The sequence below is a fragment of the Streptomyces spirodelae genome (genome assembly GCF_017676385.1).
Classification (GTDB): Bacteria; Actinomycetota; Actinomycetes; order Streptomycetales; family Streptomycetaceae; genus Streptomyces; species Streptomyces spirodelae.
On the sequence record NZ_JAFFZN010000011.1, the window covers coordinates 115344 to 171171 of the forward strand.

At 70.2% G+C, this 55828-nt stretch carries 56 protein-coding genes (2 of these 56 only partly in view); 28 read left to right on the forward strand and 28 right to left on the reverse strand.

The features are described from left to right. Nucleotides 1-664, reverse strand: the 5' portion of a protein-coding gene (locus JW592_RS14155; protein ID WP_209265404.1) for a helix-turn-helix domain-containing protein. Its footprint begins 242 nt before the window's first position; only the first 664 of its 906 coding nucleotides appear in the window; its start codon is at nt 662-664; its stop codon lies beyond the left edge, outside the window. A gap of 194 nt (nt 665-858) precedes the next feature. Here JW592_RS14155 and JW592_RS14160 point away from each other — a divergent pair, with 194 nt between their 5' ends. From JW592_RS14160 to JW592_RS14175, 4 genes are all read left to right on the forward strand, one after another. Further along, nucleotides 859-1320 (forward strand): ATP-binding protein, encoded by a 462-nt coding sequence (locus JW592_RS14160; protein ID WP_229375978.1) that lies wholly within the window; start codon nt 859-861, stop codon nt 1318-1320. Nucleotides 1321-1497: 177 nt separating this feature from the next. Beyond that, a complete protein-coding gene (locus tag JW592_RS14165) occupies nt 1498-1902 on the forward strand; it encodes a hypothetical protein (RefSeq protein ID WP_209265485.1) in 405 nt (134 codons plus the stop codon). 49 nt (nt 1903-1951) lie between these two features. Further along, nucleotides 1952-4396 carry a hypothetical protein gene (locus tag JW592_RS14170; protein ID WP_209265406.1) on the forward strand — a complete coding sequence of 815 codons (2445 nt, stop codon included), beginning with the start codon at nt 1952-1954 and terminating at the stop codon, nt 4394-4396. Between the two features lie 71 nt (nt 4397-4467). Further along, complete coding sequence (locus tag JW592_RS14175) at nt 4468-4995, forward strand: hypothetical protein (RefSeq protein WP_209265407.1); 528 nt, start codon at nt 4468-4470, stop codon at nt 4993-4995. Between the two features lie 41 nt (nt 4996-5036). Here the strand turns inward: JW592_RS14175 and JW592_RS14180 are convergent, their stop codons facing one another. Both JW592_RS14180 and JW592_RS14185 read right to left on the reverse strand, forming a co-directional pair. Beyond that, on the reverse strand, nt 5037-6566 hold the full coding sequence (locus JW592_RS14180; protein WP_209265408.1) for a sodium:solute symporter family protein: 1530 nt from the start codon (nt 6564-6566) through the stop codon (nt 5037-5039). Between the two features lie 211 nt (nt 6567-6777). Further along, a complete protein-coding gene (locus JW592_RS14185) occupies nt 6778-7311 on the reverse strand; it encodes a TetR/AcrR family transcriptional regulator (protein WP_372446505.1) in 534 nt (177 codons plus the stop codon). Between the two features lie 516 nt (nt 7312-7827). Here JW592_RS14185 and JW592_RS33360 point away from each other — a divergent pair. Together JW592_RS33360 and JW592_RS32775 are read left to right on the forward strand one after the other, a co-directional pair. After that, the gene (locus tag JW592_RS33360; protein WP_307805412.1) at nt 7828-7995 is read left to right on the forward strand and encodes a hypothetical protein; all 168 of its coding nucleotides are present in this window, start codon (nt 7828-7830) and stop codon (nt 7993-7995) included. A 299-nt stretch (nt 7996-8294) separates the two neighbouring features. Beyond that, nucleotides 8295-9332 carry a serine/threonine-protein kinase gene (locus JW592_RS32775; protein WP_307805413.1) on the forward strand — a complete coding sequence of 346 codons (1038 nt, stop codon included), beginning with the start codon at nt 8295-8297 and terminating at the stop codon, nt 9330-9332. 98 nt (nt 9333-9430) lie between these two features. Here JW592_RS32775 and JW592_RS14205 read toward each other — a convergent pair whose 3' ends face one another. The 7 genes from JW592_RS14205 to JW592_RS14235 all read right to left on the reverse strand — a co-directional run bounded on the left by JW592_RS14205 (nt 9431) and on the right by JW592_RS14235 (nt 18350). Continuing rightward, a complete protein-coding gene (locus tag JW592_RS14205; protein ID WP_229375982.1) occupies nt 9431-10159 on the reverse strand; it encodes a TetR/AcrR family transcriptional regulator in 729 nt (242 codons plus the stop codon). Then, nucleotides 10129-10914 (reverse strand): enoyl-CoA hydratase family protein, encoded by a 786-nt coding sequence (locus tag JW592_RS14210; protein ID WP_209265487.1) that lies wholly within the window; start codon nt 10912-10914, stop codon nt 10129-10131. The genes JW592_RS14205 and JW592_RS14210 overlap by 31 nt, the downstream gene beginning before the upstream one ends. A gap of 17 nt (nt 10915-10931) precedes the next feature. Then, a complete protein-coding gene (locus JW592_RS14215) occupies nt 10932-12104 on the reverse strand; it encodes an acyl-CoA dehydrogenase family protein (protein WP_209265409.1) in 1173 nt (390 codons plus the stop codon). Nucleotides 12105-12176: 72 nt separating this feature from the next. Beyond that, the gene (locus JW592_RS14220; RefSeq protein ID WP_209265410.1) at nt 12177-14153 is read right to left on the reverse strand and encodes an acetyl/propionyl/methylcrotonyl-CoA carboxylase subunit alpha; all 1977 of its coding nucleotides are present in this window, start codon (nt 14151-14153) and stop codon (nt 12177-12179) included. A 29-nt stretch (nt 14154-14182) separates the two neighbouring features. Beyond that, nucleotides 14183-15787 carry an acyl-CoA carboxylase subunit beta gene (locus tag JW592_RS14225; protein ID WP_209265411.1) on the reverse strand — a complete coding sequence of 535 codons (1605 nt, stop codon included), beginning with the start codon at nt 15785-15787 and terminating at the stop codon, nt 14183-14185. After that, nucleotides 15784-17526: an acyclic terpene utilization AtuA family protein gene (locus tag JW592_RS14230; protein ID WP_209265412.1), complete on the reverse strand. Its 1743-nt coding sequence runs from the start codon at nt 17524-17526 to the stop codon at nt 15784-15786. Before JW592_RS14230 ends, JW592_RS14225 begins: the two co-directional genes overlap by 4 nt. Continuing rightward, nucleotides 17523-18350 (reverse strand): TIGR03084 family metal-binding protein, encoded by an 828-nt coding sequence (locus JW592_RS14235; RefSeq protein WP_209265413.1) that lies wholly within the window; start codon nt 18348-18350, stop codon nt 17523-17525. The genes JW592_RS14230 and JW592_RS14235 overlap by 4 nt, the downstream gene beginning before the upstream one ends. A 116-nt stretch (nt 18351-18466) precedes the next feature. Here JW592_RS14235 and JW592_RS33210 point away from each other — a divergent pair, with 116 nt between their 5' ends. After that, the gene (locus JW592_RS33210) at nt 18467-18598 is read left to right on the forward strand and encodes a hypothetical protein (RefSeq protein ID WP_267878009.1); all 132 of its coding nucleotides are present in this window, start codon (nt 18467-18469) and stop codon (nt 18596-18598) included. A gap of 85 nt (nt 18599-18683) precedes the next feature. Here JW592_RS33210 and JW592_RS14240 read toward each other — a convergent pair whose 3' ends face one another. Together JW592_RS14240 and JW592_RS14245 are read right to left on the reverse strand one after the other, a co-directional pair. Further along, a complete protein-coding gene (locus JW592_RS14240; protein WP_229375984.1) occupies nt 18684-21575 on the reverse strand; it encodes an FAD-binding and (Fe-S)-binding domain-containing protein in 2892 nt (963 codons plus the stop codon). A gap of 207 nt (nt 21576-21782) precedes the next feature. Next, nucleotides 21783-22214 carry an MmcQ/YjbR family DNA-binding protein gene (locus tag JW592_RS14245; protein WP_229375985.1) on the reverse strand — a complete coding sequence of 144 codons (432 nt, stop codon included), beginning with the start codon at nt 22212-22214 and terminating at the stop codon, nt 21783-21785. 115 nt (nt 22215-22329) lie between these two features. On the opposite strand from JW592_RS14245, the gene serC reads away from it, so the two are divergent. Together serC and JW592_RS14255 are read left to right on the forward strand one after the other, a co-directional pair. Next, complete coding sequence (serC, locus tag JW592_RS14250; protein WP_209265414.1) at nt 22330-23448, forward strand: phosphoserine transaminase; 1119 nt, start codon at nt 22330-22332, stop codon at nt 23446-23448. A 126-nt stretch (nt 23449-23574) separates the two neighbouring features. Then, nucleotides 23575-23967, forward strand: a complete 393-nt coding sequence (locus JW592_RS14255) for a PNPOx family protein (protein ID WP_209265415.1) — start codon at nt 23575-23577, stop codon at nt 23965-23967. A 22-nt stretch (nt 23968-23989) separates the two neighbouring features. On the opposite strand, the gene JW592_RS14260 is transcribed toward JW592_RS14255, so the two are convergent. Continuing rightward, the gene (locus JW592_RS14260) at nt 23990-24817 is read right to left on the reverse strand and encodes an ABC transporter permease (protein ID WP_209265416.1); all 828 of its coding nucleotides are present in this window, start codon (nt 24815-24817) and stop codon (nt 23990-23992) included. After that, complete coding sequence (locus tag JW592_RS14265) at nt 24814-25833, reverse strand: ATP-binding cassette domain-containing protein (RefSeq protein WP_209265417.1); 1020 nt, start codon at nt 25831-25833, stop codon at nt 24814-24816. The genes JW592_RS14260 and JW592_RS14265 overlap by 4 nt, the downstream gene beginning before the upstream one ends. A 95-nt stretch (nt 25834-25928) precedes the next feature. On the opposite strand from JW592_RS14265, the gene JW592_RS14270 reads away from it, so the two are divergent. Next, nucleotides 25929-26705 (forward strand): TetR/AcrR family transcriptional regulator, encoded by a 777-nt coding sequence (locus JW592_RS14270; RefSeq protein ID WP_209265418.1) that lies wholly within the window; start codon nt 25929-25931, stop codon nt 26703-26705. Here JW592_RS14270 and JW592_RS14275 read toward each other — a convergent pair. Continuing rightward, nucleotides 26696-27025, reverse strand: a complete 330-nt coding sequence (locus JW592_RS14275) for a hypothetical protein (RefSeq protein WP_307805414.1) — start codon at nt 27023-27025, stop codon at nt 26696-26698. The genes JW592_RS14270 and JW592_RS14275 overlap by 10 nt on opposite strands. Further along, nucleotides 27022-27225, reverse strand: a complete 204-nt coding sequence (locus JW592_RS14280; protein WP_307805415.1) for a hypothetical protein — start codon at nt 27223-27225, stop codon at nt 27022-27024. The genes JW592_RS14275 and JW592_RS14280 overlap by 4 nt, the downstream gene beginning before the upstream one ends. Nucleotides 27226-27421: 196 nt before the next feature. Between JW592_RS14280 and JW592_RS14285 the strand changes: the two genes are divergently transcribed. From JW592_RS14285 to JW592_RS14295, 3 genes are all read left to right on the forward strand, one after another. Continuing rightward, nucleotides 27422-28258 carry a DUF5753 domain-containing protein gene (locus JW592_RS14285; protein WP_229375988.1) on the forward strand — a complete coding sequence of 279 codons (837 nt, stop codon included), beginning with the start codon at nt 27422-27424 and terminating at the stop codon, nt 28256-28258. Continuing rightward, a complete protein-coding gene (locus JW592_RS14290) occupies nt 28242-28460 on the forward strand; it encodes a DUF397 domain-containing protein (protein ID WP_209265420.1) in 219 nt (72 codons plus the stop codon). Before JW592_RS14285 ends, JW592_RS14290 begins: the two co-directional genes overlap by 17 nt. A 69-nt stretch (nt 28461-28529) precedes the next feature. Further along, nucleotides 28530-28748, forward strand: a complete 219-nt coding sequence (locus tag JW592_RS14295; RefSeq protein ID WP_209265421.1) for a DUF397 domain-containing protein — start codon at nt 28530-28532, stop codon at nt 28746-28748. 3 nt (nt 28749-28751) lie between these two features. Here the strand turns inward: JW592_RS14295 and JW592_RS14300 are convergent, their stop codons facing one another. The 3 genes from JW592_RS14300 to JW592_RS14310 all read right to left on the reverse strand — a co-directional run bounded on the left by JW592_RS14300 (nt 28752) and on the right by JW592_RS14310 (nt 30972). Then, the gene (locus tag JW592_RS14300) at nt 28752-29279 is read right to left on the reverse strand and encodes a DUF6879 family protein (protein ID WP_209265492.1); all 528 of its coding nucleotides are present in this window, start codon (nt 29277-29279) and stop codon (nt 28752-28754) included. Between the two features lie 76 nt (nt 29280-29355). After that, complete coding sequence (locus JW592_RS14305; RefSeq protein WP_209265422.1) at nt 29356-30207, reverse strand: helix-turn-helix domain-containing protein; 852 nt, start codon at nt 30205-30207, stop codon at nt 29356-29358. 12 nt (nt 30208-30219) lie between these two features. Next, nucleotides 30220-30972 carry a DUF6879 family protein gene (locus JW592_RS14310; RefSeq protein ID WP_209265423.1) on the reverse strand — a complete coding sequence of 251 codons (753 nt, stop codon included), beginning with the start codon at nt 30970-30972 and terminating at the stop codon, nt 30220-30222. 175 nt (nt 30973-31147) lie between these two features. Between JW592_RS14310 and JW592_RS14315 the strand changes: the two genes are divergently transcribed. Both JW592_RS14315 and JW592_RS14320 read left to right on the forward strand, forming a co-directional pair. Further along, entirely contained in the window at nt 31148-31429 is a 282-nt protein-coding gene (locus tag JW592_RS14315; protein WP_209265424.1) for a hypothetical protein, read from the forward strand. A 276-nt stretch (nt 31430-31705) separates the two neighbouring features. Continuing rightward, nucleotides 31706-32062, forward strand: coding sequence for a hypothetical protein (locus tag JW592_RS14320; RefSeq protein WP_209265425.1), 357 nt, complete (start codon nt 31706-31708; stop codon nt 32060-32062). Between the two features lie 87 nt (nt 32063-32149). Here JW592_RS14320 and JW592_RS14325 read toward each other — a convergent pair whose 3' ends face one another. Continuing rightward, entirely contained in the window at nt 32150-34594 is a 2445-nt protein-coding gene (locus JW592_RS14325; protein ID WP_209265426.1) for an ATP-binding protein, read from the reverse strand. Between the two features lie 250 nt (nt 34595-34844). Between JW592_RS14325 and JW592_RS14330 the strand changes: the two genes are divergently transcribed. From JW592_RS14330 to JW592_RS14340, 3 genes are read left to right on the forward strand one after another with little or no spacing between them, the layout of a single operon-like run. After that, nucleotides 34845-35060, forward strand: coding sequence for a hypothetical protein (locus JW592_RS14330; RefSeq protein ID WP_209265427.1), 216 nt, complete (start codon nt 34845-34847; stop codon nt 35058-35060). Beyond that, nucleotides 35047-35586, forward strand: a complete 540-nt coding sequence (locus JW592_RS14335; protein ID WP_209265428.1) for a DUF6879 family protein — start codon at nt 35047-35049, stop codon at nt 35584-35586. The genes JW592_RS14330 and JW592_RS14335 overlap by 14 nt, the downstream gene beginning before the upstream one ends. Before the next feature lie 34 nt (nt 35587-35620). After that, nucleotides 35621-36487 (forward strand): methionyl-tRNA formyltransferase, encoded by an 867-nt coding sequence (locus JW592_RS14340; protein WP_209265429.1) that lies wholly within the window; start codon nt 35621-35623, stop codon nt 36485-36487. Between the two features lie 33 nt (nt 36488-36520). On the opposite strand, the gene JW592_RS14345 is transcribed toward JW592_RS14340, so the two are convergent. Then, complete coding sequence (locus JW592_RS14345) at nt 36521-37531, reverse strand: hypothetical protein (protein ID WP_372446506.1); 1011 nt, start codon at nt 37529-37531, stop codon at nt 36521-36523. 70 nt (nt 37532-37601) lie between these two features. Here JW592_RS14345 and JW592_RS14350 point away from each other — a divergent pair, with 70 nt between their 5' ends. The 3 genes from JW592_RS14350 to JW592_RS14360 all read left to right on the forward strand — a co-directional run bounded on the left by JW592_RS14350 (nt 37602) and on the right by JW592_RS14360 (nt 40486). Next, nucleotides 37602-38285 carry a GDSL-type esterase/lipase family protein gene (locus tag JW592_RS14350; protein ID WP_209265430.1) on the forward strand — a complete coding sequence of 228 codons (684 nt, stop codon included), beginning with the start codon at nt 37602-37604 and terminating at the stop codon, nt 38283-38285. 384 nt (nt 38286-38669) lie between these two features. Then, nucleotides 38670-39326, forward strand: a complete 657-nt coding sequence (locus JW592_RS14355; protein WP_209265431.1) for a TetR-like C-terminal domain-containing protein — start codon at nt 38670-38672, stop codon at nt 39324-39326. A 161-nt stretch (nt 39327-39487) separates the two neighbouring features. Beyond that, the gene (locus tag JW592_RS14360) at nt 39488-40486 is read left to right on the forward strand and encodes an aldo/keto reductase (protein WP_209265432.1); all 999 of its coding nucleotides are present in this window, start codon (nt 39488-39490) and stop codon (nt 40484-40486) included. A gap of 166 nt (nt 40487-40652) precedes the next feature. On the opposite strand, the gene thpR is transcribed toward JW592_RS14360, so the two are convergent. The 3 genes from thpR to JW592_RS14375 all read right to left on the reverse strand — a co-directional run bounded on the left by thpR (nt 40653) and on the right by JW592_RS14375 (nt 43222). Further along, on the reverse strand, nt 40653-41237 hold the full coding sequence (thpR, locus tag JW592_RS14365) for an RNA 2',3'-cyclic phosphodiesterase (protein ID WP_209265433.1): 585 nt from the start codon (nt 41235-41237) through the stop codon (nt 40653-40655). 65 nt (nt 41238-41302) lie between these two features. Next, nucleotides 41303-42811: an MFS transporter gene (locus JW592_RS14370; protein WP_209265434.1), complete on the reverse strand. Its 1509-nt coding sequence runs from the start codon at nt 42809-42811 to the stop codon at nt 41303-41305. 33 nt (nt 42812-42844) lie between these two features. Further along, on the reverse strand, nt 42845-43222 hold the full coding sequence (locus tag JW592_RS14375; protein WP_229376035.1) for a MarR family winged helix-turn-helix transcriptional regulator: 378 nt from the start codon (nt 43220-43222) through the stop codon (nt 42845-42847). Between the two features lie 289 nt (nt 43223-43511). Between JW592_RS14375 and JW592_RS14380 the strand changes: the two genes are divergently transcribed. Further along, a complete protein-coding gene (locus tag JW592_RS14380) occupies nt 43512-43763 on the forward strand; it encodes a hypothetical protein (protein WP_209265436.1) in 252 nt (83 codons plus the stop codon). A 9-nt stretch (nt 43764-43772) separates the two neighbouring features. On the opposite strand, the gene JW592_RS14385 is transcribed toward JW592_RS14380, so the two are convergent. Next, entirely contained in the window at nt 43773-45251 is a 1479-nt protein-coding gene (locus tag JW592_RS14385; RefSeq protein ID WP_209265437.1) for an NCS2 family permease, read from the reverse strand. Nucleotides 45252-45510: 259 nt separating this feature from the next. Between JW592_RS14385 and JW592_RS14390 the strand changes: the two genes are divergently transcribed. After that, nucleotides 45511-45771, forward strand: coding sequence for a DUF2530 domain-containing protein (locus tag JW592_RS14390; RefSeq protein WP_209265438.1), 261 nt, complete (start codon nt 45511-45513; stop codon nt 45769-45771). A gap of 239 nt (nt 45772-46010) precedes the next feature. Here the strand turns inward: JW592_RS14390 and JW592_RS14395 are convergent, their stop codons facing one another. Then, nucleotides 46011-46247: a metallothionein gene (locus tag JW592_RS14395; protein ID WP_209265439.1), complete on the reverse strand. Its 237-nt coding sequence runs from the start codon at nt 46245-46247 to the stop codon at nt 46011-46013. 359 nt (nt 46248-46606) lie between these two features. Between JW592_RS14395 and JW592_RS14400 the strand changes: the two genes are divergently transcribed. Beyond that, nucleotides 46607-47962: a hypothetical protein gene (locus tag JW592_RS14400; protein ID WP_209265440.1), complete on the forward strand. Its 1356-nt coding sequence runs from the start codon at nt 46607-46609 to the stop codon at nt 47960-47962. A 13-nt stretch (nt 47963-47975) separates the two neighbouring features. On the opposite strand, the gene JW592_RS14405 is transcribed toward JW592_RS14400, so the two are convergent. Further along, on the reverse strand, nt 47976-51146 hold the full coding sequence (locus JW592_RS14405; RefSeq protein ID WP_209265441.1) for a sacsin N-terminal ATP-binding-like domain-containing protein: 3171 nt from the start codon (nt 51144-51146) through the stop codon (nt 47976-47978). Between the two features lie 188 nt (nt 51147-51334). Further along, entirely contained in the window at nt 51335-52168 is an 834-nt protein-coding gene (locus tag JW592_RS14410) for a DUF3027 domain-containing protein (RefSeq protein ID WP_209265442.1), read from the reverse strand. A 384-nt stretch (nt 52169-52552) separates the two neighbouring features. On the opposite strand from JW592_RS14410, the gene JW592_RS14415 reads away from it, so the two are divergent. From JW592_RS14415 to JW592_RS14430, 4 genes are all read left to right on the forward strand, one after another. Further along, nucleotides 52553-53947: an MFS transporter gene (locus tag JW592_RS14415; protein WP_209265443.1), complete on the forward strand. Its 1395-nt coding sequence runs from the start codon at nt 52553-52555 to the stop codon at nt 53945-53947. Between the two features lie 121 nt (nt 53948-54068). Continuing rightward, nucleotides 54069-54611 (forward strand): DUF2771 domain-containing protein, encoded by a 543-nt coding sequence (locus JW592_RS14420; RefSeq protein WP_209265444.1) that lies wholly within the window; start codon nt 54069-54071, stop codon nt 54609-54611. A gap of 36 nt (nt 54612-54647) precedes the next feature. Next, entirely contained in the window at nt 54648-55352 is a 705-nt protein-coding gene (locus tag JW592_RS14425; RefSeq protein WP_209265445.1) for a futalosine hydrolase, read from the forward strand. Next, nucleotides 55334-55828, forward strand: the 5' portion of a protein-coding gene (locus tag JW592_RS14430; RefSeq protein WP_209265446.1) for a 1,4-dihydroxy-6-naphtoate synthase. Its footprint extends 372 nt past the window's final position; 495 of the gene's 867 nt are visible here — the first part of the coding sequence; its start codon is at nt 55334-55336; its stop codon lies off the right edge, out of view. The genes JW592_RS14425 and JW592_RS14430 overlap by 19 nt, the downstream gene beginning before the upstream one ends.

Here is a 55828-nt window from a genome sequence, read left to right on the forward strand (position 1 = left end):
CGTTGCGGAGGTTCCCCATGGCCAGCAGGTGCCTGTACTGCTCCCGCATCGTGTCCGCACCGCCCAATTCCTGGCGCAGGGCTGCCTCCCCGATGACGAAGGAGAAGTCCACCAGGGGACTCTTGGTGAGGATCTTCTGCCTGTTCAGCCGCGCGTCCAGGCTGTCATCGATCGCGTCCTCGTCCAGCATCGGGACGTGGCCCTCGAACAGAGCCCGCGCGTACGCCTCCGTCTGCAACAAGCCAGGGATCAGCAGCGGGTCGTAGTCAAACCTGCTCACTGCCTCCATCTCCAGCAACACGAAGTCGCGGAAGAATGGCGGCAGCTTCGCGAAGTCCACGTCCTCTTGGAGGATCGCCAGCACGCCATCCGCGTTCAGTTCCCGTTCAGCCGCCTCCGTGAGGGGAGCCTTCGCCGGGCGGCGGCCCTGTTCGACGGAGGCGAGTTGCTCCGGCGAATAGCCGAGGAGGGGGGCCAGCTCCTCCTGCGAATACCCAGCCGCCTTACGAAACTTGGCCAGCAGCTTGCCGTAGCCGACCCAGATGCCGGGGCGGTCGTCCTCGCGTTTGCGCTGCTGGGCGGTGTCCGCCGTGCGGGGTGAGGGGACGGCGCGGCCGTCTTTCCTGCGGTGTGGTGCCGTTGAGTTCTGCTTCGCACCGGTCATACGCTTCACGTCCTCGTGCGTGATTCCCGAAAAGGGGTCTTGGCGCCAACGCCGTTCACCGCGCTCACGTCACGGCTCACGGCCCGTACTTCCCCGCGCAGAAGGCGTGTGTCGGCGTACCTGTCGCCGGGGGACACCTTCTGACCTGGCCCACGCTAGCTGCGTAACGCGATCGTCACGCTATGAATCCGCAAATGCAGAGAATTCGTGGGCCCGAGCCGACCCGGGCGGCGGCGTCGCCCACCTTCGTGGTGCAGCTCAGTTCGACGCGGCGGGGCGCACGACTGGTGCGGCTGCTGGCGACGCAGTGGCTGGACGAGCGGGCGCTCTCGTACCGCAGTACGACGTCGCACACGGCGGCACTGATCGTGGCTGAACTGGCGGCCAATGCGGTACGCCACTGCGGCAGCATCGGCCGGGACTTCCGGCTGCACCTGACGCTGCGCGAGTCGGCGCCGGGGCGGGTGCTGCGGGTTGAGGTCACCGACGCCCGCGCGGACAAGCCCCTGCCGCCGGGTACGCCACGGCTGCCTGGCGACGAGGAGGAGACGGGGCGCGGCCTGCTCCTGGTGGACGCCCTGGCAGACCGCTGGGGCCAATACGGCAACGACGCCATCGCCAAAACCCTCTGGGCCGAACTGGATCTCCCCGTGTGAGCAGCAAGAAAGGTGCCGTTTTGCCCACAGAGGTCGGAGGTTACGAGCCCCCGGTCGGCGGGGTAGGCGCCGGTGATCGGTTCGACACGACCGGTTGCAGGAGGGGGAACAGTGTCAGATTCCATAGGCACGCCAATCGGGCCGGACTCCGCCGATTCCGGCGACGGCCACACAGCGATGCGGCTGAACCACGCACTGCCGCCCGACGGCGCAAACGGCAAACCCGTCGGCGGGGAGGGCGACCTCGTCGTTCATGACGACGAGTTGGGGGCGCTCGGCAACATGTCCTTCGAGCTGCATTCACGCCTGTCGTCCGCAGGGGACCGGGCGCGGCAGAACACGTTCGACGCGGCGGTCCAGCTCTTCAACGACGGGCTGGACGCCGGTTCGGCGCTCACCACGCTGCATGACGCCTGGAACACCAAGCTGGGCACGCTCAAGGAGGCATGCGCCCTCATCTCCAACCATCTGGACTATTCGAAGGCCCAGCATGCGAAGGATGAGCAGGACATCGTCACAAGCATGAAGAACGCAGCGGGAGAAGACATGACCGTCTCCCGCATCTACGACTACCTCAAGTAGGCGGCGCGTGCGACGCGGAACCTGACGAAGGAGGAAAGGGAGATACTGCATGGTCACCTACCGTCAGCTTCATGATCTGCGGCTCGGGACTCTGAAGAAGGCGGTCAGCGACTGGAAAGACATGGTCGACGACCTGACAAAGTTGGCTGGTGAAGACGCTCGCGGGCAGGGCACAACTGCCGCTGGACTCGCACAGAAGGCCAAGGCCGCGGACTGGGCCGGGCAAAACGCGGATGTGACGAAGAAGTTCGTCACCAAAGCAGCAGGCGAGTTCCAGGACGTACTGGCGACTGCCCGGAGCGTGCACACGATCCTGGACGGGCTGCACACCAAGATGAAGGCCCACAAGGAAGCCCTGAAGGACGTGGTCGCCAACGCTGACAAGGGGGTCCACGTCACCGCGAACGGAGTAGTCGAGCCCCGGGAGGGTGCCGACCCGAAACCCACCCAGAAGCAGATCGACGCCGTCGCCGACGATATCAAGAAGGTCCTCAAGGCTGCCGATACCACCGACAAGGGAGCCGCAGAGTCTCTTCGGCATGAAGCCAAGGACAAGTACAACTTCCTCTCTTCTCGTATCACCGACTTCGAGAAGACGCGGCAAGCGGTCAAGGACGCGGATGCCGTTGTGAAGCTCGCCAAGAAGGACCCGAGCGAGTTGACCAGTACCCAACTCGACCGGCTGAATGACTGGCTGAAGCGCAGCGGCAAGGATCCCGTGTTCGCCGAGCGAGTGGCCACCGATGTGGGGCCGAAAAAGTCCCTCGCGTTCTTCGCCAAGGCGATGGACCTCGACGCATGGCGGTCAGCGCACGAGGGGGAACTCCCCAGGAATTACGGCGCCTACCAGAAAGCGGTGGACGAACGCAAAAAGCTCCTGGGTGAGTTGGAGGTCGGCCTCGGCACCACCCTGGCAACGGCGTCCCGCTCCGAGAGCGGTGACATGGCCGCGTGGAAGAAGGGTGTGATACGAGCCGGTGACGAACCCGTCGCGGGAACGTCCGCGCACAAGCCGATCTATGGCTTCCAGGCGATGAGCAACCTGATGCGGCACGGCAAGTATGAGGGCGACTTCCTCAACAACTACGGCAACGCACTGGTCGCCTACGAGAAGGAGCACACAGGCACCGTCAAGGACCCGGGTCCTGGCGGCAGGACCCGCGAGGACGTGCTGCCGTGGGACCGCCTGCCCTCCTATGCCCAGCAGGACCACATGCGCTTCGGGCCGGGCAGCGACAAGGACGCCGGTATCGATCCGATGACCGGTTTCATGAAGGCCCTCTCCCACAACCCGGACGCCTCGACGGACTTCTTCGGCCATCCGGACGAGCAGACGGGTGCGGACGGCAAGGGCGGACAGTCCCACTTCGACTACCTGTTCAAGGACCGCGAGTGGGAGTCGCTCCCGGGCTCGGAGGGCGGAAAGCCAGGCCACGATGCGATGGCTGAGGCGCTGGAAGCCGGGGCGACCGGCCATGTCGCCGGCGCCGAACCGGACTCCCTGGTCCACTCCGCCGCCCAGGCACGAATCATGGAAGACGTCGTCAAAGCCGTCTCGGACGATCCGTCCCGCCTCACCGGCCACCTGGAGATGGGCGACAGTATCGGCCGGATGGCCCGGGAGTACATGCCCGACATCTACCGGGGCCTGGAAAGCGGCACACCGCCGGAGGACCCGGGAATGGCCGATCTGCCCGAGGACCAGCAGTTGAACACACTTGAGCGGCTGTTCCCTATCGCCGGGGAGCCAGCGGTATTCGGATCCTCTGGAGAGGCCGAGTCGAAGGTGGCCAGATTCTTGATATCTCTCGGACAGAGCCCAGAGGGATACCAGGAAGTACTGGCCGGGCAGAAACTCTACGGGGACGCGGTCCTGAAGCACCATCTCGACCCTGAGATGCAGGCGCAGCTGCAGCCGTATGAACGTTTCGAGGCTTCTGAGACGGATGCCAAGGACCGGGCAGCGCATATTGTGGAGCGCGTCAGCCGGCAGTCCGGGTATGTCACAGGCGCACTCACACTCGGTCGGCAGGAAGCTGTGGTGAGTGAGGGGCTCGCCCACGACGCCGCTTACGAGAAGGCGCAGGCCAGGGTGGGAACATGGGGCTACGGTGCGGGTGCCACCGTTACCAACGTGTTGTTGGCGCACAACGGCGTCAAACCAGTCGCCAGCGCAGTCATCTCCGGCTTGACAGGATCCGGGCTCTTCGTCGGCCCGAGTGAGTGGAACATGGCCAACGACCACAATGAGGGCGCAGAGAAGGCAAAGCTGACGTCGGACTACTGGTCGCACGCAAGGGCGGACGACGTCACGTCGACCAACAAGATGTATCACGGATACGGCGGGGACCAGTACGGGCCCGATCATTGGGATACTTGGGTGCGTGCAGGGTCCACGGACGGCTTCAATGAGGCGCTGGTAGCCGGCCAGACAATGGCTACTGAATTCACAAGTGGTGACCAAGTGAAATCCCTGAAGCCGGCGGAGGAATAATGGTGGTTCTTGGCGAACGCCGCAATGCGCCAGTGTGGTTGCTCATTGCGGTGGCTGTCCTTCTTGTTGCGGTGGCTCTCCTGTCCTACGCCCTGGTTTCGGAAGAAGACGGCGGTGCGTCAGCCCGTTTCGACTCCGCGGAGGCCGACTGTTCCTCGGTCACTGGGACGAGTAACGCCGCCGAACTCCGCCGCATCGTCCCGGATGCGTCCTTCTACTCGGTGAAGGCCGAGAGACTCATCAAGGAGAGGGCGGCCAAGTTGCTGTGTGAGGTGCGCGCGGACGACCGGGTCGCCGTGCGGTTCCTGGTGAAGGAGACGGCGGGGGACCGGGACGACTGGGCGCGGTACATCACGCAGACCGACATCGACTGGTCTTCCGGCCGGCACAAGGTGGATGTATACGGGGGCGGCTTCTCCGACGCGCACGCAGCAGCGCTTTTCCTGCCCTGTCCAGGGCGAGCCGAAGCGATGGGTGCGAACCAGGGCATGAGCCTGACCGTCACCGCTCCCCCGGACGGTGACCACGAGAAGGACCTCCTCCAGCTGGCCAAGCGCACCGCGAAGTACGCCTCACAGCAGTTGGGATGCCAGAAGTAGCAGCGTGGCGGGCGGCCGTACCGCGGTACGGCCGCCACCGCCTAGCGGAGCTCCAGTGGGGGGAGGGTGGCCGCGTTCGGGGTGGCCGGCTGGGCTTGGGCTCGGGGGTCCTCCCCCAGGGAGTCGACGATGGCGTTGCCCGCCGTGGTGTGGACCGGGCGGAAAAAGCCGACAGCCAGGTAGAGGGCCAGTGAGGTGAGCAGGGGGAGGCCGACCGTCATGGGTTGGGAGGCGTCCTCCACGCCCCAGTAGAGGATCGCCCAGACGGCGATGCCGCCGGCCCAGGAGCTGATGGCGGCCAGCGAGCCGTGCCGTTTGAACCAGGGGAGGAGGCCGAGCATCAGGGGGATGGAGATCGGGCCCATGGTGGCGGCGACGATGCTGACGACGACGGTCATGATGAAGCCGTCGGGGTCGGAGAAGAGCGCGAAGCCCATGCTGAGGGTGACGAACGCGACCGTGGTTATTCGGGCGAAGAGGAGTTGGCCGCGCTCGCCGAGGGTGCGGACCCGGCGCACCAGCACCGGCGCCAGGTCGCGGGTGATGACGGCGGTGATGACGTTGGAGTCGGAGGCGACCATGGCCATGGTGTGGGAGAAGAAGCCGGCCAGCAGCAGTCCGACCATGCCGCTGGGCAGCAGTTCCTGAGCGAGTTCGATGTAGGAATCCTCGCCGTTCTCGATGCCCGGCACGATCAGCGGCGCCGCGATCATCGGGATGAAGAGGATCAGCGGCCATATCAGCCACAGTGCGCTGGACAGCAGCGCGGACTTCCTCGCCCGGGAGCCGGAGGGCGCGGCCATGTAGCGCTGGGCGAGGTTCCACATTCCGCCGTTGTACTCGAACGTCTTGACCAGCAGAAACGCGAGGATCAGTGTCGTGGTGACCGGTCCGGCGACCGGATCGCCGTGTCCGGCCGGCAGATCGCCCCACATGGTCCACAGCGTCGAGAAGCCGCTCAGCTGCGCCATGACGGCCACCAGCATGGCGATCCCGGCCGCGAACTGGATGATGAACTGGCCGAAGTCGGTGAGCACATCGGCCCACAGCCCGCCGAAGGCCATGTAGATCATGGTGCAGACGCCGGTGAGGGTGATGCCCCAGGCCAGCGGTATGTCGGCGAAGCCCTGCAGCAGTACGGCGATCGCGACCCACTTGGCCGCGATGTCGACGACCTTGAGCGCGGCCCCGCTGTAGGCGAGCACCTGCTGGGTGGGCAGGTTGTAGCGCACCGCCAGGTACTCCAGCGGGGAGTTGACACCGTGCTTGGCGCGCAGCCGGTTCCAGCGGGGTGCGAACAGGAAGGCGCCGATGCCGACGCCGATCCCGATGGTCATCGGCCACCAGAAGTAGACGGTGAAGCCGTAGTCGTAGGCGACGGCGGCGAAGGTGACGAACATGATGGCGCTGTAGCCGGACATATGGTGCGAGATCCCGGAGAGCCACCAGGGGATGCGGCCGCGCGCGGTGAAGAAGTCCGCGACGTTGTCGACCCGGCGCGTCGCGTACAGGCCGATCGCCAGCATGACGAAGAAGTACGCGCCGACAACTCCCCAGTCCAGTCCGGACATGGCGGCTCCCCTGGTTCGGTTCGCATCAATCAATTCATGTGCATGAACACGTGCCAGATCGCTGAACGTGCGTCACCCTAGAAGTGGCCTATAGGAGCGTCAAGACTGCGCACACGGCCGAACACACAGCAGCACCCCGCCGGTTCGCCATCCATGTCGATGAATGTGAACCGGCGGGGTGAAAGAGCGCATCATCCCCGTCAGCTTGCCGTCAGTCGTGCAGCGTGCTCTCCAGCAGCCGCGCCCACTGCGCGACCACCCGCTCGCGCCGCGCGCTGTCGTCGGTCAGCAGATTGGCGAGACCGAGCCCACGCGCCATGTCCAACAGCCCCTGCACGGTCTCCCGGACGCCGGGCCGGCGCTCGTCGACACCCAGCAGCTCCACCGCCATCCGGTGGGTCTCCCGTCCCATCCGGGCCTCCAGGTCCGTCACGCGGGGGCCGAGCTGGGGCTCGTTGGAGGCGGCGACCCACAGGTGCAGGGCCGCGCGGAAGAGCGGCCCGGTGTAGAGCCCGACCAGCGCCTCGACGACGGCACGCGCGCCGGCCGGAGCCGGCAGCTCCCGCAGGGCGCGCGAACGCCCCTCCGCCACGTACTCGACTTCGCCGAGGTCCCGGCCCTCATGTTCACCTGCGCCCGCACCGCCGGCTGGTCGGCGCACATCCTGGAGCAGAAGCGCACCGGCCGCCTCGTCCGCCCTCTTACGGGTCTCCGCGTCAACGCCGTCATGCCGTGGGTCGATCACGGCCGACGGCCCGTACATCCCCGCGCAAGAGCGCGCGCGTGGCCGTTACCGGTGGCCGGGGGACGCGCTCCTGACCTGGGCCACGCCAGCCGCGTGACGAGACCGTCACGCTATGAATCCGCGAACGCAGGAATTTCGCCAGTCCGGGCCACCCCAGGTGGGGGCCGGATCGGAGGAGCCGTGGGCCACGTTCTGCGTGCAGCTCAGTTCGACTCGGCGCGGAGCGCGGCTCGCGCGGCTGCTCACGACGCAGTGGCTGGACGAGCACACGATCCCGTACCGCAGCACGTCCTCGCACCATGCGGCGCTGGTCGTGACGGAATTGGCGGCGAACGCCGTACGGCACTGCGGCAGCGTCGGCCGGGACTTCCGGCTACGCCTGACGTTGACCGGGACGGCGTCCGCCGGGCGGCGGCTGCGGGTGGAGGTCACCGACGCACGCGCGGACAAACCGCTACCGCCCCGGGTACCGAACCACCGTCCCCCGAGGAGGAGTCCGGCCGCGGGCTGCTGCTGGTGGACGCCCTGGCGGACCGCTGGGGGGACCGGGTGAACGACTCGATCACCAAGACCCTGTGGGCGGAGCTGAATCTGCCCCTGTGCCCAGCAGACGGCAAGGCTGCCAGGCTGTCAGAAGTGCGGGCGGAAGCGAGCCACGACCGGCGCAGCGCGGCGACCAGCTGAGGTACCGCCACCGTGGGGCGGTACCTCGCAGCTGCGGGGGTCGGTCATCGGGGTACGGGCGCGACGATGCAACCGTCTGCGGATGGCTGCCAGCCCGGCAGGAGGCGGCCGAGCCGGTGCAGGGGTGGCCTGGGAAATGTATGCTCCGCCGAGGATCACTTCATCCCCCACGCGATACGGAACTACCGCTCCCAACGGACGGCGAGTTGGCGGGGCATTGTCGTCCAGGAGGCACGGGACGAGAGGGCCTGCTCACGGTGGCGGATTGTGTTCGGGATTCGGAGGAGGTGTCTGCAGCGGTGGGATCGTCGCAGTCCAGCCTGTTCATCATCGTGAGCGCGATCTTTGTCATGGTATGTGCCCTCCTGGTGATGTCCCTGCTGGTCGCACGTCACCGGCGACGACGCCAGTCAACGCTGCCTGCCATTGCCCGGAGGCGGCCGGTGGCACGAGCCACCACCGCCGCCGCTTCGCGGCCTCACCCGCCGTCTGCTCCGACCGCAACCCTTTGGGAGCCCGGCACCGCCACTCTGTCAGCCGGCCGGTTCACGCTGTTGGAAGAACTCGGCCGCGGTGGCATGGGCGTGGTCTGGCGAGCGAGGGACGGGGTGCTGGGTCGGCAAGTGGCGATCAAGCAGCTCCTCCCGCCTTCCGGGCTCTCTTCCGACGCCGGAGGGGCCGTGCGGGCCCGGATGCTCCGGGAGGCGCGGGCCGCCGCACAACTCACGCACCAGAACGCCGTCACCATCCATGACGTGCTGGTGGATGAAAACTCGGTTCTCATCGTGATGGAACTGGTCAAGGCGGTGACGCTGAGCGCAACGGTCGAGAGGGACGGCCCGCTGCCTCCCGCGCGGGTCGCCGCAATTGGTCTCGACACGCTCGATGTGCTGTCAGAAGCTTACGACCTGGGCATTGTTCATCGCGACATAAAGCCAGCGAACCTCCTTGTCCGAACCGACGGGTCGATCAAGCTCGCCGACTTCGGCATTGCCCGGTTCCAAGGTGATCCCACCCTGACCGAAGCGGGCGCCATCATCGGCACGCCTGCCTACATGGCTCCGGAGCAGATCCGAGGGCTGAACAGCTCACCCGCCACCGATCTGTGGGGACTCGGCGCCACTCTCTTCTATGCCGTCGAAGGGAAGCCCGCGTTCGGTCGGCCGAGCCCGACGGCAGCCATGGCTGCCGTCCTGACCGACCCACCACTCACTCCGCACCGCGCGGGCCCGTCGTTGAGCGCCGTGCTCACCGGTCTCCTCGCGAAGGACCGGAAAGACAGACCGACCTCATCGCAGTTGCGTTCGCAGCTTGCGGGAATTGTGTCGCATCGCTGAGCGCCTCTGGGAGAGGCGTGGAGGCAGGCGCCCCGGGCGGGGACGCGCAGACCGGAAAGGCGAGAGCCGACCAAGGCGCCGCCGAGCGGAGGAAGCCGTCAGTCCCGCAGGCTGTCCTCCAGCAGGCGGGCCCACTGGGCCACGACGCGCTCGCGGCGGGCGCTGTCGTCGGTGAGCAGGTTGGCGAGACCGAGGCCGCGGGCCATGTCGAGGAGGCCCTGGACGGTCTCGCGGACGCCGGGGCGGCGCTCATCCACGCCGAGCAGGTCGACGGCCATCCGGTGGGTCTCCCGTCCCATCCGAGCCTCCAGGTCCGTCACGCGGGGGCCGAGCTGGGGCTCGTTGGAGGCGGCGACCCACAGGTGCAGGGCCGCGCGGAAGAGCGGACCGGTGTAGAGGGCGACCAGCGCCTCGACGACGGCACGCGTCCCGGCGGGGGCCGGCAGCTCGCGCAGCGCGCGCGAACGCTCCTCCGCCACGTACTCGACAGCCGCCGTGAACAGGTCCTCACGGGTGGGGAAGTGGTGCTGCGCCGCACCCCGCGAGACTCCCGCGTGCTCGGCAACCACCGTGACCGTGCTGCCCGACCAGCCGTGCTCCGCCAGGCAGGTCACGGCGGACTCCAGCAGGCGCTGCCGGGTGGCCCGGCTGCGGTCCTGCTTGGGCGCGGCACCGCGAGTGCCTGCGGCGCCGCGCGCGCCCGTGGAACCGCCACGTGTGTTCGCGGGACCGCCGCGCGCACCCGCCGGGCCGCCGCGGGTGCTGCCCGGCTGCCGTTCGCGCCCGGCCCGTGTGTTCACCGCGCGGGCGCCTGCCGCACTGCCCATTCGGGCTCCCGTCGTTCGAGGAAGGCCGTCATGCCCTCGCGGGCCTCGTCCGACGCGAACAGCCGCGCCGACAGTTCAGCGAGCGTACCGGTGTCCCGGTCGAACGCGGCCAGCACCTCCCGGGTGACCAGCCGCTTCGACTCCGCCAGCCCCTGCGGGGAGCCGCGTCGCAGACCGTCCAGGACGGGTGCCAGCGCCTCGTCCGGATCGTCGGCGGCCAGCGTGATCAGGCCGATGCGGGCGGCCTCGGCCGGGCCGAACCGCTCCCCCGTCAGGTAGTACCGCGCCATCGCGCGCGGGTCCGTACGGGGCAGCACCGGCATCGAGATCACCGCCGGAGCCACCCCGATCCGCGCCTCCGTGAACGCGAACGTCGCCCCCGGCCCCGCGACGGAGATGTCACACGCCGCCAGGAGTCCGGTGCCGCCTGCCCGGACGTGCCCGGTGACCCGGGCCACGACCGGCTTGGGGAAAGCGGCGATCGCACGCAGAAGGGCGGCCAGCGCCCTTGGCCCGTCGGCCGATGCCGCGTCCGCGCCCGCCTCGTTCAGGTCGGCGCCCGCGCAGAAGGTGTTGCCCGTGTGGGTGAGCAGTACCGCCCGTACCGACGCGTCCTCCTCCGCACGCGCCAGCTCCGCGTACAACTCGCCCACCAGTCGTGCGGACAGCGCATTGCGGTTGTGCGGCGAGTCGAGAGTGAGCGTGCGAATGCCGTCCTCCGTCGCCGTACGGAGCACGTTCTCCGGCGCCGCCATCCGTTCCCCCGTCCCCATCAGTACGACTTCGGCAGGCCGAGCGTCTGGTGGGAGACATAGTTGAGGATCATCTCCCTGCTCACCGGCGCGATACGTGCCACCCGGGACGCCGTGATCAGCGCCGCCAGCCCGTACTCCCGGGTGAGACCGTTGCCGCCCAGCGTGTGCACCGACTGGTCCACGGCCCGCACGCATGCCTCGGCGGCCGCGTACTTCGCCATGTTCGCCGCCTCGCCCGCACCGACGTCGTCTCCCGCGTCGTACAACTGTGCCGCCTTCTGCGTCATCAGCCGCGCGCACTCCACCTCGATGTGCGCCTGCGCGAGCGGGTGTGCGATGGCCTGGTGCGCGCCGATCGGCTCCTTCCACACCTGCCGGATACGTGCGTACTCCACCGCTTTGCCGAGGGCGTGACGCGCCATTCCGAGTGCGAACGCCGCCGTCATGATGCGTTCCGGATTGAGCCCCGCGAAGAGTTGGAGAAGCCCCGCGTCTTCGTCGTCCTCGCCGACGAGCGCTTCGGCGGGCAGGCGTACATCGTCCAGTACGAGTTCGAACTGTTTCTCCGGCGCGTCGATCTCCATATCGATCCGGTTCCGGGAAAAGCCGGGCGCGTCGCGGGGGACGATGAACAGGCACGGTTTCAATTTGCCGGTGCGGGCGTCCTCCGTGCGGCCCACGACGAGGGTCGCCTCCGCGATGTCCACCCCCGAGATGAAGACCTTCCGTCCGGTCAGCACCCACTCGCCGGTCGCCGCGTCGCGGCGGGCCGTGGTCGTGATGCGGTGCGCATTGGAACCGGCGTCCGGCTCCGTGATGCCGAACGCCATCTTCAGGCTGCCGTTCGCCATGCCCGGCAGCCACTTCTTCTTCTGCTCCGCCGTGCCGAAGCGGGCTATCACCGTGCCGCAGATCGCTGGTGAGACCACCAGCATGAGCAGCGGGCACCCCGCGGCACCCAGCTCTTCCAGCACGATGGAGAGCTCCTGGATGCCGGCGCCTCCCCCACCATATGCCTCCGGCAGGTTGACGCCGAGGTAGCCGAGCTTCGCGGCCTCCTCCCACAGGGCGTCCGTGTGGGTGCCGTCCGCGACGACCTGTGCGAAGTAGTCGCGTCCGTAGCGTTTGCCGAGTGCCGCGACCGAGGTGCGCAGCGCCGTCTGTTCGTCGGTCTCGATGAGCGCGGTCATGGATGTCCCTTTCCGACTTCTCGGGCCTCAGGCCCCTGCTCACGCTGTGCGCCGGGGCCGCCCCCGGAGCATTCAGGCGGTGACCACCGCCAGGACCGCACCCACCTCCACCTGGTGTCCGGCCGCGACGTGCAAGGCGGTGACCCTCCCGTCGGTGGGGGCCACCACGCGGTGCTCCATCTTCATCGCCTCCAGCCACAACAGCGGCTGGCCCGCGACGACTTCGGCGCCCTCCGCGACGCCCTGGCCCAGCCGCACCACCGTGCCCGGCATCGGGGCGAGCAGTGATCCCGGCGCGGCGGCGGCCTCGGGCTCGGCGAGGCGCGGCTGGGCTGTGAAGGCGTGCCGGCCGACGAAGACGCGGTCGCCGTGCACGGCGACCGGGAACCGCCGCCGGACCCCCGCCACCTCCAGGACCACCTCGTCGGGCCGCACGTCGACGGCCCGCAGCCCCGGGTACGCGGCGGGCTCGGGGGCGACGCCGCCCCGCGTCCAGAGGTACCGCACCTCGTGCTCGGTGCCGTCCCCGGCCACGTACCGCCGGTTCGCGGGCGCCGAGGGCACATTGCGCCAGCCGCCCGACCGGGCGGCGACCCGTGGCCGAGGGGGCCGCCCCTGACCTGGCTCGTCGCGCACCGCCTCGGCCAGCGCGGCGGCCACCAGCGCGTACCGAGCGCCCTCGGACTCCCGGTCGGAGGCGGCCTGGGGGGCGGTCAGCTCCGCCAGGTTCCGTTCGTAGAACCCGGTGTCCAAGCACCCCGCGTCGAGGTCGCAGAAGTCGCGATGGCGCAGCGAGCGCACCAGCAGATCCCGGTTGGTGACCGGCCCGTGCACGGTGGCGGACTCCAGTGCGCGGGCCAGCTTCCGGATCGCACCCGCACGGGTCGGCGCCCAGGCGACGACCTTGGCGAGCATCGGGTCGTAGTGCATCCCGATCTCGCAGCCGTCCGTGACACCGGCATCCACGCGTACCTCCCCCGGCACCTGGAACCGCCACAGCCGCCCGGTCTGCGGCTGCCAGTCGCGGGCCGGGTCCTCGGCGTACAGCCGGGCCTCCACGGCGTGGCCCTGGGCGGCGGGTGGCCCCTCAGCAGGAAGGGACGCGCCCTCCGCGACCGCGATCTGGTGCGCCACCAGATCCACGCCGTAGACGCACTCCGTGACCGGGTGCTCGACCTGCAGCCTGGTGTTCATCTCAAGGAAGAAGGGGCGACCCGATCGCGAGACGAGGAACTCGACAGTGCCGGCGCCCGCATAGCCCACCGTGCGGGCCGCCACCACCGCGGCCCGCTCCAGCGTGCGCAGCACCTCGTCGCCGAGCCCCGGCGCGGGGGCCTCCTCGATGACCTTCTGGTGCCGCCGTTGCAGGGAGCAGTCCCGGGTGCCCAGCACCCACACGCCACCGTGCGCATCCGCGAGCACCTGCACCTCGACGTGGCGTCCCCGCTCGATGTACGGCTCGACGAACACCTCGCCGTCGCCGAAGGCGGAGGCCGCCTCCGCGCGGGCCGCGCGCAGTTCGCCCTCCAGCGCGGTCACCTCCCGTACGACGCGCATGCCGCGTCCGCCGCCGCCGGCCGCCGCCTTGACCAGGACGGGCAGGTCCGCCTCCCGCACCCGAGCCGGGTCGAGAGGCTCCAGCAGCGGCACCTCGGCACCGGAGCCGCCGCCAGCCGCCGCCAGCAGCTTCTTCGCGGCGGTCTTGGAGGCCATCGCCTCGATCGCGGCCGGCGGCGGCCCGATCCAGGTCAGCCCCGCGTCCTGGACCGCGCGGGCGAACTCCGCGTTCTCGGAGAGGAAGCCGTAGCCGGGGTGGACGGCGTCGGCGCCGGCCGCGAGCGCGGCGGCCACGACGAGGTCGCCCCGCAGATAGGTGTCGGCAGGGGCGCTGCCAGGGAGCCGTACGGCGGCGTCGGCCTCACGGACGAACGGCGCCTCGGCGTCCGCGTCGGAGTGCACGGCGACGGTGGCGATACCGAGTTCCCGGCAGGTACGGAAGACCCGTCGGGCGATCTCGCCCCGGTTGGCGACCAGGATGGTTCGGATCATTCGCTGCTCCCTCTCCCGCTGTACGCGGCTCACATCCGGAAGACGCCGAAACCGCCGCGGGCACCCCGCACCGGCGCGTTGTGGATCGCGGACAGGCAGATGCCGAGGACGGTGCGGGTGTCGCGCGGGTCGATGACGCCGTCGTCGTAGAGGCGTCCGGAGAGGAACATCGGCAGCGACTCGCTCTCGATCTGCTGCTCGACCATGGCCCGGAGCCCGGCGTCCGCCTCCTCGTCGAAGGGCCGGCCCTTGGCCGCGGCCGACTCGCGCATCACGATCGACAGCACTCCGGCGAGCTGCTGCGGTCCCATGACGGCGGACTTGGCGCTGGGCCAGGCGAACAGGAAGCGGGGGTCGAAGGCGCGGCCGCACATCCCGTAGTGGCCGGCGCCGTAGCTGGCGCCGAGCAGCACCGACAGGTGCGGGACCTTCGAGTTCGAGACGGCGTTGATCATCATCGAGCCGTGTTTGACGATGCCGCCCTGTTCGTACTCCTCGCCGACCATGTAGCCGGTGGTGTTGTGCAGGAAGAGCAGGGGGATGTCGCGCTGGTTGGCGAGCTGGATGAACTGGGTGGCTTTCTGGGACTCCTCGCTGAAGAGCACCCCCTGCGCGTTGGCGAGGACGCCGACGGGGTAGCCGTGCAGCCGCGCCCACCCGGTCACGAGGCTGGCCCCGTACAGCGGTTTGAACTCGTCGAAGGCGGAGGCGTCCACAATCCGGGCGATCACCTCACGCGGGTCGAAGGGCACCTTCAGATCGCCGGGGACGATGCCGAGCAGTTCCTCCGGGTCGTACAGCGGCTCGCCCACGCAGGCCGGGTCCGGGTCGGAGTGGGCCTTGCGCCAGTTGAGGCGGGCGACGACGCGGCGGGCCCGGCGCAACGCGTCGGGTTCGTCCAGCGCGTAGTGGTCGGCCAGTCCCGACGTACGGGCGTGCATGTCCGCGCCGCCCAGGCTCTCGTCGTCGGCCTCCTCGCCGGTGGCCATCTTCACCAGCGGCGGGCCGCCGAGGAACACCTTGGCGCGCTCCTTGACCATGATCACGTGGTCCGACATACCGGGTATGTAGGCGCCGCCCGCCGTCGAGTTGCCGAAGACGACCGCGAGCGTCGGAATACCGGCCTCCGAGAGCCGGGTGATGTCCCGGAACAGGGCGCCGCCCGGGATGAAGATCTCCTTCTGGCTCGGCAGATCCGCGCCGCCGCTCTCCACCAGGCTGATGCAGGGCAGCCGGTTGGCGTAGGCGATCTCGTTGGCCCGCAGCGCCTTCTTCAGCGTCCACGGGTTGCTGGCACCGCCGCGTACGGTGGGGTCGTTGGCGGTGATCAGGCACTCGACGCCCTCGACGACACCGATCCCGGTCACCAGCGAGGCACCGGTGGTGTAGTCGCTGCCCCACGCGGCGAGCGGAGACAGCTCCAGGAACGGGGTGTCCGCGTCGAGGAGGAGTTCGATCCGCTCGCGGGCCGTCAGCTTGCCCCGCTCGCGGTGCCGCGCCACGTACTTCTCGCCGCCGCCCGCGAGGGCCTCGGCGTGCTCGGCGTCCAGCTCTTCGAGCTTGGTCAGCATCGCGGAGCGGTTGGCCTCGAACTCCGGCGCACGCACATCGAGAGAGCTCTTGAGGGCGCTCATGGGAGGAACACCTCCGGTATGTCGAGACGGCGCGCGCGCAGCCATTCGCCGAGCGCCTTGGCCTGCGGGTCGAACCGGTGCTGTGCGGCCACGCCTTCGCCGAGGATGCCGTCGATCACGAAATTGAGCGCCGCGAGATTGGGCAGCTCGTGCCGGGTGACGTCGAGTGCGGCGGTCTCCGGGAGGAGCTCGCGGAGCCGGTCGGTGGTGAGCGTGGCGCGCAGCCAGCCGTAGATGTCCGGGTCGGCGTCGCGGGCCCAGACGCCGACGTTGGCGCTCCCGCCCTTGTCCCCGCTGCGCGCCCCGGCGACCAGACCGAGTGGGGCACGGCGGGTCCGCGGGCTCTGCCGCTGCCGCGCCGCGGGGGGTACAGGGCACGCGGCCTCCCGGTTCCGAGAGGGAGCAGGGGCGGGGGTGGAGAAGGAGGCATCCACCCGCGTACCGTCCGGCAGCACCGCCACATGCGGCACCGACTCGGCAGCCACGTACGCCGCCTCGAAGACCCCGTACGGCGCGCCCCGCGACGGCGGGGCCATCAGATGGAAGCCCGGGTAGCTCGCGAGCGCCAGCTCGACAGCGGGTCCCGAGACGGCGCGGCCGACCACGCTCTCGTCCGGGTCCCGCACCACCAGCCGCAGCAGTGCACTGGCCTCCTCCTGGACGTCCGCGTCCGTACGGTCCGTACGGGCCAGGCTCCAGCTCACCTCGGCAGGGCGCCGCGCACCGGGCCGCGCGAGGGCGGCCTCCAGCTGCTCCTGGACGAGCGCCGCCTTGGCGGCCACGTCGAGCCCGGTCAGGACGAAGGTGACCTCGTTGCGGAAGCCGCCGAGCCGGGTGAGGCCGACCTTGAGCGTGCCGGGCCGGGGCTCTCCCCTGACGCCCTCGACACGTACCCGGTCGGGGCCCTCCTGGCGCAGCCGTACGGAGTCCAGCCTTGCGGTCACATCGGGGCCGACGTAGCGCGGCCCCGCGGTCTCGTAGAGGAGCTGCGCCGTGACGGTACCGACGGTCACCGCGCCGCCGGTCCCCGGGTGTTTGGTGATCACCGAGGAGCCGTCCGCGGCGATCTCCGCCAGCGGAAACCCGGGATGGCGTACGTCGACGGCGTCCCGGACGAAGAAGGCGTAGTTGCCGCCGGTTGCCTGTGTCCCGCACTCCAGCAGGTGCCCGGCGACGACGGCGCCGGCGAGCCGGTCCCAGTCGTCGTCCGCCCAGCCGAAGTGCGCGGCGGCGCAGCCGCTGACCAGCGCCGCGTCGGCCACCCGCCCGGTGACGACCACATCGGCACCGGCGCGCAGGCACGCGGCGATCCCGGCTCCGCCCAGATACGCGTTGGCGGTCAGCGCGTCCCGGCCCCAATTCCCCGCCTGGAGCAGGTCGTCGCCCTCGACGTGCGCCACCCGCGCGGGCACACCGACCCGCTCGCTCAGCTCGCGTACGGCGTCGGCGAGCCCGGCCGGGTTGAGGCCGCCCGCGTTGGCCACGAGGGTGACACCGCGCTCACGGGCCAGACCGAGGCCGTCCTCCAACTGCCGCAGAAACGTCTTGGCGTAGCCGCGCGCCGGGTCCCCCAGCCGGTCGCGGCCGAGGATGAGCAGGGTGAGCTCGGCGAGGTAGTCACCGGTGAGGATGTCCAGCGGGCCGCCGGTCAGCATCTCGGTGAGGGCGGCGAAGCGGTCGCCGTAGAAGCCGGAGGCGTTGCCGATCCGCAGGGGCTCCGGGTGCTCCGGGGTGCTCACGCCTCTCCCTCCGGCACCACCCGGCCCAACGGCGCGCGTCCGACTCCGGGCGGGCCCGCGAACGCCTGCGCGATGCTCAACCACCGTTCGGCCTCCGCGCCTTCGGCGCGCAGGTCGGTGTCGTCCCGGTGCACCCGCTGGGTGACCAGGCGGCAGAAGTCCAGTGCGCTGCCGGCCACCGACTGGCCCGCGTCCTTCGGCCCGTGGGCCCACACCTGCCCTTCGGGCCCCGTCACCGCCACCCGGAAGGGCTCGGCAGGCGGCTCCAGTCCGCGCACGGCGTAGGCGAAGTCGCGGGCACGCACGCCGATTCGTACCACGTGCCGCAGTCGCTCGGTGGGCTCCCGTACGACGCCGAGAGCGTCGGCGACATCCGTGCCGTGTGCCCAGGTCTCCATGATCCGTGCGGTGGCCATGCTCGCCGCGCTCATCGACGTGCCGTACCAAGGCAGCCGGACGCCAGGTGCCAGTCCGGTCAGTGCCTCCTCCAGCTCTCGCCGCCCTGCCCGCCAGCGCTCCAGCAGTTCGCCGTGCGGCAGACGGGCTCCGTCTTCGGCTCCCTCGTCGATGAAGCCGCCCGCGTCGGCGAGCGCCAGGCGCTTCTCGGCCTCGCGGCGGAAGCCCTCGGGGTCCCGCGCGGCGAACAGCGCCTGCTGGTCCGTCCACGCCAGGTGGGCGATCTGGTGCGCGACGGTCCACCCCGCGGCGGGGGTCGGCGCAGCCCAGGCGGCGGGCGGCAGATCGGCCACCAGCCCGTCCACCTCCGCGCTCTCGTCCCGCAGGTCCTCCAGCACCGCCCCGAGTACGCCCTGTGATACGGCCAACTCCCCGCCCTCCCTGTGTCCGTGAGCACGAGAGTGACAGCGCGGTCAAAAACAAGCAAGCGCGCTTGCATGACTTTTTCTCTCGCCGGTGGGCGGTTGTACGGCGATGACGACCGATGACGACCGAACGTGTGAGCCGGGAAGCGCTGCTTGCGCCAGCCGAGGGGCACCATGCCCGGACAGTGCGCCCGCTGGGCAGTTCGGAGGCCGCCTGGCACGCGGACGTGCTCGAGGTCGAGGTGCGCTGAGCAGGCGCGGCAGCCTCCCGGGTTGCGGGAGCGTATGCCAGGCCCCCGTTCCGGAGTGAACGGGGGCCTGGCAGCGTGCCCGGGATCAATCCCGTGAGGTCAGGCTCTCCGCCAGGACCTCCGCCAGGTGTCGGCTCCGGAAGCCGCCGAGCTGGTCCATCTGGGTACGACAGGAGTAGCCGTCCGCCAGCAGCTCGGTTCCCGGCTCCGCCTCCCGCAGGGAGGGCAGCAGCTGGTCCTCCGCGCAGGCTGCGGAGACCTCGTAGTGGCCCTTCTCGAAGCCGAAGTTGCCGGCCAGGCCGCAGCAGCCGCCGCTGAGCTCGCCGGTGAGGCCCGCACGGTCACGCAGCCGGCGCTCCGCCGCGTCGCCGATGACGGCGTGCTGGTGGCAGTGCGTCTGCCCGGCGACCGGGCGGTCGATACGGGGCGGCTCCCAGCCGGGGGCCTGCTCCTCCAGGGTCTGCGCGAAGGTGCGGACGGCCTGGGCGAGCCGCTTCGCGCGCGGGTCGTCGCTCAGCAGCTCGGGAACGTCCGTCTGGAGCGCGGCGGCGCACGGGGGCTCCAGGACCGAGATGGGCAGGCCCGCGTCCAGGGCCGGTTCCATCACGTCCAGGGTGCGGCGCATCACCGTACGGGCCCGGTCGAGCTGGCCCGTCGAGACGTAGGTGAGACCGCAGCACACCTGCTTGGGCGGTACGACAGGCTTCAGCCCCGCGTCCTGGAAGACCCGCACCGCGGCCGACCCGGCCTCGGGGGAGAGGTAGTTGGTGAAGGTGTCCGGCCACAGGACGACCGGCTTGCCGGTGGCGGAGGCGCGGCCCGGCTGCTTGCGCCACCAGTGCGTGAAGGGCGTACGGGGCAGCGCCGGGATGTCCCGCTCGGGGGCCAGCCCGCCCAGCCGCTTGGCGAGCGCCGCGAGCGGGGGCACCTTGGCGCCGGCGTTCAGCAGCGGCACCGTACGGGTGGCGGCGGCCAGCCGCAGCCAGCGGGGCAGCCAGCCCATCGAATAGTGCGCCATCGGGCGGCGCTTGCCAGGTGTCCCCGTTGCGGCGTCACCCTCGTAGTAGTGGTGCATGAATTCCGCCTTGTAGGTGGCCATGTCCACCCCGACCGGGCAGTCGCTGCGGCAGCCCTTGCACGACAGGCACAGATCGAGCGCGTCGTGCACCTCCTCGGACTGCCAGCCGTCGGTGACGACCTCGCCGGCGAGCATCTCGTGCAGCAGCCGGGCGCGCCCGCGTGTGGAGTGCTTCTCCTCGCCGGTCGCGCGGAAGGACGGGCACATGACGCTCGCCCCCGCCGTCTCGTTGCGGCACTTGGCCACGCCCACGCAGCGGCGTACGGCTGCCGAGAAGTCGCCCCCGTCGTGCGGGTAGCCGAACTCCACATCGACCGGCTTGCGCGGCAGCGGCGCGAAGCGCAGGTTGGCGTCCAGCGGCTCAGGGCGTACGAGAACGCCCGGGTTGAGTCCGTCGGCCGGGTCCCACAGGTCCTTGAACCGGCCGAAGAGTCCGACCATCTCCTCGCCGTACATCCGGGTCAGCAGCTCGGCGCGGGCCATGCCGTCGCCGTGCTCACCGGAGAGCGAGCCGCCGTGCTGCACGACGACGTCGGCCAGCGCGGTGGAGAAGTCCCGGAACTTGGCGATGCCCGCCTCGCCCAGCAGATCGAAGTCGATGCGTACGTGGATGCAGCCGTCCCCGAAGTGCCCGTACGGCAGTCCGCGCAGCCCGTACTCGCGCAGCAGCTTGCGGAAGTCCCGCAGATAGGCGCCGAGCCGGGGCGGGGGGACGGCGCAGTCCTCCCAGCCGGGCCACGCCTCAGCGCCGTCGGGCATGCGGGTGGCCGTACCTGAGGCGTCCTCGCGGACCCGCCACAGGGCGCGCTGTCCGGCCGGGTCCACGACGAGGGCGTGGTCGGTGGTGCCCTCGCGCGCCGCGCCGCACAGCTGTTCCGCGTTGGCCCGCGCGTGGGCCGCGTCGTCGCCGCCGACCTCCACGAACAGCCACGCACCGCCCTTGGGGAGGGAGGCGCGGGCCGCGTCCCCGACCAGGTCGTTGGCCATGCCCTCGACGGTGAGGGGGTGGTACTGGAGCAGCCCGGCCGCCGCCTCGGCCGCCGCTGACTCGTCCGCGTAGCCGAGTACGGCCAGCACCCTGGCGCCCGGCGTGGGCACCAGCTTCACGGTGGCGCGGGTGAGCACGCCCAGCGTGCCCTCGCTGCCGGTGAAGACGCGCGCCCAGTCCTCGCCCTTCTCGGGGAGCAGCTCGTCCAGCGCGTAGCCGGAGATCCGGCGGGGCAGCTCGGGGAACCCGGTGCGCAGCCGGGCCAGTTCGCCCTGCACGAGAGAGGTGGCGCCGGTGCGCAGCCGCTCGGGGACGCCTTCCCCGCCGCGCCCGAGCCGGGCACGCTCGCCGCCGTAGGTGAGGACCTCCAGCTCGTGCACGTTGTCCGCCGTGGTGCCCCAGGCGACCGAGTGGGAGCCGCAGGAGTTGTTGCCGATCATTCCGCCGATGGTGCAGCGGGCGTGGGTGGAGGGGTCGGGCCCGAAGGTGAGCCCGAAGGCACCGGCCGCGTTGCGCAGGTCGTCCAGGATGACGCCGGGGCGCACCACGGCCGTGCGGCTGTCCGGGTCCAGATACTCGATGGTGCGCTGATGCCGGGTGAAGTCCAGCACCACACCCAGCCCTGTGGCCTGCCCGGCGATGGAGGTCCCCGCCCCCCGCGCCACCACGGGGACGCCCCGCTCACGGCAGACGGCCAGCACGGCCGCCACATCGTCGTCGTCCTTGGGCGCCACCACACCCAGCGGCACCCGCCGGTAGTTGGAGGCGTCCATCGTCATCAGTGCTCTGTCCTGGGCGCCGAACTCCACCTCGCCGCCGGGCACTGCTGCGCGCAGTGCCCGTTCCAGCTCCCGTGCGTCTGCGTCTGCGCCTGCGCTTGCGCTTGCGCCTGCCCTACGTGCGTCTCCCATGCGCACAGAGTGCACGCTGACCCGGGCCGCTCGCTGCCCCTGCGGGATCTTTCGTGTCTGTGGTCCGCGTCACGCTCTTCTCCGGCCGCCGGAAAGCGTCTGACCTGCGGATGGACGGGTTTTTGTCAGCCTGCCGATCTGGCCCAAGAGCGGCTGTGAAGCTGTCCAGCATGGCCATTGATGACCGGGCACGCAGCGGTGCCCGGCTCACTCGGCGTACGGATCGGGCACCGTGAACGCCTCCCGCAGCCGGGGCGGCGCGGCCTGCTGCCAGGAGTCGACGACGATGTCCCGCAGCTCCGCCATGTCCTCCAGTGCCGCCAGCCGCGCCCGCACCCAGTTGGAGCCCGCCTCGTGCGGCGGCACCCAGAACTTCTCCGGCTCGGCGGCGATCAGCTCCCCCCTCTCCAGGCGCGGGCAGCGCACCGCGAAGGAGGACTGGTCGTCCGGCATGGTGAGGAACATCTTCCCCGCCACCCGGAAGGTCGGCATGGCCCACGCCTCCACCTCCTTGGTCTCGGGGAGGACGAGGGCGAGACGCCGTACATCGTCGGGACCGGGGCGGGGGCCGGGCCGGGGATCGGACTGGGGATCGGACTGGGGATCGGACTGGGGATCAGGGCTGCGACCTGCTGTCATACGGCCAGCTTATGAACCGGCACCGACAGCGGACCGACAGTCGGGGTGTCCACCGTTTGTCTCAGGCCCTGGACGGCTGCCGTGGTGGTCTGGACAGCGGCACTAGGCTGACCCCGTGGCTGATCTCCAGATTCCCGCTGACCTCAAGCCCGCCGACGGCCGTTTCGGCTCGGGCCCCAGCAAGGTGCGTCCGGAGGCGCTCAGCGCCCTGGCTGCGACCGGTACCTCCCTCATGGGCACCTCCCACCGGCAGGCGCCCGTCAAGAACCTGGTCGGAAAGGTGCGCGAAGGCGTACGGAGCCTCTTCTCGCTGCCCGAGGGGTACGAGGTCGTACTCGGCAACGGCGGCTCCACCGCGTTCTGGGACGTGGCGACCCACGGCCTGATCGAGGGCAGGTCCCAGCACCTGTCGTTCGGCGAGTTCTCCTCCAAGTTCGCCAAGGCGGCCAAGCAGGCGCCGTGGCTCGGTGACCCGAGCGTCATCCAGAGCGACCCCGGCACCCACCCCGAGGCGCGCGGCGAGCAGGGCGTCGACGTCTACGCGCTGACCCACAACGAGACCTCCACCGGTGTCGCCATGCCGCTGCGGCGGGTGCCGGGCGCCGACGACGGCGCGCTCATCCTGGTGGACGCCACCTCGGGCGCCGGCGGCCTCCCGGTCGACATCACCGAGACGGACGTCTACTACTTCGCGCCGCAGAAGTCCTTCGCCGCGGACGGCGGGCTGTGGATCGCGGTCTTCTCCCCCGCCGCCATCGAGCGCGCGGAGCGGATCGCCGCCTCGGAACGCCACATCCCGGCGTTCTTCGACCTGCAGACGGCGATCGACAACTCGCGCAAGAACCAGACGTACAACACGCCGGCGCTGGCCACGCTCTTCCTGCTCAACGACCAGCTGGAGTGGATCAACGGGCAGGGCGGTCTGGAGTGGGCCGTCTCGCGCACCGCGGACTCCTCCTCGCGGCTCTACGGCTGGGCGGAGAAGGCGTCGTACGCGTCGCCGTTCGTCACCGACCCGGAGCAGCGCTCGCAGGTCGTGGGCACGATCGACTTCGCGGACGGCGTGGACGCCGCGGCCGTGGCCAAGGTGCTGCGGGCGAACGGTGTCGTGGACACCGAGCCCTATCGGAAGCTGGGCCGCAATCAGCTGCGGGTCGCGATGTTCCCGGCGGTGGAGCCCGCGGATGTCGAGGCGCTGACGGCTTGCGTCGACTGGGTGATCGAGCGCCTCTGAGCCTCGCGCTTGGCTGGGAGGGGGTGCCCCTGTTCCGCCGTTGCAGGCGGCAGGGGCGCAGGGTGGGCAAGCGCAGCCCCCATGCGGGGTAGCATCCCCTCCCGCTCCGCGGGGTACGGCACTCGCATGAGCACCCCCACCACCGGCCTTGAGCTGTTCGCCCGGGAACGGCGCGTACGGCTGACAACGTACGAGCGAGAAGGTACGCCCGTCGGACACGGCGCGCGGATCGCCGTCGAAGGCGACCGCGCGTACGTCCGCACCCACACACGCGCGAAACAGCGTGCGCACATCGAGCGCTACCCGGAAGTGGAACTCTCGGCCGCCACCCTCACCGGCACCCCGAACGGGGCGCCGATGAAGGCGCGGGTGCGGGAGCTGCGGGACAGCGAGGCGCGGCACGCTGCCGCGCGGCTGGCCCGCAGACACCCGCTCACCCAGGGTCTGCTCGTACCGCTCGGCTACCGGCTGATGTTCGACCGGCCGGTCCACTACGAGCTGCGGCTGGTCGGCGAATAGGCGCCGGAGCCGTCCGGAGCCGTCATCTGCTGAGGCGTTGGAACCGGCGTACCGCCAGCGGCAGGAAGACGGCCGTCAGCGCCAGCGGCCACACCACCGCCATCACGTCCGAGTGCTGCTCGATCCAGCTTCCCCCGGTCGGCAGGGGGTTGCCGTACAGCTCGCGGACGGCGTTGGCGGTGGCCGAGACGGGGTTCCACATCGCGATGGTGCCCAGCCAGTCCGGCATCTCCGACGGCGGCGTGAAGACGCTGGAGACCATGCCGAACGGGAAGGCCACGGCGAACAGATTGCCCGCTGCCTCCTGGTTCTTCGCCAGCAGGCCCAGCAGCACGCCCACCCAGATGAGCGAGAACCGCAGCCAGAGCAGCAGCGCGAAGGCCCACAGCGTGGCGAGCAGGTCGCCGTCCGAGCGCCAGCCGACGACCAGCGCGATCGCCGCCAGCACCGCGAGGTCGAGCGCCGCGTGCAGCACGTCGGAGACGCCGCGTCCGGTGACCACTGCCGAGGGGGCCATCGGCATGGAGCGGAAGCGGTCGGTGACGCCGCGTTCCTTGTCCACGACGACGGTCATCGCGGTGTTCATGAAGCCGAAGGCCATGGTCATCGCGAACATGCCGGGCATCGCGTAGTCCTTGTAGTCGACGCCCTTGCCGACGTCCATGGCGCTGCCGAAGACGTAGACGAACAGCAGCACGGACACGATCGGGAAGCCGAGCTGCCAGGCGATGAGGGAGGGCTGTTTCGCCAGGTGGGTCAGATCGCGGCGGACGATCGTCCAGCAGTCGGCGACCGCCCAGTACAGCCGCCCGCCGGTGCTCTGCCGCTCCGCGGTCTGCACGGCGCTCATACGGTCACCTCAGTGTGCTCCGTGCTCTCCTGTTGCTCCGTGCTCTCCCGGCTCTCCGTGCGGCTGCCGGTCAGGGCCAGGAAGACCTCGTCCAGCGTGGGGCGGCGCAGGCCGATGTCGGCGACGGCCACTCCCTCGTCCTGAAGGCGGCGTGCCACGGCGGTGAGTGCGGGCACCCGCTCGGCGACCGGCGCGTGGACGCGCAGTCCGGCGGCGTCGGTCTCCGGCTCGGCGCCCTCGGCCGCGGCCCGTGCGACGGCGGCCGCGACGGCGGGCAGGTCGCGGGCCTCGGCGGCGACCACCTCGATACGGTCGCCGCCGATGGCCCGCTTGAGACCGGCCGGGGTGTCCTCGGTGACGTTGCGGCCCCGGTCGATGACGGCGATCCGGTCGGAGAGCTTGTCGGCCTCGTCCAGGTAGTGGGTCGTCAGGATGACGGTGGTGCCCTGCTGTGCGAGTCCGCGCACCGCGTCCCACACCTCGCTGCGACCGCGCGGGTCGAGTCCCGTGGTCGGCTCGTCCAGGAAGAGCACCTCAGGGGCGAGGATCATGCTGGAGGCCAGGTCGAGGCGGCGCCGCATACCGCCGCTGAAGCCCTGCGGCTGCTTGTCGGCCGCCTCGGTGAGTCCGAACTGGTCGAGCAGTTCGGCGGCTCTGCGGCGGGCGCGGTGGGCGCCGAGGTGGAAGAGGCGGCCGAACATCTCCAGATTCTGCCGCGCTGTGAGTATCTGGTCGACGGCGGCGTGCTGCCCGGTGAGGCCGATCCTGCTGCGTACGGCGCGCGGGGCGCGGCTCACGTCGTGGCCGCCGACGGTCGCGCGGCCCCCGTCGAGTCGGACGAGGGTGGTCAGGGCGCGTACGGCGGTGGTCTTGCCGGCCCCGTTCGGGCCCAGCAGCCCGAAGACGGTGCCGCGGGGGACGGCCAGGTCGAGGCCGTCGAGCGCGTGTTTGTCGCCGTAGGTCTTGCGGAGCCCCTCGGCGACGACGGAGCACTGGTCCAGTGGTGGTGCGGGCATACTTCCCTCCTTGAATCTGGGTACGCCGTACCCAGATGAAAAAGCGTACAGCCTACGCAGATACTTGCAAGGGGATTTCCTACGATGGCCGCACCATGACGACAGAGCACACCGCCGACGGCGAAGGACTCACCCGCCTCGTCCGCAGCCTCGATCTGCTGTGGGGCCGCACCACCCGCGAGCGCCCCGCACGCGGGCCCAAACCCGGACTGACGCTCGGGCAGATCGTGGCGGCCGCCGTCGACCTGGCCGACCGCGAGGGACTGGCAGCGCTGTCCATGCGCCGCGTCGCCACCGAACTGGGCGTCGGCACCATGTCCCTGTACCGCTATGTGCCCGGCAAGGACGAGTTGGTAGCCCTGATGTGCGACCAGGTCGCCCTCCCGCCGGCCGACATCGAGCAGTGGCGCGGCAACAACTGGCGCGAGACGCTGGAACTGGTCGCCGAAGGGTCGTGGAAGCTCTACACCACACACACCTGGCTGCTGCAGGTCAACCAGGCCCGCCCGATCCTGGGCCCGCACTCCATGGCCAACCTCGACTTCGCCCTGGGAGCCCTGGAGGGCCTGCCCTTCACCAGCCAGGAGAAGATGACCGTTCTGGTCGCCCTCGACAACCTCGTCATGGGCGCGGCCCGCTCAGTCGTCCTGTACCAGCAGGCGGCCCAGCAGTCCGGCATCAGCGACGAGGAGTTCTGGCACACCCAGGAGCCCTACATCACCCGCGGCATGGAAGAGGGCGGCCTCACACACCTGGCCGCCCTCCCCGCGGACGCCTTCACCGCCGACCCCGCCGACAGCACCCGCTTCGCCGTCCGCGCCCTCCTGGACGGCTTCCAACACCTGCTGGACCAGCGGACCCCTCACAGGTAGAGCTGGCGTTTGCAGTCCTGGCAGCGGGTCTTGCCGTCCCATTTCTCGATCCGCCGGTGCTCGCACACACCGTCGCGCGTGTGACACTGAGCACGCACCATATGGTCGAGTTCCGCGACGCACGGACCGCACGCGTACACGTCACCGATCGCGCCGGGAGTCCGCACCGAGCCGACCCACACCACGCGCACGCCCGCACGGCGGCAGAACAGCCAGCACATCCCGGTCAGCCACGGATTGCCGTCGTCCGGCTGCGCGGTCGGCGGCCAGGCGTCGCGCCACTGGCGGTCGATGGCCAGCACGAACGAGGCATCACTCACCGCGCCGCGCCCTTCTCGATGACGGCCGCCAACTCGCGGGCCACGGGCGCCGCACAGTCACCGAGCCGCACGAGGGCGTACCCGGTGTCGTCGGTACGCATCTGAGGGCGGACGTCCATCACGGGAAGCTGAATCCCCGCGTGCCGCAGCGCCACCCGTAGGGCTTCCCGCGCCCTTTCGGCCTCACGGATCTTCCTCACCGACCGTCCTCGCTCCGTCATTCCCACCACTCCGAACGCCCCCTTTGTGCATACTTGTCCGCGCGGGTAGCTACGCGCTGTGCAACAACCATCACCAACATTGCCGACCGCGGCCCTGGAACACGCGTCGGCGCTGTCACCAATCGCCCCCGGTGGACAGGGGGGTTGAACGAAGAGGAGTTCGACGGCGATGTAGTTGAACAGCGAAGACGGCAAGCTCACCCCAAGGCTCCACCTCGGCCGGCGGCTCCGGCGACTGAGGGAGCGCCGGGGCCTCTCCCTGCGACAGCTCTCCGACCGCGTGGGCGGCTACTCACACAGCTACCTGGGCCGGGTGGAGCTGGGGGAACAGCTCCCTTCCGAGGCCCTGGTGGAAGCCCTGGACGCGTTCTTCGACACGGATGGAGTGCTCGCGGAGCTGCTGGAGCTGGCGCATGACACGTTGATTCCGGACTACAGCCGGAAGGCCATCAGCAAGGAGCCTGATGCGGAGCGGATTCAGGTCTTCAACAGCAGTGTGATCCCTGGGCTCCTGCAAACCCAAGAATATACGCGGGCGACATTCCAAAAGGCGCTGCTGGGTGAGTGCGAGGAGCGGATCGAGGAGTTGGTCACCGCACGCATGAAGCGCCAGCGCGTCCTGGATCGCGACGATCCACCGTTCTATTGGGGCATTATGGACGAGGCCGCCCTTAAGCGACCCGTCGGGGGCACACTGTGCATGGCTGCACAGATAAGGCGTCTGCTGCGACTGGCTTCCCGACCGCACGTTACCGTCCAGGTGCTTCCCTTCAGCAAGGGCGCATACTCGATGCACGGCGGCGGCAGCCTCACCTTGCACACGATGCCCGATGGCGCAACGATTGCGGTAGTCGAGAGCTTCGACTCTGGTGAGCCTGTGGAGTCTCCTAGAAGAGTCCTTGAGCTGACCCAGAGGTTCGACATGGCCCGCTCCCTGGCCCTGACGGACGAGGAATCACTCGATCTGTTCCGTCAATACCTGAAGGAGTACGACGTTGAAGACGCTTCCTGACGCATCGGCGCTCCCCGCATGGCGCAAGTCCACCTACAGCGAAAATTCGGTAGGCGGCTGCATCGAGGTGTCCGACGACTACCCCGGCGGCGTCCCCGTCCGCGACTCCAAGACCCCCCACGGACCGGCCATCATCTTCGACACAACCGCCTGGGCCTCCTTCGTCACCGCCACCAAGCACGGGGAGTTCACCGCCCCCTGACAGACGAGCCAAAGCCAGGGGCGCGCAGTTTCTCGTGCCCCTGGCCCCCAACTCGCAAGGAGCGCGAAGGTGAAAGCGGTTCCCGACGCATCGGCTCTTCCGACCTGGCGCAAGTCGAGCTACAGCGAGAACTCGGCTGGCGGCAGCATCGAGGTGTCCGACGACCACCCCGGCGGCATCCCGGTCCGCGACTCCAAGAACCCTCACGGTCCCGCCGTCACCTTCGACACAACCGCCTGGACAACCTTCATCACCGCCACCAAACGCGGTGCGTTCACCGCGTCCTGACGGTCAGAGGATCTTGTACTCTCCGTGGGGGACAGCTCGTTCCCATACCGCCTCGAAGGCACTGGCGCACAGCTTGAGCACTGCCGGGTCGGTACTCATCTCGCCTCCGCCGGAAGAGCCGTCCCCGGCGAAATGGTTCCAACGGACAAGCGACCCATCAAACAGCCAGAAGTCGTTGCCCGGCAGCGCGAGGTCTGACGCACGGCGGCGTGGCAGCCACCGCACCTGTTCGCCTGCGGCGACGTTGGTGAACGTGTCGGAGTGCTCGAACCGGATGTACTCGCTGACCGGCTCGGAAACGATGCGAGCTCGGCGAACGACTACACCTCGGCCGACAGTCTCCTGAATCAGATCCAGCCATGGGCGCCACCATGACGCCCTGTCGTCCGGGTCGTGCCGGAAGCCCGCTCGCCACGCGTCGAATTCCTCCCTCTCGTAGTCCACTGCGTAGAAATCGCGCATCTCCAAGTGGACAGCGGAGCGCTGGGCCCCGCGCAGCAGTTCAGCGAATGTCGGGACGTTCGAGGGAATCACACGTCTCCCCAGTCTCTGCCTGTCCGCGGGTCCGGAGGAGTCCGGTAGTCGCGAACGGGCTTCGGTTCCGTTCTCACGGCTCGTTCAGTTGCCGTCGCGCAGCATTGATCACGTTCTGCGCGACGGCACCGTATACCGCTGATTCCTGGAGGGTCCGCCACACCTTCATATACAGGGCGATGTTGTCGGCGTCGTCCAGCCATAGCTCGGCGTGCCAATCTTCTGCGACGACCAGACGATCATCGAGAACCCAGAATCCATTGGCCGGCACGATCCGCACCGGGGCGGTGAACGGGATGATCCCCAACTCGACCGTGTCCAGCCCTACCAGGCCGGTCAGCCGATCAAGTTGAGCGGCGAGAGCTGCGGGAGGGCAGACCAGCGCCCGCAGCGCAGCCTCCCATATGAGGACGTGCAGCCTGCGGCCTGGCTCGTAAAGCCATTCCTGGCGCTTCATCCTGGCCCGCACGGCAGCTTCGATGTCGCCGGCCGGGGCCAACAGTTCCGAATACCGCGTGATGACATGGCGCGCGTACTCAGGGGTTTGCACCAGCCCAGGGATCACTGCCTCCTCCCACAACCACAGACATCTGGTGCGTTCGATCTCACGGCTCAGGCTCTCGTGGGCGGGCTTGAAACCGCTCGCGAGGGCTCGTCGCCATGACCTGATATGCGACTCGAACCCTGCAAGACGGGAGGCCAATTCGGGATAGACCTCTGGTTGGCCGGTACTGTCCGCCCACGCCCGGAGATCATCGGAAGTGGCGGTCTGTCTTCCGTTCTCCAGCTTGCTGATCTTGGAGTTCGGCCAACCGAGTCGCCGAGCGAGTTCCTGGCCGGTGAGCCGACCATCAGGGCACGAGAACCGCAGTTCCCGGAGGCGCATGCCAAGCGCTTCTCTCGCCTGCTGATAGTCAGTGCTCACCGGCTAAGCTCGCTATCCAGCCCCAGCTACCTGCACTGCGAACTTCTGGTACGGAACGGCATAGTGCATGGCTGCGTCGCGGACGATGGAGTAGCGCACAACCTCAGCGGGCTCCGTGATCACCTCGATGTTGAGCAAGTTGTCGCCGTCGTCGAAGTGCAGCAACGCGACGATCCGCGAGTCGAAGATCCAGAAGTCCTCTGCGGGCAAGCCGATCCGGTCGGCCTCCTCTCGCCAGAGGTAGTTCATGTCTTCACCGACGGCTGCGTTGTGTCGGGCATAGTCGAGTAGGAACATCTGTTCCTGCGTAGGTGGCTTGTCGGCGATGCGCACGCGACCGACTGTCTTGCCTGTAGCCGTCTGACGGCGGATGTTGACGAACCACGGTTCGCTGAAGTCGCACGGAGCGCTACCCGTCTCCAGGAAGGCTCGGTACTCGGGATCGTCGCGGTCGGAGGCGTACCCACGCCGTGTTTCAAGGCGCCACGCTGTGTGCTCGAAGGTCTCAAAGAGGCGGCGGAAGCCGTCCCGGCTTACGAGGTCCGGCACGCGCGTCATCTCCTTCGGTCCCCAGTTCACAAGCAGTTCGCGCGGCACGATCACAGCAGCGTCCCCCTCGCCGAAGTGCCGTAGCTGGGCGATGTCATCCGGATCGGTAAGTGGCCTCCCCTGCACGACTACTTCGCCTGTCTTGACGTCTGCATGTAGCGCGGGGCAGCCGTCGACCTTGCTGTCTGTGCCGGTGAAGCGTAGCTGACGAGCCATCGCCGGTCTCCTTTCCATGAGCCTTTGTCACCGATCAGCATGGGTCGCCCCCCGGCTCCGCACCACACGACGTTGAGACGCACAGAAGAAAACAGCAGCAATTCAAGCCAGCTTGCGAGAAAACTCAAGAAAGCAGCGTAGTGCGCACCAATCGCCGCTCCCTAGCGTCGAGTTCGTGAGCACAGCACACCGTTGGGTCGGTTATCGGTACGACCATTCGAACGCCTTGCCGGGCAGGTTCACAAGGCCGCGGTACGCGGCTGACAGCGACGGTGACCCGGAGCCGGCGCCCTGCGGCTACTGCCAGCAGCTCCGCGACATGACCAGCCTGGCTCAGCATCGGAGCGAGACGGAGATCGCCTCCGTACTCAGCGACGTACTGCGCCGGCACCGGCGGGACAAACACCCGGGACCGCACCGCCTCACCCTCGTCAGGGGCGAGCCGGAAGACGACTGACCCCCGCCCCCAGGCGCACCGTCGCGCACGGCTTCCACTCCAACGCGTGACGGCCACAGCGCCGGAGGCGGGTCCCCGAGAAATCCAGCAGAAGGAGGAGCACCATGCATGCGCTGATCCTGGCCGCCGATCCCGAGGACGACGAGCCTACCCAACCGTCCGACACCCCGGACTGCGGCAGCGGCCAAGGCTGCGGCGGCAACCGGTAAAAACGCCCAACACGTGGCGCCCCCGTCGAAGGGGCGCCACGCCTCACCAGAAAGGCTGCGCCCAACGGTGCACTGGCACGCGTACACCTACACCGGGCCGCAGTGGCCCAGGGACGGCGAGGCCCGGAATCTCCAGGCGGCGGTGCCCCCGAACACGATCAGCCACTGGTTCCGCAAGCCGCAGTCCATGCGAGCAGGCACCTTCAGCGCCCCCGAAGAAGCGATCGCATGGCTGGACCAGGAGCTCAACGCGATGCCACCCAGCAACCTGGAGGCCAAGCTGGCCCATCTCGTGGCGTGCCTCGACCGGGGAGCCGACGCCTACGCCGGCTACTACTCAGCCGGCGGCCAGATGGTCGTGCGATGCACGCTGGTCTGCCCACGCGCCGGAGAGCAGTGCCCCGATCCTCCGCACTCACCGTGAGGACAGCGCGGCGGCCTGGTCACGGAATGAGGACCAGTCGGCCGCGCAGGCCGCCCTTGGCAAGCAACTCGTGTGCTCGAGCGGCGGCTACACCGGCGGCGTCGCTTGGGCCGCCTGCAGCTCCGCACGTTTCGCCGCCGCCACCCTGTCGGGGAAAGCTGTCAGCAACCGGAGCGCCTCGGTGCGTTGCTGCTGTGCCTCTTGAGATGCGCCCTGGCTGGTCAGCGCTTCGGCGAGGCGGGCCAGGGAAAGCACCAACGACCAGTTGTCGCCCCTGGAACGGAACGTCGAGGACGCTTGCCGGTGGAACGCCACGGCGTCCTCGGCGCGTCCGAGCAGCAGATGCGCTTCGCCAGTGGTGTCCCACGCGGCGGCCTGCAGATCGGGGCGGCCGACTCGCTGGAACAGCACCGAGGCATGTTGCAGATGTCCGAGAGCTTCGGCGCTGTTCTCCTGGGCCAAGCAGGCGCGTCCCAGCTCCAGAAGAGCGAGGGCCTCGAAGAGGTTTCCGCCGGCCTCGCCTGCGATGGCCAATGCCTGCTCAGCCATCTCGTTTGCCTCGAAGAAGCGTCCAGCTCGCCGATCAACCGCCGACAGCAGCGTGAGCGCTTCAGCCCGCTCCAGCGGCTCGTCCGCGTCAGCCAGAAGGGTCGCTGCCCGGCTCAGCCAGCCCCTCGCCTGGTCGAGGTCGCCCTGTTCCAGGAACGCCCATCCGAGGTTGCGTGTGAAGGCCCCGATATAGACAGGATCATCGAGCTCGTGCGCCTGCTCCAGCGCCCGCTTGAAGCAGGTTGCGGCGTCATCAACGCGGTGCGCGAGCATGTACACCACCCCCATGCCGTTGGCGGCTCGCGCGTGCCCCAAGGTACTGCCGAGTTCCCGGAAGATCCGCAAGGCAGCGTCGAAGCACTCTTCGGCCTCGGACAGCCGGAACAGATGCCGGTAGGCGATGCCCAGATTGTCGAGAGTGATTGCTTCCCCATGCCGATCGCCCGCCCTACGGGCGGACTCGAGAGCTACTCGCTGGGCGGGCAGCCAGGCGTCGGCCGGCTCCCGGTCTGCGATGACCGTCGTCAGGACCGCTGGAATCTGCCAGGCGATCCGGTCCATTCCAGCAGAGCTCGCGATGCGGACCGCGGTGGCGAGGTTGTCTCGCTCGGTTTCGTACCAGGCGATCGCCGCTTTCCCGTCATCGAAGGCAGTCGGGCCGACACCGTCGTCCACCGGTTCGAGGGCCAGCGGCATGGTGTACGCGCACGAGCCCGCTCGAGCGGCGGCAGCAGCGGAGTGCAGGTACCAGCCGAGGACACGTTCCAGCGCAGAACGCCGGTCCTCGGCAGATTCCTCACGCTGGGCCTGGTCGATGGCGTAAGCGCGCAGCAGGTCGTGGAACTGGTAGCGGTCATGCCCGCACTCCTCCAGCAGGTGCACGGCGGCCAGGCTGTCGAGATGACGCCGAGCGTGGGCCGGGGTCGAGCCGGAGAGGGCTGCAGCGGCCTCCGCCCGGAAGTCGGGACCGGGATGCAGCCCCAGCAACCGGAACACGCGGGCGGTCTGCGGGGGGAGGGCGCGGTACGACCAGGCAAACACTGTGCGCACGGCATCCGCTTCATCGGCCCCCTCCTCGCCCGTCGCCGACAGGGCGTCCCACAGTCCCGACTCGTCGCGCAGATCCGTGATCAAGTCGCGCAGTGGCATTCTCGGACGGGCTGCGGCACGTTCGGCCACGATGCGCAGTGCGAGCGGCAACCGCGCGCACAGGCGAGCCAGTTCGGCGAGTTCCGCGTCGTCGTCCTCTGTGCGGTATCCGGCAATGATGCTGCGCAACAACCGGATGGATTCGGCTTCCGACAGCGTCTCCACACTCACACGATATGCACCTTCCCGCACCACCAAACCCGACATTCGTGTACGACTCGTGATGGCTACCAGACAATCTGCAGAACCGGGCAACAGTGGACGGATCGCTCCGGCCGCTGCGGCGTTGTCCAGAACGACGAGCACGCGTCGGCCGGCCATCACCGATCGGAACAGCTCCGCGCGTGGTTCCTCTCCCGCTGGGATGCGCCCCACCGGCACATCCAGCGCCCGCAGGAACCTGCCGAGAACATCCGTGACGCTTATCGGCGGCCCCGGATCATATCCATGCAGGTTGACGTACAGCTGTCCATCGGGGAAGTGACTCTTGACGCGGTGTGCCCACCGAACGGCGAGCGTTGTCTTTCCCACCCCGGCCGTGCCGACGACAACGGCGATGCGTAACGCTTCCGCGTCCTGAAGAGGGCCTTGCGGGTCGTCCAACAGGCTGTCCAGGGCGCTCATCTCATCGGTTCGATTGACGAACCCGCGTACATCGCCAGGTAGTTGCGCCGGACGAGGCGCGGGCGCGAGCGCCGCTGCGTGAACGTGCACGTCACCACTGACCTGGCCGGCTTGGACGACGTTGCTTGCCGAGCCCGAGAGATCGTTGTGGGCGCCAACGCGAAATCCGGCCGTCGGCTCCTGTCCTGGCCCGCTCTGTCTCTCCGCCACGTCCCCTCCTCACCGACCGCCCTCAGCCGGACTACCCCTGAACCCCTGCACCGAACCGAGTAATCCGTCAGGGGGAACCTTCGAATGGCTTGTTTCCTACCCCTGCCGCTGCTAAATGCAAGGTTGAGGCCCCGCCGAGGCGCCTCGTCCGTAGAGTGATCAGGGATCGAGCGAGCCGTTCGGCCAAGCCAAGCCGTTCATTGCTCAGTAGTGGAGTGGTTTGCGTGCTGTCGAAATGTGAAGGGCGGTTATGAGGATTACGTTCGTCGGTGGCTCCACCGGCCAGGGAGGTTCACCGCGGTTGTACCGGGACGAGGAAAGCGGTGACTTCATCGTACAGGGCTATGTGGTCAGCGACCCGGCCGATCTGACGCAGATGGAAATCCCCAGCGGTGAGACAGTCGTCCGAGTGCCCGCCTCGCTTTTCACCTACCTGCCGAAGGATGAGGCGAATGGAGTCTCTTGACGCCGAAGGCTGGGCGCGGCTGTTCAACGACTGTCAGGTATCGGCCTGCCACCTGGAAATGCGCGACCACTACGCGGTCGCAGAGGAACTGGCCGATATCGAGAAGTGGCGGGCCGGTATGTGGGGCCCCGAACAGGACGCCGAGAGCAAAGCCGGCTGGCTGGACCTGATGCGGGCCACCACGGCGCGCGGGGTACGGATTCGCCGCACCCGCATCGTCTCAGAGCCGGTGAGCGAGTACATCCGGTTCGAGCACGAGGGAACCCCACAGAACATCGCGGCGGGGGAAGAGGTGCGCTGGCTGCCTCGGGTTCGCGCCTCCGGCCTGTCCCTGCCGGGCAACGACTGCTGGATCTTCGACCGTACGACTGTGCTGTTCAACCATTTCACCGGGGACGGTGGCTGGGTCGGCAACGAACTGAGCACCGACCTCGACGTGGCCGAACTGTGCACAGACGCTTTTGAATCGGCCTGGAGGCTGGGCATCCCACACAGTGAATACACCGTGCCCCGGCCGGCGAGCTGAGCACGCCGCTCCCGTTCACAAGGAGAACAGAGAGATGTCGCCCCCTCTGCGCATCGGCGTGGTCTCTTCCGGGCCCGCCGAGTTCTCCACCATCCACGTGGCTTGCACGGACGCCGGTCACCTACCGGTCGTCTATTTCTACGGCCGTTCCCTTCGCTCAGGCGGGAAGAATCTCCCCGACGCCGGTGAGACAACGGCTGCTGTTCTCGGTGCTGTGCCTCCTGGGATGGACCTGCTGCTCCCGGGGAGCGTCAACGGCCTCGCCCTCGCGCTGCGGAGCTACCGGCTCGATCTGCTGATCGTCTTCGGCTTCGCCTGGAAGCTCCCCCCTTCCGTACTGGCGCTTCCGCGGCTTGGCGTGCTCAACATTCATGTGTCGATGCTGCCGAAGTACCGCGGACCGGCGCCGCTGCTCTGGGCGATCCGCAACGGTGACCCGAGCAGTGGCATCACCATCCACCGGATGGACAGCGGATTCGACACCGGAAACATCCTGGCCCAGCAGGACGGAATCCGCCTCGCCGACGACATCAGCTGGACCACCTACTGCGCCGAGGCGATGCCCGTCGTCCGTGAGCTGCTCCGCACGTCGCTGGACCGGGCCGTAGCGGGAGACCAGGGCGAGCCACAGGATCACTCCCGCGCCAGCTATGCGGGGTTCATGGAAGCCGCGTTCTCCGTCATCCGCTGGTCCGACAGCGCCGACACCATCCACAACCAGGTCAGGACGCACCGCTTCATGCGGTCATCCGACGCCCCAGTCGCCAAGCTCGGCGACACCTGGCTGCACATCATCCGCACCAGTCTCGAACCAGCCGACGGGTTCCCGGTCGTGTGCGGCGACGGGAGGCCGCTGTGGATCACGGAATCCGCGGCAGGGCGGCCGCCGGAGGAAGTGTGAGGGGGTGGCCCCTGGTGGCGGCGGCCGTGGCGCTCAGTTCCGGCGGTTGCGGGTGAAGAGGCGGCGGAGGCCGAACCAGACGACCAGCGCTGCGATGAAGGTGGCGCCGCCCAGGGTGAGGGTGCGGTTGTCGTCGTCGGACGAGCCGTTGTCGCCGTCGCCGCCCTTGGAGGGTGACTTCGAGTCCGACTTGTCGTCGGAGGGCGGCGCCGCCTCGCCGCTGAGCCGTACCGGCTCGACGCCGCTGCTCGCGCCCTCGGAGCCGTACATCAGGGTGCGGCCGTCGGGAGCGAACGTCACCGACTCGCCCTGCCGCTGCAGTGGTACGGAAACGCTGCCGATCTTCTCCGGCTTGCCGTCGCGCCACTTGTAGCCGTACGCGCTGAAGTAGCCGCGCAGCACCAGCCGGGAGCCGTCCGGGGAGAACGCTCCGTCAGTCGCCTCGAAGTCGACCTTCGCGACACGTGAGAAGGTGTTGACGCCCTCGGGGTTCAGCTTCTCCGGGCCCGCGTAGAGGCCGCCCTTGCCCTTGCCGCTCTTGCTGGCGATGTAGACGCGGCCGGTCCTGGGGTGCACCATCAGCGACTCGGCGTTGCGCGGGCCGTCGGCGTAGCGGACGGTGTAGCGGGTGGGGTTCACGGTCACATCGCCGCTCAGGCGCTTGGGTTCGGGGAAGCGGTAGATCCACACTTCGAGCCACTGGCCGTCCAGGTTGTCGCCGATGTCGCCGACGTAGACGTCGCCGTCCGGGCCGATGGAGATCCCCTCGACGTCCCGGGGCTTGATCCCGTTGAGCGTCACCCGGCTGACGGTCTTTCCGGTGCGGCTGTCGACGGCGTAGACGTACGGGCCGTCGTCGGAGTCGTTGTGCGTCCAATAGATGCCCTTGTGGGCGCGGCTGGCGGCCAGACCGCTGGACTCGGTGATCCGCGAGTCGCGGATGGTGAAGCCCTGGGGCCCGTCCTCGGCGGCGGCGGGCGAGGCTGCCGTCATCGCTCCCAGCAGCACGGCAACCGCCCCGATCCCGACCCCGAACCCACGCATACGCACAGCCATGTGCTCCAGTGTCCAGCATCACGGTGCGGCCCAGGACAAGATCCCGGAGGATGTGCGAATGCGCGTTCTCTTCGTCGGCGACTCCATGACGATCGGAGCGGCCGGCGACCACACCTGGCGGTACCGGTTCTGGCAGCACCTGTGCCGTACGGTTCAGGACCGCGCGGCGTGGGAGATCGTCGGTCCTCGCACCGCCCTGCACGAGGGCAGCCACGCCTACGCCGACCCGCTCTTCCCCCACCACGCGCGGGCCCATCTCGCGGGCTGGGGCTCCGGGTGGCTGCATATGGCGCCGGTCATCCGGCAGACGGTCGCGGCGCACGATGCCGACACCCTGCTGGTCTCGCTCGGGCTGATAGACCTCGGCTTCTACACCGACCCCGAACAGACGCTCGCCAACGTCGAACTGTTCATGGCTCAGGCGCGCGCCGCCAACCCGGCGCTGCGCGCGGTGCTGCTGCCCGTCATCCCGAACATCCGCGCCGCCACCGAGCCCGAGTTCGCGGCCGTGTGCGCACGCTTCAACACCCTGCTGGCCAAGGCCGTCGCTGAGCTGTCCCAGCCGGGCTCGCCGGTGCTGCCGGCATCGGTGCCGGAGGACTGGTCGCTGGAGCGGGACACCTACGACGGCACCCACCCCTCGGCGGAGGGCGAGCACCGGCTGGCCGCCGCCTTCGCCGACGCCCTGCACCAGGCATGGGGCGTGGGCGGCCCGTACCGCCGGAGCGCACTGGCACTCTGACCTGCCTTGCGGGACCAGCGCGACCGGGTGCGGGCGAGTGCGGGCAAGTGCTGCTGCCTTGCTGCCAAGCATCATGAATACCGCCGAGTGCGGCAAGGGCGTCAAGTCCGGCAAGAGCTGCCAACTGCGCAGGTATCGTCAAGATCGGCAAAAACCAGCCAGGTGGCGTACCTTTCGCGTCGGAACCCCGCGCGGGCCGCAGCGGCGGGCGGCACCGGAGCTGTCGCTGCGCCAGACTGGCGCCTTGTGCCGCGAACACCCCCGGCGCGGCGGTTCAGAACCGCGCTGAGGGGCGCTCGCGGCATCCCCCGACTAATGCGCGCGAGCGCGCACTAAGTGCGGGAACAGTAATCGGAACCTGAGCCTCGACGCAATGCGGACCCCATGACTGCTCCACAACCGCACGGATCGGACCGACCGGCCGAACCCGCCCGTCCGCACGGATCGACCCGCCCAGGCGGACGCACCGCGCGCACCCGTGCCGCCGTACTGGCCGCAGCCTGGGAGGAGTTGGACCGCCGCGACTTCGCCTCGCTCACCATCGACCTGATCGCCCAACGCTCCGGAGTGCACGCCGCGACCATCCGGCGCCGCTGGCGGACCGTCGAAGGTGTGATCAGCGACATACTCAGCCAGCACGGCGAGACCATCCCGGTGCCCGACACCGGCAGCCTGCGCCAGGACCTGCACGCGCTCGCCCGCTCCATCGCCGACTTCTACACCCCGCCGCGCAACCAGCGCCTCGTCGAGGCCGTCGTCACGGCCGCCGTGCGCGAGCCGGGCGCCGCCGAGGTGCTGCACAACGTCTTCGGAGACCGCATCCGGCGAGTCGCCGTCATGGTGGAGCGGGCCGCCGAGCGCGGGGAGGTCGCCGCCGACACGGACGGTGAAGAGGTCATCGCCGCGCTGGGCGCCCCCTTCTACTACCGGCTGCTGATGACCCGCAGGCCCGTCGACGCCGAGCTCGCGCACAGGAGCGCGGAGGCCGCGTATCTCGCGGCCGTCGAGGGGGTCTTCCGTACTGGGCGCCGGGCCCCGTAAGGGGCGCGGGGAACTGCTCCCCCAGCCTCCGGCCGGGAGGTGCCCCCAAGCCACGACAAGCCCGCTCCCTGCAACGCGCAGCAAGGCGCACCCCTCCTCCAGCGGGCGGGCGGGGTGCAGCCCCTTGCTTCGAGTGTGCTCCAAGTGCCTAGCGTGGCGGCATGGAGTACACGCAGCTCGGACGCACAGGACTGAAGGTCAGCAGGCTCGTGCTCGGCACCATGAACTTCGGGCCGCAGACGGACGAGGCCGACAGCCACGCGATCATGGACGCCGCACTGGCGGCAGGCGTCAACTTCTTCGACACCGCCAACGCCTACGGCTGGGGCGCCAACAAGGGCCGCACCGAGAAGATCATCGGAAGCTGGTTCGCCAAGGGCGGGGGGCGGCGCGACAAGACCGTCCTGGCCACCAAGGTCTACGCCAACATGTCCCCCGACGGCGAGACCCCCTGGCCCAACCACGACAAGCTGTCCGCGCTGAACATCCGCCGCTCCGTGGAAGCCAGCCTGCGGCGCCTGGGGACCGACTACATCGACCTGTACCAGTTCCACCACGTCGACCGGGCCACGCCCTGGGACGAGATCTGGCAGGCCATGGACGTCCTCGTCCAGCAGGGCAAGGTGCTCTACGTCGGCTCCAGCAACCACGCCGGCTGGCACCTCGCGCAGGCCAACGAGACCGCGGCGCGGCGCGGCTCACTCGGGCTGGTCAGCGAGCAGTGCCTCTACAACCTCGCCGAGCGGCGCGCCGAGATGGAGGTCGTCCCGGCAGCGCAGTCGTACGGACTGGGGATCATCCCCTGGTCCCCGCTGCACGGCGGACTGCTGGGCGGCGCGCTGCGCAAGGCCCGCGAGGGCGGCGGCAGCCGTACGGGCTCGGGCCGCGCGGCCACCGCGCTGGCGGACGCCACGGTACGCGGCCAGGTCGAGGCGTACGAGAAGCTCCTCGCCGAGCACGGGCTGGAGCCGGGCGAGGTGGCACTCGCCTGGCTGCTGTCCCGGCCGGGCGTCACGGGGCCCATCGTCGGGCCCCGGACGGCCGAGCAGCTCGACTCCGCGCTGCGCGCCGTCGAGCTGAAGCTCGACGACGGACTGCTCGCCTCGCTGGACGAGATCTTCCCCGGTCCCGGCCCCTCTCCTGAGGCGTTCGCCTGGTAGGTCCGCTGCTCGGAGACTCCGGCTCAGCGGCCGCCCAGGGCCGAGGCCAGGACGACGACGAGGAAGAGCACCACCAGCACACCCGTCACAATGCGCATTCTGGTCTTAGCGTTCACGCCGACAACGGTAGCCGGGGCTCCGAGCGACTTCGTCACGGGCCCATTCGTCACGGGCCGAGGGGCCAGCGCTCCAGCGGTTCGTAGCGGGGCTGCTCCCCCGGCACCCCGCTGCGCGGCGGGACGCTGCATACCAGCAGCAGCTCCCGGGCCGTCCAGCTGGAGCCGTGGAAGGGCTCCAGCTGGGCGACGTACGGGCGCAGATCGGTCGTCCGCCTGCCCTTCGCGCGGGCCAGCGTGAGGTGCGGGCGGAACGAGGGGTGCTCGTCGGGAGGGAGCAGGCCCGCGCGGCGGCCGGCGGCAGTGGTGGCCGCCGCCAGCTTCTTGAGGGCTTCGCGGTCGGCGTCCGCCATGTGCAGGCCCGCCCACAGGGCGCGGTCCCCGAAGCGGCCGCCCCCTGCGAGGCGCGCCGGGACGGGGCCGGGCGCCCTTCCCGCTGCGCGGGCCAGACGGGTGGTGAGGTCGGCCCTCTTCTCGTCGTCCACCTCGCCGTAGAAGCTCAGCGTGAAGTGCCAGCTTTCCGGCTGCGTCCAGCGGAGCGCGTCCGCGCCGGGCAGCCCTTTGAGGGCGTCGACGGCCCGCTCCAGTTCCCTGGCCGCGTCCGGTGGGGGCCACAGTGCTGCGAACAGTCTCATGGGTGCGCAGCCTGCCACGGGTGCGTACGTTCGTCGGCGTCCGCGGGCCGGGTTGTGCCCAACCATCACGCCGGCTCCCTCACCTCCGTGCGGGGCACGAACCGAAGGTGCGGCTCCCCCCGCCGGAGGCTCACCGCAGGGCGCAGTCCGGCGAGGCGGGCGAGGACCAGTGCGACGGCCACAGCAGCGACCGCGGAGATCAGGCCACCGGCGACAAAGCCGGTACGAGCGCCCCAGGTGTCGGTGATCCAGCCCATGATCGGGCCGCCGATGGGCGTACCGCCCACGAAGACCATCATGAACAGGCTCATCACCCTGCCGCGCATCGCCGGGTCGGAGGCGAGCTGGACGCTGGAATTGGCGGTGACGTTGAACGTCAGGCCCGCCAGTCCGATCGGCGCCATGAGAGCGGCGAACAGCCAGTACGAGGGTGAGAGGGAGGCGACGATCTCCAGTACGCCGAAGACCAGCGCGGCGCCGACCATCAGCCGCATCCGGGACTGTCCGCGCCGGGCCGCCAGCAGCGCTCCGGCCACGGAGCCGACGGCCATCAGGAAGTTGAGGGTGCCGTAGGTGCCCGCGCCCGCGTGGAAGACGTCACTGGTGAAGGCCGTGAGCCAGATCGGGAAGTTGAAGCCGAACGTGCCGATGAAGCCCACCAGCACGATCGGCCACAGCAGCTCCGGGTGCCCGCCGACATAGCGCAGGCCCTCGCGGAGCTGGCCCTTGCCGCGCCGCACGGGCTTGCTGGTGTGCAGCTCACCGGGGCGCATCAGCAGCAGGCCGATGAGGGGTGCGCCGAAGGACAGGCCGTTGATCAGGAACGCCCAGCCGCCGCCGACGGCTGAGATCAGTACGCCCGCGACGGCCGGGCCGACCAGCCGGGCGCTCTGGAAGTTCGCGGAGTTGAGCGAGACGGCGTTGCGTATCTGGGCCGGACCGACCATCTCGGAGACGAAGGTCTGCCGGGTCGGGTTGTCCAGGACAGTGGCCAGGCCGAGAGCGAAGGCGAGCGCGTAGACGTGCATGACCTGCACGTTCCCGCTCAGTGTGAGCACCGCCAGCACCAGCCCTATGACGCCCATGGTCGACTGGGTGACGAAGAGCAGCTTGCGCTTGGAGCAGCGGTCGGCGATGACGCCGCCGTACAGCCCGAACAGCAGCATGGGGAGGAACTGGAGAGCCGTGGTGATGCCGACAGCGGTGGAGGAGCCGGTGAGGCTGTGCACCAGCCAGTCCTGGGCGATGCGCTGCATCCAGGTACCGGTATTGGAGACGGCCTGGCCCATCGCGAACAGGCGGTAGTTGCGGATCTTCAGGGAGCTGAACATCGAAGGCTTCGAGGACTTCGCAGGCTCCGAGGACTGCGAGGGCTGCGAGGGCTGCGAGGACTGCGAGGGCTCGGCGGACTCAGCGGCGGCGCCGCGTCGGTCGCCATGGCCGACCGATGCCTGGCCGGCCGGTGCCTGGCCGACCGTTCCCCGACCGGCCGCTCCCTGGTCGGTTGTCCTGATGTTGTCGTCGTCGGCTGTCGATGGTGCGGGTGCGGAGTCTGCTCCGTGGCCCGTACTCAAAGCGGCGTCGCCTCCTGTTCCGGTTCGTGCTCCTTACAGATGTGCCAGCTTCTCCAGTACCGGCGCGGCGGCGCGCAGCGTCGCCCACTCGTCCTCGTCCAGCTCCTGTACCAGTTCGGTCAGCCAGGCGTTCCGCTTCTCGCGGGCCGCGGCCAGCATGGATTCGGCCTGTTCGGTCTGGGTGACCACCTTCTGCCGGCGGTCCTCGGGGTGCGCGTCCAGCCGGACCAGCCCCTTGGCCTCCAGCATCGCGACGATGCGCGTCATCGAAGGCGGCTGCACATGTTCCTTGCGGGCCAGCTCGCTGGGGGTGGCCGAGCCGCAGCGGGCGAGGGTGCCGAGCACGGACATCTCCGTGGGGCTGAGCGACTCGTCGACGCGCTGGTGTTTCAGCCGTCGGGAGAGGCGCATCACCGCGGCACGGAGCGCGTTGACGGCGTCCTTGTCCTGCTGCGTGTCCTGCTGTTCGTCCCGCTGCTCGGCATGCTGTTCGGCCGGCGGATCGTCGAGCTGGTCGAGGGCACCCGGCAGGGGCCCGTCCGCGAAGCGCGGAGCGGGGAGCTGTTCCGACATAGTCCTTAGCCTAACTCATTACCCGGTCTAAAGACTACTGGGTTTACCCGGCAGGGGCTCACACGTACGAGTGAGTCGGTACACGTTCGCCGGACAGCGGGCGGGGTGCGTTCGCGACCGTTGTCGTATGAACAGCCTTACTCCGCCGTGTGACAACGACCACCACGAGCAGCCCGAGTCCCAGGTGCTCAGCCTGCGGATAGAGGCCGCCCTCTTCGAGCGGCTGAACGGCCACGCCGCGAAACGCGGAATGAGCGTCCAGGACTATGTGGTCCGGACGCTCGTCCGCGACGACTTCGACGAGCGCTTCAAGGCGTCGGTCGAGCGGACCGAGCGGTTCTACGGCCACTCGGTCCGCAGCAGCGGGGGCCTCGCCTGACCCCCGGTCTCACTTGACGCCGAGAGCCTGCTCGATCGGGTCCAGCAGGAAGTAGACGAGGAAGCACAGCCCGACCACGTTCAGCAGCCAGGGGATCTCCCGTGCCCGGCCGACCGCCGCCCGCAGCACGATGAACGAGATCACGCCGATGCCGATGCCGTTGGTGATGCTGTAGGTGAACGGCATCGAGATGACGGTGAGAAAGGCCGGAACGGCGACGGTGGAGTCGGCCCAGTCGATCTCCCGCACGTTGGACGCCATGATCAGGAAACCGACGATCAGCAGCGCGGGCGTCGCCGCCTGCGAGGGCACGACCTTCGCCAGGGGGGTGAAGATCAGCGCGAGCAGGAAGAGCCCGCCCGTCAGGACATTGGCAAGACCGGTGCGCGCGCCCTCACCGACACCGGCGGTGGACTCCGCGAAGCAGGTGTTGGCCGAGCACGAGCCGAAGCCGCCGGCCGCCACCCCGACACCGTCCATGAACAGGATGCGGCCCATCCGGGGCAGCTGCCCGTGTGCCCGGTCGTCGGCAAGACCGCTCTCCTCGCCGACGCCGATGATCGTGCCCATCGCGTCGAAGAAGCCCGACAGCAGCACGGTGAACACGAACAGGCAGCCCGTCAGCCAGCCCACCTCGTGGAATCCGCCGAACAGGCTGATGTCCCCGATCAGGCCGAAGTCGGGACTGCTGACCACCGAGTCCGGCAGCGCGGGCACCGAGAGGCCCCAGGCCGCGTCGGGGATCTCGGCCACGGCGTTGATCACGATGGCGAGGACGGCGCCGGCCACGATGCCGATGAGGATGGCGCCCCGCGTCCTGCGCACCGTCAGCACGAACATCAATATCAGCCCGATGACGAACACCAGCACGGGCCAGCCCTGGAGCCGCCCGTCCACGCCGAGGCCCAGCGGGACGCTGGTGTGCGCCTTGTCCGGGTTGCGGGTGACGAAGCCGGAGTCGACCAGGCCGATCAGCGAGAGGAACAGGCCGATACCGATCGCGATGGCACGGCGCAGCCCATTGGGGATGGCGTCCATCACCCGCTGCCGCAGACCGGAGGCGACCAGGATCATCAGCACGATCCCGGCGAGCACCACCATGCCCATGGCGTCGGGCCAGCTCATCTTGGGCGCGAGCTGGAGCGCGACCACGGCGTTGATGCCCAGCCCCGCGGCGAGCGCGATGGGCACATTGCCGATGACGCCCATCAGCAGGGTGGTGAGTCCGGCCATCAGCGCGGTGGCCGTCACCAGCTGCCCGTTGTCCAGGTGCTGCTGGTACTTGTCCTCGCCCGCCCCGAGGATGATCGGGTTCAGCACGATGATGTACGCCATCGCGAAGAACGTGGCCAGTCCGCCCCGCAGCTCACGGCCGACGGTCGAGCCGCGCTCCGAGATCTGGAAGAAGCGGTCCAGTGCGGACGGGGAAGCGGGCGGGGTCCCCTGCGGGGCTCCCTCGGAATCGACCGGGCCGGCCGAAGCGGACATGCGTGACCTCGGGTTGGTGCGGGTGCGTACTGCTACGCGCTGGTACGGGTGCCCGCCGGAACGGGCCTGAGGCTGGGGCAACCGGATCAGCTTGGTGCATCGCACGAAAAAAACCGGCCACCGCCAGACCGATTCAGTATGAACAACCGAACGGGTTGATCGCCAACTCCGCCCCCCGCCCCCGGCACCGCCGCTGCCCCCGGCACCGCCTCGCTAGGCTGGAGCCGGGGAACAGGCGAGAGACGAGGGAGCCGGGGCGATGAGCCTGATGGACAGATGGACCAGCGGCGAGCGCGAGGCGCCCGAGCCGCTGGAGGGCAACGTCGTCGCCACCGTCGTCACCGGCACGCTGGTGTGGCTCTTGCTGCTCCTGGTGCAGCTCCCCTTCTACGGCTGGTTCGCCGACCACGGCCACACCTGGTGGCTGTGGACCTGCGCCGCCGGCGCGGCACTGGGCTGCGTGGGCATCTGGTACGTACGAGCCAGGGACAAGGCCATCAAGCGCGCCCAGGGAGACTGACAGCGCCACGGCGCGTGCGGCGCACCCCCCTCCCGGCGCGGGCGCAGGCACCGTAACGTCGGAACATGACGTGAACGTCGGAACATGACGTACGCGCGCGAAGGTCTCACCAGCGACGAGTCGGCGGTTGCGGTGGCGGCCGTCGCGGGCGTCCTGCTGGAAGTGGCCTGGCGGCCGGCGGCCGGGAAGCTGTCCGGGTAGGTCCCGCGCGGCTTCCCGGCCCGCCCTGCCGGGGGCGCTTACGGCGCGCTGTCCGCCAGTTGGGTGCGCCCCTGGGCGCGGGCGCAGTGTGCGCAGCAGTAGTAGTGGCCCTCCGACTCCATGCCGTGCCCCAGGATGCGGCAGCCGCAGTTCTCGCACACGGGCGCCATCTTGTGGGCCGCGCACTCCAGGCAGTCGAACACGTGCACCTGTCCCGCGGCGCGGACCTCGAAGGTGTGGGGGTAGTCGTTGTCACAGACCTCGCAGACGGGCATGGACTCTCCTTGGTTCGGGTGCTGAGCCGGCACGGATCGGGTGCTGAGCCAGCACATCGTTACCCCGCACGCCCCGGCCCTGACCCGGCCTCAGCCAGCCGGGCGCACCCGTTGGAGGCACCGGCGGGGACGCCGCGCGGAGGCACCGGCGGAGGCACCGGCGGGGACGCCGCTCGGAGACGCCTGCGCGGGGAATTCCGGCCCTGAATTCACGAAATCATCTCGGGAACAATTGAACTGAACCCTCGGATAGAAAAGCCGAGTTGAAAATCTACGCGCGATGCGGCAAGAATTCGCGGCACCGAATCCGCGGCGTCGAATCCGCGATTCCTTCCCGTCCCCCCACAAGGAGAATTCAGATGTCCCGCTCCCGTACTGCGGCCCTCGCCGCCGCGGCCCTCTCGGTTGCCCTGGCCGTCACCGGCTGCGGCCCGGACGACTCCGGCGACGGGGGCGGCGAAGCTGCGGCCGCCGACTCGGCCCCGGAGGCGAAGCTGGCGCACAAGGTGCCGATGGCCAAGGTGTCCGAGCTGGCCCACGCAAAGGGAATGTGGGTGACCGAGAAGAATTTTGTGAAGGCCGATGTGAAGAAGATCGTCGGCTATCCGCGGGCCGGTGGGGCGCCTGCCTGGACGGTGCCGCTGACCGGTGAGACCTGCTGGACCTCGCCCGAGCCGACGAAGGACGGACTGATAGCCGTCGTCTACGAGAACGGCAAGTCGAACTCGGTCTGCACCGAGGTCGGCGTCATCGACCTCAAGCAGGGCAAGATGCTCTGGCACCGGCAGGCGATGGAGAGCGGCTCCGCCGTGATGTTCGACGAGGTGACCATCGGCAACGGCACCGTCGCCGCCGCAGGCACCAGCGGCAGTGCGGGGTGGACCGTCGGCGGCAAGCAGCTGTGGGGTCCTTCCTCGGACGCGCGCTGCCCGGCCGAGGGGTACGCCGGAAGCGACGAGAAGCTGATCGCCGTCCGCGACTGCGGTACGACGGACAGCCCCCGGCTCAAGGTGCAGACCGTCAACCCCCGCACCCGCGCCGCCACCTCCACCTTCTCACTGCCCGCCGGTACGGAGAACGTGCACGTGGTCTCCACCGACCCGCTGGTGCTTGCCGCCGACGACGGCAAGGCGCAGGGCGGCTCGGGCGTCTCCCGGTTCCTGTCCGTCGACGACAGCGCGGCACGCGGCCGGCAGCTCGCCGACATCCCGGCCAAGGGCGGGAAGTACGGCAAGTACAACGCGGACTGCCCGGCCACCGAGGTGACCGACTGTCAGAACATCGCAGTCGGCAAGGAGACCGGCGTGCTGTACCTGGGTACGGACAAGCCGCTGAAGTCCGGCTCCGAGGCGGACAACGACATCGTCGCCATCGACCTGCGGACGGGTAAGCGCAAGGCGCACGTCGAAGGCACCGACGCCGGTGAGATGTCGCCCATCGGTCTCGACAAGAGCGGCAATGTGCTCGTCTACCAGAAGGCCAACATGTACCGCGAAGAGGGCGGCGCGGTGTGGCAGCTCGACGCCCGCACCCTGAAGAAGAAGCCGCTGCTGCGGAACGAGGGCTCCGCCTACAAGACGGAGACCTCGTTCGAGATCGGCGACTCCCGCGTGCTGTACTCCGCCGGGCGGCTGTACCTGGGCCACGACGACGCCAGCAAGCCCTCCACCGGAGGGCCCACCCCGCTGGCGGTCGTCTACAGCACCAAGGGCTGACCGCGTCGTCCGCTCAGTCGAACCAGCGGGCCGCGGCCAGCTCCGCAGCCCGCTCCGGGTCCTCCAGCAGCGCCGTGACCTCGAAGCGGCGGGGCCAGGCGCCGGCCGACCAGGCGAGCGCCGAGGCGAGCCCTTCGAGGGTGGCGGCGTGCAGGGTGCCGTCGGGGGTGCGGCGCCAGTCGAGGTCCACACCGCCGATGGTCAGCTCCTCGTGCTCGCGGTAGCGGTCCGGAACCTTTGGCAGCAGTTCCCGTACGACGGCGGGCACCTCGCGCTCGGTGCCCGCCGACTCGGGCACCAGATGCGCGACGGCCTCGCTCGCGCACCGCACCTCCAGCAGGGCGGCCAGCTCTCCGGCGTCGGGCGGCGTGACCGGCAGCAGTGGCCGCTCCCCCACCAGCAGGAGGGCGTCGGGGGCGTCGGCGATCAGCGCCTCGGCCGCGTCCACGACGACCGTCCTGCCCTCCCGCACCGCACGCAGTTCGTCGGGCAGCGTCACCTCAGCAGGGTCGAGCCCCGCGGTGGCCAGCATGGTGTAGAGCCCGTGCAACTGGGTGGGCTCGACGTCCGATTCCGGGTCGGCCAGCCTGCGCAGCAGTTCGGCGGGGCCGCCCGGCTCCGCCACCAGTGCGGCGGCGGTGGTACGGACGCCGAGCGCGCGCAGCACCCCCTCGTCGGTGACGTCGCCCGGGTCGGCCTCCTCGTACAGCCCGCGCAGCAGCGGGTCGGCGCCGGCCGCGCGCAGGCCGGCCGGGCGGCGGCCGTCCAGGACCGGATGGCCGCGCAGCCACCAGGCGGTGTACGGGCGTACATCGGTGACCGTGCCGTCGCCGAGCCGCACCCGCACCGGCGCGGTCAGCGCGTCCCGCAGCGGCGGCCGCGCCAGCATCGCCAGCGCCTGGGGCCAGTGCGCGTCGTCCACCAGGTCCAGGTCGCGTACGGCCACGAACTCGACGGCCACCGGGGGCACGGAGGCCGCGGCCTCGTCGGTGTGGCCGTCGGCCGCCAGCTGGTCGAGCACGTCCTCGCACCACACGTCCACGGCGTCCAGCAGCCCGGGGTCGTCCGGCTCGGGGTGGTCGCCGTCGCGGGGCTCGAAGCCGTCCGGGTCGAGCACCACGTCCTCGGCGCGTACGAGTGCGAAGTCCGCCTGTACGCCGACGGCCGTCAGCGGCTGCTCGCCCCAGCGTTCGGCCAGCTCCGCGTCGCACGCCGCCAGCTCGCCCTCGTGCAGGACCCGGGCGAACGGGGAGCCCGGATAGACCAGTTCGGCGGCCGGTGCCGGCTCGCCGTCCTCGTCGGGCAGCGCCAGAGCGCCCAGCCACGGTTCGTCGCCGGGCGCCAGACGCGCGTCACGGACGAGGCCCAGGACGGTCTCGGCCAGCTCGTCCGGGTCCAGCGCTCCGGTGTCGGCACTGTCGTCCCACGCCTCCTCGGCGTCCAGCGAGGCGGCGACCGCGGCCCGCACCTGCGGTGTCGTCAGCACGGCGCGCGGGGTGGCGGGCGTGGCGCCCAGCCGCTCCAGCAGCGGATGAACGGCGTCCGGGTGCGCCGCCTTCAGCCCCAGGCGAGCGAGCTTCTCAGCGGGTACGGCGCCGTCCGGCAGCGGCAGCAGCACATGGCGCGGCCCGACCGCCGTACGCGCGTCGGCCAGCGGCACCGGCAGCCCGGTCAGCCGCTCCGGGTCGACGCCGGCCAGCGAGTCGTACAGCCGCCACCACCAGCCCGGCTCCCGCTCCACGCCGGTGAGCCGGTCCACGGCCTCGCCCAGCGGGATGCGGGGGACCTCCAGCACCCGCAGCTCGGTGCGGCGCTCCAGCCCGGCGGGCAGCAGGCTGGGGAAGAGTTCGGCCAGTACGGCGACTGTCGCGGCGCCCGCACCCTCGACGATCTCGGCGTCGCGGGGCCGCAGCGCGTACGGCTCGCCGGCCTCCCCCTCGCCCTCGATGCCGTCGGGGCCGTCGGCGCCGCCGGTGGCCGCGCTCGCCAGGAACGGAACGTCCGGCAGCCGCTCCAGCACCATGGCGCGCAGCTCGCCGTCGAGCTCGCCCGCGCCCAGCGGGCCTGGCACCAGGTCGACGGTGCTGGTGGCGACCGGCCGCCAGTCGCGCAGCAGCGCGGCGTAGGCGTCGGCGGCGCGGGTCAGCAGAAAACGGGTCAGCGGCCCGGGCGCCACATGACGCCTGGTGGGCTCCAGCGGGAACGAGGCCAGCAGCAGTGCGGGGAAGCCGACCGGCTCGTCGGTGGGCGTCGGCGCGTGCAGGCACGCGGCCGTACGCGGCTTGGCGGGCGCTCCCTCGTCGTCCACCGGCACCGCCCAGGTCACCGACCAGGTGGGACGAGCACGCTCCTCCACCGGCCGGTCGGCGAGGAGTTCCGGGCCGGCGATGCCGCTGTCCTGCGCCAGCCGCCACCGGGTGCTGCCGGCGGCGGAGTCCTCGATCCGGACGCAGCCGCCCTCCGCGCGCCGGGTGAGGGTGCGGGCCGGTCCCTCACCGGTCTCGATGACGACCTCGGCCAGGCCGGGCAGCGCCAGCAGCAGCGCGTCGTCCACGGCCGCCAGCAGCCGCCGGGCCAGCGAGAGCGCCGCCTCGTCCCGCAGCGGGAGCAGCACGGCGGTGTCGTACCCGGCGGGCACCACGGACGGCTCGTAACGGGCGGGGAACGGCAGCCGCAGCAGCGGCACATGCGCCTCACGGCGGTCGAACTCGGCCGCCAGTTCGGGGTTGGCGGTGGCGGCCCGTCGGGTCAGCTCGCGGGCCTCGGCCAGCGACCAGCGCACACCGTCACCCTCCGAAGTGGTGACGGCGGGCTCGTCGGTGACGGCCAGCACGGCGGAGAAACCGACCCCGAAGCGGCCCACCGCGCCCCGGTCGGTCTCGGCGCGCTTGGCCGAGGCGCGCAGTGTGGACAGCGACTCGACACCCGCGGCGTCCAGCGGCTCCCCCGTGTTGGCGGCGGTCAGCGTCCCGTCGGCGAGGGTGAGCCGGAGCCGCCCCGGTGTGCCCGCGCGGGCTGCGGCGTCCGCGGCGTTCTGAGCCAGCTCCACCACCAGGCGGTCGCGGTAGCCGCCCAGTGCGAGGTCCTGCTCGGCGTTGGCGTCCTCCCGGAAGCGGGCGCTGGACGCCTTCCAGGCGTCCAGCACGCTTTGCCGCAGTCGTTCGGTCCCGAACGTGTCCGTCACGGCGTCGGCCTCCTCGGCATGTTCATCCCGTCCCCTTGAGCCGTCCCCCACGGCGAAAGGGAAGGCTACGGCACGCATCGCCGTAGCCCTGCGGGCCGTCTGCCGACTGCGGCTACGTCATGGCTTGGGGGCACCACCCGGCCGGAGGCTGGAGGAGCAGTTCCCCGCGCCCCTTACGGGCGCAGCCCTCAGTCCCCGAAGGGGTCGGCGACCGTTTCATCGATGACGGGCGGCGGAGGCTGCGGAGCCTTCGGCATGACGGCGGCCTCCGAATGGCCCCCGCAGCCGAAGCCGAGGGAGACGACGTGGCCGTCGGCGGGGCTGTACTCATTCGAGCAGACCCCGAACGCCTGCCGCAGCGACCCCGCCAGCGGCACCAGGAAGCCACAGCTCATACAACTGGCCGGAGCCGCCTGGGCCATCGGCGTCTTCGGGCCGTGGGACTCCTCCCAGCGGTCGGCCGCAGCGTGCAGCCCGTACCGGGAGAGCACCCGCGGCCGTCCCATGCCCAGTTCCTCGGCGACGGCGCCGACGGCGGCGCGCGAGTGCCCCCGCGCCTCGGGCTGTTCCTCGGCGACAGCCGAATCCGGCGGCGGCGCGTCCGCTCCCGAGTAGCCGGGCTCCAGCCGCAGGTCGTCGGCGTCGGTCGGGAGCAGATCGCCGGGCCCCAGGTCGCCGGGGCGCAGCCGCTCGCTCCAGGGCACCCACTCGGGGGCCAGCAGCGCGTCGGGGCCTGGCACCAGCACGGACTCGTCGACGGTGACGTTCTTGGCGCGGGAGGCCCGCGCGACGGTCACCGCCCAGCGCCAGCCCCGGTACCCGGGCTCCTGCGCCTCGAAGAAGTGGGTGACCACTCGGTCCGCGTGGGGGTCAGGGACGGCTTCGAGCCACGCGCCGGCAGTGCCCGGCGCGGCCGCTTCCTCGGCTGCGGCACGGGCCAGCTCGACAGCCTCGGCACACAGTCGGTCGGGGGCGCGCCGGCTCCGCGCGCCACGGCTCGTACTCCGCGTCGCGGCACTCATGCAGCACTCACAAGAATCGTCTCTCCTACGCCGTCGCGCCGTTGTCGGCGTGCGCTGCCCGTACGGCCACGAGTGGAGGGGCGGGGTCGGGGACGGAGCGGGACCGGGTGGCCGCTGCGACGTCCGCGCCCGCGCTCAAAGGCCATACGGTGCGCACCGTTCACCCACGCTACCCCACAGGGTCACCCGGGGAATCCGCAGCCAGCCGTCCCCGCCCCCGGCAGGAGCCGACGGCGCCCCCGACAGGAGCCGACAGCGGGGGGACGACAACGGGGTGACAAGGGGACGGCGAGGGGACGGCAAGGGGACGGCAAGGAGAGACCACAAGGAGAGGAGACGTGGCGGAAAGGAACTGAACGGCGCGTTTCGGGGCACACTGACGGCGTGCCTGTCGACAAGCCCGGCAAACGCAGCACACGCGGCAAACTCCGCGGCGTGGGACGCGCCGCGGGCGCGCTGCGGCGCCCGCCTGCCGCGCTGGGCCGCCACATCCGACGGGCCACGCACGCCGAGGGCGCCGGCGAGTCCGGGCTGGGCCGGCTGATCGAACTGCACGCCGTCAACTCGGCGGGCGACATGCTGATCACGGTGGCGCTGGCCTCCACCGTCTTCTTCTCCGTCCCCACCGGCGAGGCCCGCGACCGGGTGGCGCTGTACCTGGCCGTGACGATGGCGCCGTTCGCGCTGCTGGCGCCGGTGATCGGCCCACTGCTGGACCGCGTACCGCACGGGCGCCGCGCCGCGATGGCCGGGGCGATGCTGGCCCGCGCGCTGCTCGCGCTGACCATGGCGGGCGCGGTGGCGACCGGCGGGCTGGAGCTGTATCCGGCCGCGCTGGGGGTGCTGGTCTCCTCCAAGGCGTACGGAGTCGTACGGTCCGCCGTGGTTCCCCGGCTGCTGCCGCCACGGATCTCCCTCGTCAAGGCGAACTCGCGGGTCACACTCGCCGGGCTGCTGGCCACCGGTGCGGCGGCGCCGGCCGGGGCCGGGCTGCACCTGCTGGGCGAGCAGTGGCCGCTCTACGGGGCCTTCGCGGTCTTTCTCGTCGGGACGTTCCTCTCCTTCTCGCTGGACCACAAGGTGGACTCGGCCAAGGGCGAGCGCCCGGCACGACTGGCCCCGGTGGCACCCGTGATGCCCGTCCCCGGTGCCGAGGAGCCCCGGGAGCAGGCGGCTCCGCGGCCCGGGCTGCGCACGGTCGGCGTCTCGGTGCTCAGCGCGCTGTTCGCCAACTCGGCGCTGCGCGCCCTCTCCGGCTTCCTCACCTTCTTCCTCGCCTTTCTGCTGCGCGAGCACCCCCTCGACGGGCTGGGGGCCGCCGTCTCGCTGGGGCTGGCCGGTGTCGCGGCGGGCGGCGGCAACGCGCTGGGTACCGCCATCGGGGCCTGGCTGCGCGCCCGCGGCCCCGAGGTGATCATCACCTGTGTGCTGTTCTGCGCTCTCGGCGCCACGATCACCGCCGCGCTGCTGTACGGCACCGTCACCGTGACCGCCGTCGCCGCCACCGCCGGGATCACGCAGGCCCTCGGCAAGCTGTCGCTGGACGCGCTCATCCAGCGCGATGTCCCCGAGCAGGTACGCACCTCCGCCTTCGCCCGCTCCGAGACGCTGATGCAGATGTCCTGGGTCGTCGGGGGCGCCCTCGCCATGGCGCTGCCGCTGATCGGCCGACTGGGCATGGGGGTGGCGGCCTGTGTGGTGGCGGCGGGGGTGCTGACGGCGGTGCGCGGACTGCTGAGGGCCACCCGCCGCGGCACACCGAACCCGCGTGCGGCGTGAGGCCGAATTCGCGTCGCGGCATGACACCGATCCGCCACGCTGTGCGAACCGCCCACTACGGCGGACGCGGCACGCCGTACCCCCGCGTCGTACGGCGGTGCGGGCCCGATAGCCTGCCCGCATGAGCAAGCTCGCGCGGCAGGGCCGCATGTCGTCACAGTCGAGGCGGGGCGTGCGCACCGCCACAGCGCTCGGTGCCGCCTCGCTCGGCCTCGTCGCCCTCTCGGCCTGCGAAAAGCCGTCCCCCATGGTGACCGTGACCGTCGGTGACGACTCGGTGACGACCGAGGCCGCCTGCTACGACGACGGGAAGGCGATCCCGTCCATCAACGGGAAGTCCGTCCCCCAGGGCGAGCTGCGCAAGTGCCTGGCCAAGGCGCCCGAGGAGACGATCTCCGTCGACACGGGCGAGAAGGTGCGCATCGGCGTCGACCCGAAGACGGCGCACGACGGGTGGCTCGTCCTCGTGGACGGGTCCGGGGTACTCCCCGAACGGCTGAAGAAGACCTACTACTCGCTCCCGGGCAACGAGCTCTTCCAGGAGCAGGAGCCCGGGAAGCCGCCGGTGACGAAGAAGCGCGTCCAGCTGACCGTGGTGCAGACCTCCGGCGGCGACTTCAACGGCGTCTGGCACATCACCCTCAAGAACACCTCGGGCGAATAGGCTCCCTGGCCTTCCGTCCGGAGAGGAGGCGACGAGGTGCTGTCGGCGTACCGGCGGGTGCTGGTGGTCGCGGCGGTCGCCGCTGAGCGCGAGGCCGTCGTCGCCGCCGCGGAACCCGCGCGCGCCCCGCACCTCGACGTCGTCGCCGCAGGTGTGGGCCCGGCTGCCGCGGCGGCCGCGACCGCGACGGCGCTGGTGACGGCCGCGCACCAGGCGCGCCCCTACGACCTGGTGATCGCGACCGGGATCAGCGGCGGCTTCGCGGCCAACGGCGTCCACGTCGGTGACACCGTCGTCGCCGACCGCATCGTCGCCGCCGACCTCGGCGCCGAGACCCCGGCGGGTTTCGCCTCCGTCGCCGAACTGGGCTTCGGGCACGCCGAGCACACCCCGCCGCCGCACCTCGTACGGGAGGTGGCCGAGGCGACCGGCGCCCGCACAGGACCGGTGCTGAGCGTCTCGACGACCACCGGCACCCAGGAACACACCGAACGGCTGCTGGCGCGCCATCCGGACGCGGCGGCGGAGGCGATGGAGGGCTTCGGCGTCGCGGAGGCGGCGAGGGCGCACAGCACCGAGCTGCCCGTCCTCGAACTGCGTACGGTCTCCAACGCCGTCGGACCGAGGGACCGGGCGGCCTGGCGCATTCCGGAGGCCCTGGCGGCTCTCACGACCGCCTTCGGGAAGCTGGTCCCCCAGCAGCACACAGAAGGACTCCCGTCATGGACACCAACGCCATAACAGCGCCGCTCTCCATCGCCTACTCGCCCTGCCCCAACGACACCTTCGTCTTCGACGCCTGGGCGCACGGACGGGTGCCCGACGCGGCTCCGCCGAACGTGACGTTCGCGGACATCGACGTCACCAACGGGATGGCCGAGCGCGGCGAGCTGGACGTACTGAAGGTGTCGTACGCCGTACTGCCCTGGGTGCTCCAGGAGTACGCGCTGCTGCCGTGCGGCGGGGCGCTGGGCCGGGGCTGCGGACCGCTGGTGCTCACCGCTCGGCCGGGCGGCCCCGCGTCGCTGAGCGGCAAGCGGGTGGCGGTGCCGAGCGAGCGTTCCACCGCGTATCTGCTCTTCCGGCTGTGGGCCGCGGCCGAGGTGCCCGGCGGGGTGGGCGAGGTCGTGGTGCTGCCCTTCCACGAGATCATGCCCGCCGTACGGGACGGCGCCGTGGACGCGGGGCTCGTCATCCACGAGGCCCGGTTCACCTAC

What these genes read in the sequence shown, in the direction of transcription:
- JW592_RS14160 (WP_229375978.1), top strand. Translation starts at nt 859, where the DNA reads ATGCAGAGAATTCGTGGGCCCGAGCCGACCCGGGCGGCGGCGTCGCCC.
- JW592_RS14165 (WP_209265485.1), top strand. Translation starts at nt 1,498, where the DNA reads ATGCGGCTGAACCACGCACTGCCGCCCGACGGCGCAAACGGCAAACCC.
- JW592_RS14170 (WP_209265406.1), top strand. Translation starts at nt 1,952, where the DNA reads ATGGTCACCTACCGTCAGCTTCATGATCTGCGGCTCGGGACTCTGAAG.
- JW592_RS14180 (WP_209265408.1), bottom strand. Translation starts at nt 6,566, where the DNA reads ATGTCCGGACTGGACTGGGGAGTTGTCGGCGCGTACTTCTTCGTCATG.
- JW592_RS14205 (WP_229375982.1), bottom strand. Translation starts at nt 10,159, where the DNA reads ATGGGCAGTGCGGCAGGCGCCCGCGCGGTGAACACACGGGCCGGGCGC.
- JW592_RS14210 (WP_209265487.1), bottom strand. Translation starts at nt 10,914, where the DNA reads ATGGCGGCGCCGGAGAACGTGCTCCGTACGGCGACGGAGGACGGCATT.
- JW592_RS14215 (WP_209265409.1), bottom strand. Translation starts at nt 12,104, where the DNA reads ATGACCGCGCTCATCGAGACCGACGAACAGACGGCGCTGCGCACCTCG.
- JW592_RS14220 (WP_209265410.1), bottom strand. Translation starts at nt 14,153, where the DNA reads ATGATCCGAACCATCCTGGTCGCCAACCGGGGCGAGATCGCCCGACGG.
- JW592_RS14225 (WP_209265411.1), bottom strand. Translation starts at nt 15,787, where the DNA reads ATGAGCGCCCTCAAGAGCTCTCTCGATGTGCGTGCGCCGGAGTTCGAG.
- JW592_RS33210 (WP_267878009.1), top strand. Translation starts at nt 18,467, where the DNA reads ATGACGACCGAACGTGTGAGCCGGGAAGCGCTGCTTGCGCCAGCCGAG.
- JW592_RS14240 (WP_229375984.1), bottom strand. Translation starts at nt 21,575, where the DNA reads ATGGGAGACGCACGTAGGGCAGGCGCAAGCGCAAGCGCAGGCGCAGAC.
- JW592_RS14245 (WP_229375985.1), bottom strand. Translation starts at nt 22,214, where the DNA reads ATGACAGCAGGTCGCAGCCCTGATCCCCAGTCCGATCCCCAGTCCGAT.
- JW592_RS14255 (WP_209265415.1), top strand. Translation starts at nt 23,575, where the DNA reads ATGAGCACCCCCACCACCGGCCTTGAGCTGTTCGCCCGGGAACGGCGC.
- JW592_RS14260 (WP_209265416.1), bottom strand. Translation starts at nt 24,817, where the DNA reads ATGAGCGCCGTGCAGACCGCGGAGCGGCAGAGCACCGGCGGGCGGCTG.
- JW592_RS14265 (WP_209265417.1), bottom strand. Translation starts at nt 25,833, where the DNA reads ATGCCCGCACCACCACTGGACCAGTGCTCCGTCGTCGCCGAGGGGCTC.
- JW592_RS14270 (WP_209265418.1), top strand. Translation starts at nt 25,929, where the DNA reads ATGACGACAGAGCACACCGCCGACGGCGAAGGACTCACCCGCCTCGTC.
- JW592_RS14310 (WP_209265423.1), bottom strand. Translation starts at nt 30,972, where the DNA reads ATGGCTCGTCAGCTACGCTTCACCGGCACAGACAGCAAGGTCGACGGC.
- JW592_RS14330 (WP_209265427.1), top strand. Translation starts at nt 34,845, where the DNA reads ATGAGGATTACGTTCGTCGGTGGCTCCACCGGCCAGGGAGGTTCACCG.
- JW592_RS14335 (WP_209265428.1), top strand. Translation starts at nt 35,047, where the DNA reads ATGGAGTCTCTTGACGCCGAAGGCTGGGCGCGGCTGTTCAACGACTGT.
- JW592_RS14340 (WP_209265429.1), top strand. Translation starts at nt 35,621, where the DNA reads ATGTCGCCCCCTCTGCGCATCGGCGTGGTCTCTTCCGGGCCCGCCGAG.
- JW592_RS14345 (WP_372446506.1), bottom strand. Translation starts at nt 37,531, where the DNA reads ATGCGTGGGTTCGGGGTCGGGATCGGGGCGGTTGCCGTGCTGCTGGGA.
- JW592_RS14350 (WP_209265430.1), top strand. Translation starts at nt 37,602, where the DNA reads ATGCGCGTTCTCTTCGTCGGCGACTCCATGACGATCGGAGCGGCCGGC.
- JW592_RS14355 (WP_209265431.1), top strand. Translation starts at nt 38,670, where the DNA reads ATGACTGCTCCACAACCGCACGGATCGGACCGACCGGCCGAACCCGCC.
- JW592_RS14360 (WP_209265432.1), top strand. Translation starts at nt 39,488, where the DNA reads ATGGAGTACACGCAGCTCGGACGCACAGGACTGAAGGTCAGCAGGCTC.
- thpR (WP_209265433.1), bottom strand. Translation starts at nt 41,237, where the DNA reads ATGAGACTGTTCGCAGCACTGTGGCCCCCACCGGACGCGGCCAGGGAA.
- JW592_RS14375 (WP_229376035.1), bottom strand. Translation starts at nt 43,222, where the DNA reads ATGCGCCTCTCCCGACGGCTGAAACACCAGCGCGTCGACGAGTCGCTC.
- JW592_RS14380 (WP_209265436.1), top strand. Translation starts at nt 43,512, where the DNA reads ATGAACAGCCTTACTCCGCCGTGTGACAACGACCACCACGAGCAGCCC.
- JW592_RS14385 (WP_209265437.1), bottom strand. Translation starts at nt 45,251, where the DNA reads ATGTCCGCTTCGGCCGGCCCGGTCGATTCCGAGGGAGCCCCGCAGGGG.
- JW592_RS14390 (WP_209265438.1), top strand. Translation starts at nt 45,511, where the DNA reads ATGAGCCTGATGGACAGATGGACCAGCGGCGAGCGCGAGGCGCCCGAG.
- JW592_RS14395 (WP_209265439.1), bottom strand. Translation starts at nt 46,247, where the DNA reads ATGCCCGTCTGCGAGGTCTGTGACAACGACTACCCCCACACCTTCGAG.
- JW592_RS14400 (WP_209265440.1), top strand. Translation starts at nt 46,607, where the DNA reads ATGTCCCGCTCCCGTACTGCGGCCCTCGCCGCCGCGGCCCTCTCGGTT.
- JW592_RS14410 (WP_209265442.1), bottom strand. Translation starts at nt 52,168, where the DNA reads ATGAGTGCCGCGACGCGGAGTACGAGCCGTGGCGCGCGGAGCCGGCGC.
- JW592_RS14420 (WP_209265444.1), top strand. Translation starts at nt 54,069, where the DNA reads ATGAGCAAGCTCGCGCGGCAGGGCCGCATGTCGTCACAGTCGAGGCGG.